The sequence below is a fragment of the Nocardia sp. NPDC046763 genome (assembly GCF_040645495.1).
In the GTDB taxonomy this organism is placed as follows: Bacteria; Actinomycetota; Actinomycetes; order Mycobacteriales; family Mycobacteriaceae; genus Nocardia.
In genome coordinates this window covers 1-57,125 of record NZ_JBEYYI010000028.1, presented here as the reverse complement: position 1 = coordinate 57,125, position 57,125 = coordinate 1, and the positions used below count along the sequence as shown (strand labels likewise).

Here is a 57,125-nt window from a genome sequence, read left to right as displayed (position 1 = left end):
CGGGCGGGGCCGGGGCGGGCGAACTGGTACTGCAGGGCGAGGTCGGCCATGCGGTACACACCGGTCGGCCGTCCCAGTCCGAGGGCGAGCCGGGCGATCTCCCCGGCCTCCTCGGCGCGCGCGGGAATCTCGGAAACCGTTGCCGCGGTGGCCGTCCCGGCTATCACCCGGACACCCGCGGCGGCGGCGATCCGAGCGACCGCGGCGTCGACCCGGGCGGCCGGTTCGCTCACCGGCACCAGCACCCAGCCCCCGGCCCGATCCAGCACGGTCAGCGCCAGGGGTGACAGCGTGTCGACCTCCCCGTGGATCACCCGGATGGCGGGCCGCGCCCCGTCTCCCCCGGCGAGCCGCGCCTCGCGCACCGCGGCGGGCCGCGCCTCGCGCACCGCGGCGGGCCGCGCCTCGCCAACCGCGGTCGCCGCGCCGGCGGTACGCAGCGCCAGCACGTGGTAGCCGCCGAGCGCGATCCCGAATCGGCCGGCCAGCAGTTCGGCCGGTTTGCCCTGCAACAATGCCTGCGCCAGAGCGCGTTTCGCCTCCCATTGCTCCCGGTGCAGGTCCTGCCGCTCACGCAGATAGGACCCGGCGACGCCGGGAATGACGACGCCCAGATACCGCAGCAGCTGCGGCACGGCCCGCAGCAGTTCCTCCTGCTCATGTTCGGTCCGCGCCTGCGCGGCGAAGAAGTTCCAGGCCGCCAGCGCGCCTTGGTGATACACCGCCAGCACCGCGTCCAGGGGGACGCCTTCGCGCGCCCGCCGCACCGCGACCGCGATCAAGTCGTCCAGATCGCCCGCCTGGGGTTCGCGCCCCTCCCCCAGCAGTCGCGCGAACAGCCGTAGATTTTCCTCGGCACGATGGATCACGTCCCGCTCCAGCAGATCCTGTGGCAACTGTTCGTAATCCGGGACGCTGCGCACCACCGCCGCCAGGATCTCCCGCGCGGCCTCGGGCAGGTGGGTCGCCAGGAACTCCGCGAACGCGGCCTGGTCCTCGGGTGGGTTACTCACCGGTACATTGTTGCCGCGACCGAATCCCTTCGCGGGGCAAATGAATCCAGCAGGTCGAATAGCCGCCACCGCCGGACCGGCCTGTTATTCCACCAAATCCGCGCTTCAGTGGCAGCGCGATCGTCTCGACGGCGTTCCGGCCCCCGAGGGCTGCACCATCACGATCCGGTGTTCGTGATGGCCGAACCCAGGATCTGGCAGACCCCCGGGGAGATCGTCCCAGCCGCCGTGCAGGCCCTGATCGGTCAGGTCATCGGGGCGGGGAGGTGACCGGTCAGAGCTTGACGATGGAGGTCAGGGGGTAGTCACCCTGGCGCTCACGGCCTTTGAGGAAGCCGAGCTCCAGCACCACCGCCGCCGCGATCACCTCGGCCCCGGCGACGGCGAACAGCTCGGCCGCCGCCGCGAGGGTGCCGCCGGTGGCGAGCACGTCGTCGAGCAGCAGGACCTTGCGGCCCTTCAGATCGATGCCGTCGGCCGGGATCTCCAGTGCGGCCGAACCGTATTCGAGGGTGTACTCACGCGAGATGACCGGCGGCGGCAGCTTGCCCGCCTTGCGGACCGCGATCACGCCGGTGCCCAGCGTGGCGGCCACGCCCGCGCCCAGCAGGAAGCCGCGCGCGTCCACGCCCGCCACCAGGTCGGCGTCGGGGGCGCAGGCCGCGAAGCAGTCCAGCACCGCGCGGAAGCCCTCGGAGTCGGCGAACACCGGGGTCAGATCCGCGAAACGTACTCCCGGCGTCGGGAAGTCGTCATGCCAGCGGGTCAACCGCTGCACCGCGGCCTCGGCGCGGGCGGCCCGCTCCCCCGCCACCTCGGCCGTCTCCAGCATCTCGTGCTTGCTCATCCGCACCCACTCCTCATTCACCACGCCACCACGGCTCTCACCGTTTCAGCACCCAGCGATCCATGTTCCAGCCCGCTCCCGCCTCGGTGGGACTGGCGATGCCGTTCTCCATACCGTCACCGAACCCGATGGTGCGGGGGGCGGCGAACAGCGGAATCGACGGCATCTCGCTCCAGAGCAGGTTCTCCTGCTCGGTCAGCAGGTTCAGCACGGTGCCCGAGTTGTCCTCGGCCGCAAGCTGATCCGCGATGGCATCGTAGCGGCCGTTGCCGAACCGGCCGAAATTCAGGCCCGCGCCGGTGCGCAGCGACGCGATGGCGTCGGTGCCGGTCAGCGAACCCGACGGGCCCGGCATGCCGGCGGTGCCACCCAGGATGGCGTCGACCTTGCCGTCGGTGAGCTGCGAAGCGGTGAAATCCGGTGCGCCCGCGTCGACCACGGTGATGCCCGCGGCCTTGCAGGCGTCGGCGATGGCGGTCACCGTGGCCGCGCGCCGCTCGTCCGGCTTGACGTAACCGATGCGCACGGTCTGGTTCTGGACACCCGAGGACGCCGCCGCCTGGGTGGCGGTGGCGTCACCGCCCTTGTACTTGTCACCCGTACCCGAGATCGCCGGGTAGTACACCGAATCCTGTTGCACCGTCCGGGAATTCAACAGGCCCGCACCCATCCCCAGTTTGACGTCGTAGCCCGGGTGCCCGAACTTGTCGAACAGCGCCTGCCGCGGCACGCACAGCGCGAACGCCCGGCGCGCATCCGCCGACCCGAACACCCCGCCGGTGCTCAGCACCAGCTGCTCGACCCCGCGGCCCGGCAGATTCTCCTTATGGAACCCGCCCAGATTCACGTCGCCCAGCGACCCCGCGCCCACATCGAGCACGCCGATCGACTTGTCCGACATCTTCGACTTCAGGTCGGAGTGCCGGTCCCACACCACGATCCGCGGCGTCCGGGGCTGATTGCCCCACCACTTCTCGTTCTTGACCAGCACCAGACCGTCCTTGTCACCGAACGAGTCGATCCGGTACGGCCCCGAGGACGGCAGCAACGTCAGGTCCACCTTGCCCGGGGTGAGCTTCCAGCCGTTGTTCCAGAAGTCGGCGATCCGCTCGAGGGTGGGCTGATCTCCGGTCTGCACCGGCGTCACCACACTCGGGATCTTCACCTGCGCGGCGATCACGTGCGCGGGCATCACCTCGGCGGCATTGAACAGGGTCTTCCACGCCGAATAGCGCTTACCCGGCCGGAACACCACGGTGGCGTCCTTGGATCCGGGCTGGCAGTCCACCCGCTCGATATCGCGGTAGCCGTCGGTGCTCGCGGCGTCGAACAGCGGCGCCGGCCCGCCCTTGGTGAATCGTCCGCTGCGCGCTGCCCAGGTCAGCACCAGATCATCGCAGGAGGTCGCCACGCCATCGGAGTAGACGCCCTCCGGGGCGAGGCGGTACTGGATGGTCTGTGCGTCGCCCGGCACCTCCTTGGCGGTGCCGGTGTCGGTGTCGGCCACCGGCTGCCCGTCCGGGCCGGTATAGAAGAACCCGGTCAGCACCCGCGAGAACACCGCGGCGGCGCCGCTGTTCGCGCCCAGAGTGCTGCCGCCGTTGTAGCTGGCGACGACCGCGTCCACGCCGTACCCGATCGAGGGCACCTGATTCTTGCTGGAGCACCCGGCCAGCGCGCCGGCGGCGAGGGCACCCGCCACCAGCACGACGGCGGTCCGGCGCACAACCCTGTGGTCTTGCTTCACCGTCGCACCCCCTGCGCTCAGTGCCGTCGCTGCTGTCGTTTCCCACTCGGCCGGGCCCCGGGCCGCGGCGCCCCGGCACTCTGACTGCGCGGTGCGTGGTCGCGTCCGAAACCATTGGCGTCGGCCTCGCGGCCCGCGGCGCCGGCCGCCGCGCCCACCCGCGCCTTCGCGCCACCGGAGCGGCGGTTGAGCACCTTCTTGGTGTGCGCGGCCACCGGACCCCAGGTCTCCTTGAGCGTCACCAGCACCGGCACCGCGAAGAAGATGGACGAGTAACCACCCACGACCATGCCGACCAGCTGCACCAGCGCCAGGTCCTTGAGGGTGCCGACACCGAGCAGCCACACCGCGACCACCAGCATGCCGACGATCGGCAGGATGCCGATGACGGTGGTGTTGATCGAGCGCATCAGCGTCTGGTTGGCCGCCAGGTTCGCCTTCTCCGCGTAGGTGTGCTTGGTCAGGTGCAGGACACCGCGGGTGTTCTCCTCGACCTTGTCGAAGACGACCACATTGTCGTAGAGCACATAGCCCAGGATGGTGAGCAGACCGATGACCGCCGCCGGCGTCACCTCGAAACCGACCAGCGAGTAGATGCCCGCTGTGACGATCAGGTTGAAGAACAGCGAGCCGACCGCCGCGAACGCCATATCGCGTTCGAAGCGAATCGCGATGTACAGCGTGGTCAATCCGACGAACACCACCAGCGCCAGCAGCGCCTTCTTGGTGACCTGGCCACCCCAGGTCCCACTGATCTCGGCGACGCTGATGGCATTGCGGCTGGCCTGGCCGTTGGAGTCCTTCGGATGGAAGGTGTCGAACAGCGCGGTCTGCAGCTTGTCGGCCTGCTCGACACTCAGTGTGTCGGAACGGATCTGGATGGTCGCCGAGGACCCCGAGCCCGCCTTCTGTACGGTGACCGGGTCGTGGCCGAGCGTGGACCGGTAGACGTCCTCCACCTTCGAGGTGGTGACGCTGTCGGAGGCGGGCAGCTGGATCCGGGAGCCGCCCGCGAAGTCGATGCCCAGGGTGAAGCCCTTGAACACCATGCTGGCCACCGCGATCGCGATCAGCGCCGCCGCGATGCCGTAGTACACCTTGCGCTTGCCGACGATCTCGAAACCACCGGTACCGGTGTAGAGCCGCTCGAACAGGCTGCGCCGCTTGCCTGCCGATACGGCCTCGTAGTCGAGCTCGGAGTCGGAATCCACGACGACGGGAGAGGACTTGGCCATGATCACGCCTCCTTCACCAGGACGCCGGCGGTGGCCTTGCGTTCCTGTGCAAGCTCTGCAATTGCGCCCAGGCCGTTCACCGACGGCTTCGCCCAGAACGGCGAGCGCGAGACCAGCATCATCAGCGGCGAGGTCACCAGGTACAGGACGATGACGTCGAGCACGGTGGTGACGCCGAGGGTGAAGGCGAAGCCCTTCACCTGGCCCGCGGCCAGCACGTACAGCACGGCGGAGGCGATGAGCGAGACCGTCTTGCCCGACAGGTTGGTGCGCTGCGCGCGCTGCCAGCCGCGCGGGACCGCGGATCGGAAGCTGCGGCCCTCCCGCATCTGGTCCTTGATGCGTTCGAAGAAGACGACGAACGAGTCGGCCGTCATACCGATACCGATGATCAGACCCGCGATACCGGCCAGATCGAGGGTGAAGCCGATCCAGCGGCCCAGCAACACGATCAGCGCGTACACCGCCACACCGGCCGCGAGCAGCGAGAAACCGGCCAGGAAGCCGAGCATGCGGTAGTAGAGCAGGCAGTACAGCAGCACCGCCACCAGGCCGATGGCACCGGCGATCAGACCGGCGTGCAGCGAGGACATGCCCAGGGTCGCCGAGACCGTCTCGGCCTCGGAGGTGCCGAACGAGAGCGGCAGCGAACCGTATTTCAGGGTGTTCGCGAGCTCCTTGGAGGTCTTGGCGTTGATGCCCGGACCGGAGATCGCGGTGCTACCGCTGAACTGGCCGCCCTCCTTGATCACCGGCGCGGAGACCACGCGGGAGTCCAGGGTGAAGGCGATCTGCTTGCCCACGTACTTGTTGGTGAGGTTGCCCCACTGGTCGGTGCCGCTGGACTTGAACTGCAGGCTGACCACCCACTGGGCCTGCTGCAGCACGCCGGAGGCGTCCTTGATCTCCGTACCGTCCATCACGGACTTGTCGAGCAGGTAGACGGTGGTGCCGTCGGTGCTACAGGTCACCAGGGGCAGGTTCGGATCGTCGTTACCCTGCAGAGGATCCGATTTGGAGCAGTCCAGCGTGGCCATGGCCTGGAGCTGGGCGTTCTGATCGGTGCTCTGGCGGGCCGCCTTGGCGGCCGCGATCTCCTGCGCGGTCTGCTGCTGTCCGCCCGGCTGCGCCGGCGTCGACGGCGGGGTGGTCGGGGCCTGCGCCGGGAACACCCGGTTCTGCGGGGCCTCCCCGGTCGTCGTGGGGGCCGGAGCCTCGGCCGTGGCCGGGGTGGTCTCGGCCGGCGTCGGCGTCGCGCTCGGCGGTTGCTGCGGCTGGGTCTGCTGCGGCTGCTGGGCCTGCTTGCCGCCCTGCGCGGGGGCGCTCTGCAGCACCGGACGGAAGTACATCTTGGCGGTGGTCGCCAGTGTTTTCGCCTGTGCGCCATCGGAACCCGGCACGGTGATCACCAGATTGTCGCCCTCGATGACGACCTCGGAGCCCGCCACGCCCAGACCGTTCACGCGCTGCTCGATAATGTTCTGCGCCTGCTTGAGGCTGTCCTGGCTCGGCTTGCCGCCATCCGGGGTGCGGGGCGTCAGGGTGACGCGGGTACCGCCCTGGAGATCAATGCCGAGCTTCGGGGTGTGGTGCTTGTCCCCGGTGAAGAAGATCAGGCCGAACATCAGAGCCACCAGCGCGGCGTAGATGCCGAGCAGGCGCAACGGGTGCGCCGTTCCCTGAGAAGGTGGCACAGTACTTATCTCCTAGGCGGATTCGAAGGTGGAACGAGCGGGGCACACACCGAAGCGCCACCGGCCGCCGGGAATCCGGTGCGGCCGATGGCGCGGAGTATGTCAGTCCTTGGTCAGCCGCGGCGCGTCGTCAGCGGCTTCGGGGGCGGCGACGTGATCGTCGGCGACGCCGTTCGAAGACGCGGCTTCGGTGGTCTCGGCGGTGGTGTCCTCGGTGGCGTCGTCGTCGTTGCGCACCTCGCGGATCGACTGCCGCAGCCAGGTGGTGACGATTTCCTCGGCGATCTCCAGATCGACGGTGGTGTCATCGAGCTCGACCACGGTGCCGAAGAGCCCCGACGTGGTGACGACCCGGTCGCCGACCTTCAGGCTGTCCTGCATCTCGGTGACCTTCGACATCTCCCGCTTCTGACGGCGGACACCGAGGAACATCGGGATGAGCAGGGCAACCAGCAGCAGCGGCAGCAGAAGGTCCATCGTCGAAGTCAGCCCCTAGTAAGTGGTCGGTTGGGTGCGTTTCCAACACAGTCTGCCAGTAATCCCTGAGAGAATGCGCGGCGACCTGTTCTAGAGTCCACGCCCGTTCGCGCAGGGCTGATTCATCCTGTTCCCCCAGCTGCGCGGTCGACCGCCGACTCTGCCGACCGCGCAGTCCCACTCAGGCCGGCTGCTGCCCGTAGGTGTAGTCGTCGAGCGGGAAGGCGGTTGCCTCCCGGTGGGCGTTCAGGGTGCTCGTCGGGCGCAGCAGCGCGGCCTCACCGTGCTGGTTGAAGTAGTAGCTGCGGGCCGTGGCGCACTGGCCGCCGTAGAAGACCGATGACCCCAGTTTCTCGGTGACGCGATCCAGGAATTCGGCATTGGCGCGCTCGGTGACCTCGAAGACCCGCTCGCCGCGGCGGAACATCTCACCGAACAGGCGCGCCATGTGCTTCATCTGCGCCTCGATGGTGGTGAAGTAGGACAGGCCGCTGTAGGAGTAGGGGCTGTTGAGGCTGACGAAGTTGGGGAACTTCGGCACCGTGATGCCCTCGTAGGCCTGGAAGCGGTTGTCGCGCCAGAACTTTCCGAGATTGCGGCCGTCGCGGCCGATGATCTCGATGGCCGGGAAGTTGACGTCCCACAGGTTGAAGCCGGTGGCCAGGATGAGGGTGTCGATCTCGGTCTTGTGGCCGTCGGCGGTGACGATGCCGTCGGGCTCGATGTGGTCGATGGAGTTGGTCTCGAGGCGCACGTGCGGCTCGTTGAAGGTCTTGAAGTAGAGGTTGGAGAAGGTGGGGCGCTTGCAGCCGAAGTCGTACTCCGGCGTCAGCTTCTTGCGAGTCTCCTTGTCGCGCACCTGGGTTCGCAGATGCGCCTTGGCCAGGACGGTCGCGGCCTTGTTGAGCGGCTTGGCTTCCTTGAAGTGCAGCACGCCGACCACCATGAGCGCCTCCAGCATGGAGGTGTTGATCAGGCGAGCGGCCTTCTGCGTCAACGGAACTCGCGCGAACAGCTGCTGCACCGCGGGCGGGATCGGGGCGTCGATCTTGGGGACGACCCAGATCGGGGTGCGCTGGAAGACGGTCAGCGACTGCGCCTTCTCCGCAACCTCCGGGATCAGCTGGACAGCGGTCGCGCCGGTGCCGATGATGGCGGACTTGGTTCCGGTGAGATCGACCTCGTCGTCCCACGCGGTGGTGTGGATGATCTTGCCGGCGAAGGTGTCGATGCCCGGGAACGGCGGAGTGTAGGGCTGCGACAGGAATCCGGTGGCGGCCATCAGGTAGCGCGCGGTGAGCGATTCACCGTTCTCGATGGAGACCACCCAGTGCTGCTGCTCCTCGTCCCAGCGTGCACCCCCGACCACCGTGTCGAACCGCATGCGCCGGCGCAGGTCGTACTTGTCGGCGACGTGCTCGGCGTACTTCTTCAGCTCCGAACCCGGGGCGAACAGCCGCGACCAGTACGGGTTGGGCTCGAAGGAGTACGAGTAGGTGACCGAGGCGATGTCCACGGCCAGGCCCGGGTAGTGGTTGACATGCCAGGTGCCGCCCAGGTCGTCCTCCCGCTCGAGGATGACGAAATTGCTCAGGCCGAGCCGATCCAGCTCGATGCCCGCACCCATACCGCCGAATCCCGCGCCGACCACGATGGCGTCGTACTGAGGTGCCACGCCGAACCTCCTACAAGAACTGTGTTCGAACAACTGAAATGATGCACATGTCACGGAATGACATCTCATTCCGTTTGTGAGAACCGTATCATCGGGCTCGTGACGAAGCCATCCTCGAGAATCGAACGGCGCAAGGCCGAACTCCGGCAGGAGATCATCGACACCGCGTTCGCGTGTTTCGCCGAGCGGGGCTACCACGCCACCGGCATCGCCGATATCGCCGCCCAGCTGGGTATCGGGCACGGGACGTTCTACCGGTACTTCGAGAACAAGCGCGACATCATCGACCACGTCATCGACGACCTGTCCGCGCGGATCATCGAGTCGCTGGGGACCGACAATGCCCCCGACGCCGCCGACAGTCTCGAGGAGTATCGCGCGCAGGTGGATCGAATCGGCGACGCGCTGAACCACATCTTCCTCGAGGACCGGCGGGTGGCGCAGCTGCTGCTGTTCCAGGCCACGGGCATCGACACCGAATTGACCGCGCGGCTCTACGGATTGCTCGACACCGCCGACACGCTGACCGCCGGCTACCTCGAGCACGGGGTCGAACGCGGTTATCTGCGTGCGGATCTCGACACCGTGAACACCGCGCGAGCGGTGACCGGCATGCTGCTGGCCGCCATCCTGCACGGCATCCGGACGCCCGATGCGCAGGCGGTCGACGATCTCAGCCACGCCATCCGGCATCTGCTCATCGACGGCGTCCGCAAGCACTGAGCCACCCTGTACAAACGGACCCGTTTGTCCGGTGCGGCCGGATTCGACTGGGGGCGGAGGTAATTCGGACAGGAAGCCATTGGCACAATGGCCTGCGTGACCCCAGACGACGTCCGCCGCACCCGGTTCGGCCACGCGCCGTCCGGGCCCCACGGCTACCACCCGGCCCAGGTGGACGCCTTCTGCGCACGCATCGCCGACACCATGCTCGGCCGCGACCATCTGAGCATCGCCGACATCCGGCACATCGAATTCGACGGTCCCCCGCCCGGACATCGCGGCTACGACATCGACGAGGTCGACGACTTCCTCGACCACGCCTGCATGGAACTGGAATACCTACGCCGCGGCCGCGGACGCCTCCCCGCCGGCCGCACCCACGACACCCTCACCCACGACGACGTCCTGCGCATCCAATTCTCCGCTCCCCCTTATGGTTTTCCGGGCTATCTGGCCGACGAAGTGGGCGCGTTCCTCGAGCGCCTGGCGGCGACCCTCGCCCACCACGGCCCCAACGGCCTCACTCCTAAGGATGTCCAGGACATCACCTTCCACCTCGCCCCCGACGGCGCACCCGCCTATCACCGCGAGGAGGTCGACGCCTTTCTCGACCTGGTGGTCCACCAGCTCGAGAAGTCCGAAGCATCCCGGCACTGACACTCGAAGGTGGAGAAGAATCTCCATCGGACGTCCCACGCGTAGGGACCTTGGGCCCTGCCTCCGGCAGGAGTCGGCGCAACAGACTGATCGTCATGCGTAGACGATTCGAGTTGGCCTTCAACATGTCCTATCTGGCGATCATCTGGGGGCTGGTGATCGCCATGCGGCGCAATCGCGACCGGGTTCCGCGGGAGCAGCGCGAAACCGCGGCGCGATTCGAGGAGGCGTTCACCCTGCTGGCGACCGGGGACACCGCACATCTGGCGCTGCGCGCGGTGTCCATGGCACGCGGCGAGGGCCGCGGGTATCTGAGCCTGCCGGGACGGCGGGCGAGTCTGATCGGGCTCGGAGAGATGGCCACCTCGATCACGATCACCCTGTTCTATGTACTGTCACTGGATGCCTGGCGGCTGCGGTTCCGGCGCTCCTGGGACGGTTTCACCAGATCGCTGCTGGGGCTGTCCTTCGTGCGATTGATCCTGCTGGCGACACCGTTCAACAACTGGGACAGAGACGAGACGCCCGCCGGGTACGGCGTAGACCGCAATCTCCCGCTGCTGGCCGTGGGCGCCGGCGAGATGTACCTCATGCGCCGCGAAGCCACCCGCACCGGCGACCGCACCTTCCGCTTCCTCTCCGACGCCATGGCCGCGTCGTTCGCCTGCTACCTGCCCGTCATCCTGTGGGCTCGCCGCATCCCTCAGCTGGGTCTGCTCATGATTCCCAAGACCGTCGCCTACCTGGCTATGGCATTCCGCGTCTACGCCGACTTCTTCCGGGGCAGACCGGAATCGGCCGCCCCGGAACCGGTGACCCCGGCAGCCGACGCCACCGTCATCCCGGCACCGTCGTCGCCGGCCGTGTCGCCGAGCTGACCGGCGTCAGGGGCGGCCTGCGGTGTGCCCGGGCGGCCGACGCGCTCGATGGCCGCGGCCAGCCGGATGACGGTGGCGTCGTCGAGGTGGCGGCCGATGATCTGGAGTCCGACCGGGAGGCCGGTGTCGGTCCAGCCCGCCGGAATGCCGGCGGCGGGCCGGCCGTGAGATTGGCGGGGATAGTTGAATCCGATCCAAGCGAGATCGGAAACCGCTGTGCCGTCGATGGATTCGGGACCTGTCAGCTCTACCGGGAAGGCCGTGGTCGGAGTGATGAAGACGTCGTAGTGGCGCATGGGCAGGCCATATCGATCACCAGCGCCTTGTGCGCGATGTTCGCGTGGGTGAATTGCCGTGCGGTCCACGGTTGCCGGATCCAGTCGATCACATACGACGACATCCGCTCGCCGTGTGCTTCGATCATGGCTTGCATGCCGGTCAGATCGGTCTCGGCGATGATCAGCGCGGAAAAGGCGGCGGCCGGGTCCGACCCCGGACGTCACGTCCTCGACCCGGCATCCGAGCCGGCCGGTGACGACCTCCCGCACCGCGGGATCCAACACCGCCCGAACCTCGGGATCCACCGCCAGATACCCGTCTTCAAGTCCGGACGCATGACCGCCCACACCACCCGCGTGCAGGAGGTGATCCGGAGTGACGGAAACCCGAGAGACAAAGGCTAAAGGATCAAAAGATTGAAAGACAAAGACGCCGGGAGAAGGGAGGGGGCCGGGCTCACGTCTGCGCCTGCACCTACCAGCCCCCTCACCTTCGAAGCCGCATGTGGGGCTATTGCGGGAGGTACTCCTTCAGATCACGGGGTTGGGGTCACCACGTGATGGCTTGCGCCCGTTGAGGGACAGTGCTGATCGGTAGTGAAGCCGGGGATCGACCTTCCGGCAGGCGGCAGCGCGGTGAGGACCCGGGGACGGCGCGCGGCGGTGATTGCGGTCGGCGGCGCGGTCGCGGCGGTGGCTGCAGTGGTGACTGAGGTGACCGTCGCACCTGCCGACCGCAGTGGCGGTCGCAGTGGCAGTGGCAGTGGCAGTCAAGTCGAAGTGATAGTGGCAGCGGCGCGAATGTGCGTGCGAGCGTCCGGGATCGGCGAGAACCGGTGAGCCAGCGGGGGCGGGGGCCACCGGCGGTCACGGAGGCGGTTGCGGCCGGAATCGCGGTCGCACTGGCGGTCGCGGTGGCGATGGCGGTGCCGGTCGCGGTGTCGGCGGGATTATTACTGTGGGCGTTGGGGGTTCGGGGATCAGCGGTGAGGGTGTCTGTAAAAGGTGATGCGTGCCGTCCGTGGGCCGGGATCGGCGGGTGACGGCTCCCAACCCGGCGTCAGCCCAAGCCCGGCAGGGCAGGCGACGTAACCACACATCCCCGTCCCTGCGCACACCAGCCCGACATGAACGGTCCGGGAATCACGCCGCCCGTGAACCCCACCTCCGGCAACTGGAATCGATCGCAGCCGCGACCCACTGCCCTACGTGATGTCTGTCGTTCACGCGCGGAATACCGGTGGGGTCGAGACGTTTCGGGGCAACCCACCCGGCACGCCCCCGATAGGGGGAATCCTTGCCCATGACAACGGTTTTCCAACCCTCGGCACTGTCATTCACCAGCGCATGGCAGCGATCGCACACCAAGGTCAGGTTGCTCAGATCGGTGGGGCCGCCTTTGGCCCAGTCGGTGATGTGGTGCACCGCGCACATACTCGCGGGTGCGTCGCAGCCCGGGCGGGTGCAGCCCTTGTCGCGGGCGATCAACGCCAACCGCTGAGCCGGGGTCGCCAGCCGCTGGCAGCGACCCAGGTACAGCGGCAGCCCGTCCGAGTCGAGGACCGCCAGGACCGGGCGGGTGCCCTCGGCCAGCTTCAGCGCCTCGTTGATCGAGACGTGGCCGCCGGAGGCGGTGGTCGCGACCCCGGCTCCACGCTCGAGGTCGGCGAGGTTCATGGTCAGGATGGCCTGGACCGGCAGGCCACGGTGGGAGCCGAGCTTGGTGGGGTCGGCACCGGGCTGCAGCAGCGCGAACAACGCGTCGTGGGTGCGCTGCCCGGTGTCGCGACGGTCACGGCGTGCGGCGGCTTCGAGGACTTTCGAGTCGACGACCTTGACTGTGGCGGCAACACTGTCGGTGTCGTCGATGTTGCACATGCCTGGTCGCGCGAGCTTGGCGAAGACGGCGTCGAGCAGGGTCCGCAGCTCGGGGGTGATCCAGCCTTCGATCCAGCTCATCCCATCCACCCCGGGACGACCCAGGATCAAGCCACGTCGGCGACGACGGTCGGCGTCGGAGACCCTCTTGCCGTCCGGGTCGACGCGGGCGAGGATGTCGCGGCCGATCTTGGGCAAGTCATCGGGCCAGCCGACACGGGAGTGGCCGACCAGGATGTCTTCGGCCTCCGCGCGGGTCTCGGCGGGGATGTCGGCGGGCAGGTGGTTCATCACGTCGATGATGTTGCGGACATGATCACGCGAGATAGCACCTGCTTCAAAGGCTTCGGCGGTCTCGGTCAAGGTGGGCGGGCGCAGGTGTCCGGTGGGTTCGAAGAATTCACCGCACTGGCGGGTGATCTTCACCCGCACCGACGCGTCATACCTCGACAACCCCAACGTCCGCCGCAGAAACGGCACCACGTCCTTGGCCGCACCACCTCCGGGCAGCGAACGGTTACACGCTTCGATGATCAGGCGTGAATCCAGCGCCGACAGTTGACGTTTGCAGGTTTCCAGGCTCTGCATCAACTCCACGACATCAGCATCGGAGAACGGGTTCAGGTTTCCGTGCAGGACCGAATTCGACAGGGTCTCGACGGCGGCTGCCAGGTCGGCGATGCCGCACGTGTCGAGTGTTTCCCCCTTCGAATCCATGTACTAATTCTACCGCCTCGCAATCATCCAGAGAACCCGAATTGTCCAGTATCTCTTGCCTTTTCGATTGCATATCAGATAATGACCCGGTCCATACCGGGCGCCCCAATCGAACACGGACCATTTGGAATTCCATCAATATCCGCGAGCGGAAAGGTGCTGGCAGGTACGCCTACGATAGCGGCCAAACATGTCGAATGCAGAGTGCGCGTCCGGCCGATTCCATCGCTTCGGCGGCGGCCATCCGATGCGCCGACCATAAGCCGGGCAGGCGTATCGAGGCTCGAAGCCGAACGTAACTGGCGCTTTACCTGACCGAAATGGCCTCGACGGGAACGGATTTAAACTCGGGCGATGACAGCATCGATTCCCCCGCTGCGTCGGCGTGCGCGCAGTGTCAGCGCGGAGGTCGCCGCGCATCTGGAGGCGTTGATCACCAACGGCGAGCTGCGGGCCGGGGATCGGCTGCCGTCGGAACGCGAGCTGGCCGCGAATATGAACGTGTCGCGATCATCCTTGCGCCAGGCCATGTTCGAGCTGGAATCCAAGCAGCTCATCGAGCGCCGTCAGGGCCGCGGCAGCACTGTCACCGAAACCCCGCGGCATGCGGACGCGCTGACGGAGGGCCTGCGGGCGCTGGATATCGAGCTCGGCCATGCCATCGAATTACGTGATCTGGTGGAACCGCGCATCGCGGAGCTGGCCGCCCTGCGTGCCCTGGACTCGAACCTGCTGTCCCTCGACGACGTCCTGACCCGTTCCAGCGATACCCTCTCCCCCGCCGAATCCCTCAGGCTCGACATCGAATTCCACACGCTGCTGGCGCATGCCGCGCAGAATCCGCTCCTGGTGACGCTGTGCGCCATGACCACCGAGTGGACCCGGAGCGCCCGTGCACTCTCTCACCGCTCACGTCACGCCCGCCGCCTATCGCTCGAGGGCCATCACCGGATCTACGAGGCCGTGGCGGCCCACGACTGCGCGGCCGCGGCCGCGGCCATGGAACGGCACCTGCGGGAGGTACGCGAACTCGGCACCGCGATGAGCGCTCAGGCGCCCACCGCCACCTCGGCACGGAAGGTGCGCCGATAGGCCAATGGCGAAACACCGATGGCCTCGTGCAGGTGCTGCCGCAAAGAGGCTCCGGTGGCGAAGCCGACCTCCCCGGCGATCCGATCCACGGAAAGCTCTGTGGTCTCCAGTAATTCGCGGGCGCGGAACACCCGCTGCTGAATCAGCCACCGTCCCGGGCTCATCCCGACCTCGTCGCGGAAACGACGGGCGAAGGTACGGCCGCTCATGCGCGCTCGATCCGCGAGGTCGGCCATGGTCAGCGGCCGGTCCAGATTCTCGAGCGCCCATTGACGAGCGGTGGCCGTGCCCGCGGCGCTCGGCGGGGGCACCGGCTGTTCGATGAACTGGGCCTGGCCGCCTTCGCGCCAGGGCGGGACGACGCAGCGGCGGGCGACCATATTGGCGACCTCGCTGCCGTGGTCGGCGCGAATCAGGTGCAGGCACAGGTCGACTCCGGCGGTGGCGCCGGCGGAGGTGAGGATGTCGCCGTCGTCGACGTAGAGGACGTTCGGGTCGACGTGAACCCTCGGGAAGGTCTGCCGGAACCGGTCGGCGAAGTTCCAGTGGGTGGTCGCGGGCCGATCATCGAGCAGGCCCGCGGCGGCGACCACGATCGCGCCGGTGCAGATGGAGACCAGCCGCACGCCTGGGCGGATGGCGGCCAGTGCGTCCGAAACTGCCTGCGGCAGGCCATTTTCCAGGATCGGTACGACATCACACGGCGGAATCACCACGGTGTCGGCGGTTTCCAGCAGGCTCGCATCGTGCGCGACCGCGACGTCGAAGTCGGAACTACTGCGCACCGGCCGCCCGTCCAGCGAGCAGGTGATCACCTCGTACAGTCCGTCGGCGGTGCCGAACACCCGGTTCGGGATGCCGAGTTCGAACGGGTAGACCCCGTCGAGCGCCAGGACGACGACGCGGTGCGGCGGTGCCTTCTCCGACTGCATGGCACGATTCTATCGAATATTGGCAATCGTGCCATTTTCTCCCCGCTCCCCCGGCGGCAAGCTGGAGGCATGAGCGAGAAGGACATCATCATCCCCACCACCATGAAGGCCATCGGCCAGGACGTGCTCGGCGGTCCCGAGGTCCTGCACGAGGTGGAACTGCCCGTGCCGCAACCCGGTCCAAGCGAGATCCTGGTACGGGTGCGCGCCACGGCCCTGAACCCGACCGACTGGGGCCACCGCCGCCGTGCGGGCCTGTTCCTGCCCGCGCCCCCGTTCGTGCTGGGCTGGGATGTCTCCGGCGAGGTGGTGGCGACCGGGATCGGCGTCACCCTGTTCAAGCCCGGCGACGAGGTGTTCGGCATGCTCCCCTACCCGCACGGGCACGGCGCGGCCGCCGAATACGTCACCGGACCGGCCCGGGCCTTCGCCCGCAAGCCCGCCAATCTCGACCACGCGCAGTCCGCCGCCATCCCGCTGGCCGCCCTGACCGCCTACCAGGCGCTGGTCGACACCGCGAATGTGCAGGCCGGGCAGCGGGTTCTGATCCACGCCGCCGCCGGCGGTGTGGGGCACTTCGCGGTGCAGATCGCCAAGGCGCGCGGCGCGTACGTGATCGGCACCGCCAGCACCGCCAACCACGATTTCCTGCGCGGCATCGGCGTCGACGAGGTGATCGACTACCGCACCACCGATTTCGCGGACACGGTCCGCGACATCGACATGGTCCTCGACCCCATCGATGCCGACCACGCCCAGCGGTCTCTGCGCACACTACGGCCCGGCGGCCTTCTGGTTTCCCTGCGCGCCAATGGCGGTGACCACTACAAGGCCGATGCCGAGAAGCTCGGCGTGCGGGCCGAGATCCTGCTCGTCGAGGCCGATCACACCGGGATGGAGGCGCTGCGCGAGCTCGCCGAATCCGGCGCGCTGCGCCCCACCATCGCGGGGTCTTTCCCGCTCGCCGACGCTGCCAAGGCCCATGCTCTCGGCGAGACCGGCCGTACCGTCGGAAAGCTCGTCCTCACCGTCGAGTGAAGTAGCAATGGAACCGCGCCGCCCGCCGGAGAACGGCAAGCGGCGCGGTTCTATTCGCGGAAGTTCGCACCCGTGAACGGTTTACGGCTCGAACAGATCCATCTGTGGCTCGTGACGCCGCACTTCGATCGATCCGAAAACCAGGTCCGGCGGCGGGACCAAGCCGAGGTGCTCCCACGCCGCCGCGGTCGCGATGCGGCCGCGGGGCGTGCGGGCCACCAATCCGGCCCGCACCAGGAAGGGTTCACACACCTCCTCGACCGTGGCCGCTTCCTCGCCGACCGCGACGGCGAGGGTCGAGACCCCGACCGGGCCGCCGTTGAAGCTGCGGATCAGCGCGCTCAGCACCGCTCGGTCGAGGCGGTCCAGCCCCAGTGCGTCCACGTCGTACACCGCCAGTGCGGCACAGGCGATTTCACGCGTGACAAGTCCGTCGGCCCTGACCTCGGCATAATCACGGACACGCCGGAGCAGCCGGTTCGCAATTCGGGGCGTGCCACGGGAGCGGCCCGCGATCTCGGCCGCCGCGTCGGACTCCAAGCGCACCCCCAGGATTCGCGCCGACCGCTCCAGAATCCTCTGCAGCTCTTCGGGTTCGTAGAAGTCCATGTGGCCGGTGAAGCCGAAGCGGTCGCGCAGTGGGCCGGTCAGCGCGCCGGAGCGGGTGGTCGCGCCCACCAGTGTGAACGGCGCGATATCAAGGGGAATCGAGGTCGCGCCGGGGCCTTTGCCGACCACCACGTCGACGCGGAAGTCCTCCATGGCCAGGTACAGCATTTCCTCGGCAGGCCGGGCCATGCGGTGGATCTCGTCGATGAACAGCACGTCGCCCTCGACCAGATTGCTGAGCATGGCGGCCAGGTCGCCCGCGCGTTCCAGCGCCGGGCCGGAGGTGAGCCGCAGCGCGGTGCCCAATTCGCCGGCGATGATCATGGCCATACTTGTCTTGCCCAGCCCCGGCGGCCCGGACAGCAGCACGTGATCGGGGGTGCCGCCGCGCAGTTTCGCCCCGCGCAGCACCAGCGCCAGCTGTTCGCGCACGCGCGGCTGCCCGATGAAGTCGTCGAGGGACTTCGGGCGCAGGCTGGCCTCGATCTCGCCGTCGGATTGCAGATAGCTTGCGCTGACGGCGGATTCGGTGTCGTCGATATCGTCGAACTCGTCGGTCATGACGGCCTACCGATTCTTGCCCAGCAGCCCGAGCGCCGTGCGCAGCGCCTGCGAGGTGCCGATGCCCGGCTGATCGGCCAGCACGGCGTCCACCGCCCCCTCCGCCTGCCGGGCCGGGAAGCCGAGCCCGATGAGAGCGTCCACCACCTGCTCACGCACCGGGGTGGCCACGGGCGCAGGCCCCGATCCGGGCGGGCCGGACTGCACCGGAACCAGATTCACCTTGTCCCGCAGCTCGACCACCATCCGTTCGGCGCCGCGCTTGCCGACACCCGGAACCCGGGTCAGCGCCGCCACATTCGATTCCGCGAGCGCCTTGCGCAGCGCCTCCGGTTCGAGCACCGCCAGCACGGCCATGGCCAGCTTCGGTCCCACCCCGGACACGGTCTGCAACAGCACGAACAGCTCCCGCGCCTCGGTGTCGGCGAAGCCGAACAGCGTCATGGAGTCCTCGCGCACGATCATGGTCGTGTAGAGCCGGGCGTCCTCGCCGCGGGTGAGCCCGGCCAGGGTGGCCGGGGTGGCATTGAGCCGGTAGCCGACCCCCGCCGCCTCGATGACCACATGGTCGAGCCCGATCTCGAGTACCTCGCCGCGTACCGACGCGATCACCGCGTTACCGCCTTCCGTTGCTGGGCAAGCCTTTCCTCGTACATGCGCCGTTGCCGCCCGGCCATCGCCTCCGCCTTGGCCATGCGTTCCAGCATGGGTGCGCGCCAGCAGTGGCAGATGGCCAGGGCGAGCGCGTCGGCGGCGTCGGCGGGCTTGGGCGCGACGGCCAGCCCGAGGATACGGGTCACCATGGCGGTCACTTGCGCCTTGTCCGCCGAACCGTTGCCGGTGACGGCCGCCTTCACCTGAGACGGCGTGTGGAAGTGCACCGGGATCTGCCGCCGGGCGGCCGCGAGCGCGATGACGCCGCCCGCCTGCGCGGTGGCCATGGCGGTGCGCACATTGTGCTGGGAGAAGACGCGTTCGATGGCCACGGCTTCGGGTTCATGGGTGTCCATCCAGGCCTCGGCGGCGTCGGCGACGAGCAGAAGCCGTTGCGCCAGCTCCATTTCCGCCGGAGTGCGCACCACGTCGACGGCGAGCATGGAGACCTGCCGGCCCATGCTGCCGACGACCATGCTGAGGCCGCACCGGGTGAGCCCGGGGTCGACGCCCATCACCCGCACCGAAACCCCTCTCACCATGAACGAACAACTGTTCGAGAGTCTAACGGACCCTCGCGGCGACATTGTCCATCGACACGGCCGGTCGCGCTGCGGGCTCGGGTGATCCGGCCGGAATCAGGAGCCGCTGGGCGCGGGGGCGCCGGGGCGACGGCGGCCGCTGTTGTCGACCACGGCACTCAGGTAGTCGATACCCGTCAGGTAACTGGGCTCGAACCTGTCGGGCTCCTGCTCCATCGGAGGCGAGTTCCAGGTGCCGTCGGAGTTCATCGTGGGCGTGCCGGGGCGGAATCCGCCGGACACCCAGTGGCCGGTGCACCCGACCTGCAGCTGTTCGGTGGTGTGGCTGTTCACCCAGACCGACGTCTCGTACCCGTCACCGAATCCCGAGCAGTGCACCCGCACCTGGATTCGATAGATGTCGTCGGTGTCGTTGCGGCAGCTGCGATCACTGCACGAAACTCCTTCGGCCAGATCCGTCGCGAATGCCGCCGGGGCCAGGGCACCAGCCGCGGCGGTGATCAGGGCCGCAGCGCCCAGACCGACCAGCAACCGTTGAGCCATGTGTGAATCAACTCCTATCGACTGTGACCCGACCCGGGATTCAGCTTGTCGCACAGGAGATTTGGCGCGCATCGGGGTAAACCCCGAATTCGCCCGCTCAGGCACCCTGATTCGCGGCGAGCGCCGCGGCGAAGATTCGGAACGCCTCGTCGCCGAAAAGCACGAACCGCACCTCCCGTACCCCGGTTTCGACGCCGCGCACGGTCTCGACGGCGATGCGGGCGCCGTCGTCCATGGGCCAGCCGTACACGCCGGTGGAGATGGCCGGGAACGCCACCGTCTCCGCCCCGAGTTCGTCTGCCACGCACAGGGATTCGCGGTAGCAGGAGGCCAGCAGCGCGGAGCGGTCCTCGGTCGCCGACCATACGGGGCCGACGGTGTGAATCACCCAGCGGGCGGGGAGGTTTCCGGCGGTGGTGGCGACCGCCCGCCCGGTCTTCAGGCCGCGGCCGTATTGGGAGGCCCGCAGTGCGCGGCAGGCGGCGAGGATCTCCGGTCCGCCCCTGCGGTGGATCGCCCCGTCCACTCCCCCACCGCCGAGCAGGGAGGAATTCGCGGCGTTCACAATGACATCGACCTGCTGCTCGGTGATATCGCCTCGGATGGCGCGCAATTCGGGCACGCCGCGATTCTCGCACCCGGCACCCGTGGAGCCCGGGACATACGACGCGGGCCGCCTCCCGGTTCGGGAAGCGGCCCGCGTCGTTCGGAGCTCGATCAGGCGTCGAGCTCGGCCAGCACCTCGTCGGAGACGTCGATGTTGGTGAAGACGTTCTGCACGTCGTCGCAGTCCTCGAGCGCGTCGATCAGCTTGAACACCTTGCGCGCGGCCTCGGCGTCGACGGCCACCGACATCGACGGCTGGAAGCTCGATTCGGCGGAGTCGTAGTCGATTCCGGCCTGCTGCAGGGCGGTGCGCACGGCGATCAGGTCACCCGGCTCGGAGATGATCTCGAAGGCTTCGCCCAGGTCGTTGACCTCTTCAGCGCCCGCGTCGAGCACCGCCATGAGCACGTCGTCCTCGGAGAGACCGTTCTTCTCCAGGGTGATGAGGCCCTTGCGGTGGAACAGGTACGACACCGAACCCGGGTCGGCCATATTGCCGCCATTGCGGGTCATGGCCACACGCACCTCACCGGCGGCGCGGTTGCGGTTGTCGGTGAGGCACTCGATCAGCACGGCGACACCGCTGGGGCCGTAGCCCTCGTACATGATGGTCTGCCAGTCCGCGCCACCGGCCTCTTCACCACCGCCGCGCTTGCGGGCGCGCTCGATGTTGTCGTTGGGGACCGACGACTTCTTCGCCTTCTGGATGGCGTCGTACAGAGTCGGGTTGCCGTCCGGGTCACTACCACCGGTGCGGGCCGCCACCTCGATGTTCTTGATCAACTTCGCGAAGAGCTTGCCGCGCTTCGCGTCGATCCCGGCCTTCTTGTGCTTGGTGGTGGCCCATTTTGAGTGGCCGCTCATTCCCTACTTCCTCGTTTCAGGGGGCGCTGTCGTTCAAGTGGCAACGTACCCGCCCAGTCGGACGGACAACTGCACCAGTCTACTCGAGTGCTCGCTCAGACTCCGGCGCGCGGACGCACCACGGTGTCGACGAACAGTTTGTGCACCCGCAGATCGCCCGTCACTTCGGGATGGAAGGAGGTTGCCATGACATTGCCCTGCCGGACCGCGACGATGCGCCCGGCCGCCGGGCCCGCGGGCACCCGGGCCAGCACCTCGACGCCGTCCCCGGCCCGCTCGACCCAGGGGGCGCGGATGAACACCGCGCGGACCGGGCCGTCGTCGAGGCCCGCGAAGTCCAGGTCGGCCTCGAAGGAGTCGACCTGGCGGCCGAAGGCATTGCGGCGCACCGTCATATCGATACCGTGCAGGGGCTGCATATCCGGACGGGTGTCGAGGACCTCGGAGGCGAGCAGGATCATGCCGGCACAGGAGCCGTAGGCGGGCAGGCCGTCACGGAGTCGCTGCCTGACCGGTTCCAGCAGGTCGAAGACCTCCAACAGCTTGCTGATGGTGGTGGATTCGCCACCGGGCAGCACCAGACCGTCGACGGCGGCCAGTTCGGATTCGCGGCGCACGGGCACCACATCCGCCCCGCACGCCTCGAGAGCATGCAGGTGTTCACGCACATCGCCCTGCAGCGCCAGCACACCAATCCTCGGTTTCACGCCGTCGAGCATACGTTTGCGGGGGTGTGTGGCCCTGCTCACCCAGGGTGTCAGGGAACCGTAAGGAGGGGTGTCCATCAGCGCTTCCGGGTGAACACTGCGGCATGTGACTGATTTGCTACCGCAAACCTCACCCGGGCCGCGCGGAGGGGTCGACGCTCCGCCTCCGCCGCGGCACGGGCTGACCGTCGCGACCGGGCTGGCCGGACTCTCGCTCGACGCCATGGCCTCGGTGGCCTACGGGCCGGAGGCGATCGTGCTGGTCCTGGCGGCCGCCGGGACGGCCGGGCTCGGCTTCACACTGCCGGTGACCCTGGCGATCGTGGTGCTGCTGGCCGTGCTCATCGCGTCCTATCGGCAGGTCATCGCCGCCTTCCCGAACGGCGGCGGCGCGTACGCGGTGGCCAAGGCCCGGCTGGGCCGGCGGACAAGTCTGGTGGCCGCGGCCTCGCTGATCGTGGACTACGTGCTGAATGTGGCGGTGTCGATCGCCGCCGGCGTGGCGGCACTGACCTCCGCGTTCCCCCAGCTGTTCCCCTACACGATGTGGATCTGTCTGGCCGTGCTGGCCGGGATCACCGTGCTGAATCTCTATGGCATCCGCGAGAGCGCGCGCGCCTTCATGGCCCCGACCGCGGTGTTCGTGCTCGGCATCTTCGCGGTGATCATCGTGGGGCTGCTGCGGTCGGAACCGGCCACGGTCTCCACCGGCGCGGCGGTCGCGGAGAACGCACGTACCATCGGAATCCTGTTGCTGCTCAAAGCGTTCTCCAGCGGTTGCGCCGCCCTGACCGGCGTCGAGGCGATCGCCAACGCGGTGCCCAGCTTCGCTCAGCCGAAGGTCAAGCGCGCGCAGCGGGCCGAGGTGGCGCTGGGTGCGCTGCTCGGCCTCATGCTGATCGGGCTGGCCACGCTGATCGGCAAGTTCTCCATTCATCCGATCGACGGCACCACGATTCTGTCGCAGCTGACCGAGGCCGCGCTGGGGCACGGCATCGCCTACTACATCGTGCAGTTCGCGACCGTGATCCTGCTGGCGCTGGCGGCCAACACCTCCTACGGCGGCCTGCCGACGCTGACCAAGATTCTCGCCGACGACAATTCGCTGCCGCACCGGTTCGCGGTGAGCTCGCAACGGCAGGTGTACCGCTTCGGCGTGCTGGCGCTGGGCGTGTTCTCGGCGGTACTGCTGGCCGCGTCCCGCGGCGATATGAACGCGCTGGTGCCGCTGTTCGCGATCGGCGTGTTCGTGGGCTTCACCATCGCCCAGGTCGGCATGGTCCGGCACTGGCTGGCGGTCCGTACCGAGGGCTGGCAGTGGCGGGCGGCGCTGAACGGCTTCGGCGCGGTGCTGACCTTCGTGGCGCTGATCGTCACCACCGCAATGAAATTCACCGAGGGCGCGTGGCTGATCGTGGTGGTGCTGCCGCTGCTGGTGGTGGCCATGGAGCGGATCCGCACGATCTACACCCGCATCGACGGCTGCCGCGGCGCGGGCTGTGTGCCCGCCGAGCCGAAGGCCACCGAGACCGCGATCGTGGTGCCGGTGTCGGAGGTGTCGGAGCTGAGCCGGGAGGCGCTCTCGGCGGCCATGTCGCTGGGCCGGGACGTGACGGCGGTGCATGTGTGCCTGCCGGGCGAGAACATCACCGTGTTCACCAAGGAGTGGGAGGCCTGGCATCCGGATGTGCGCCTGGTCCTGCTCGAGGACGGCGATTCGACGGTCGGCGGGCCGGTGGCGCGTTATGTCGCCGACCATTTCACCGGCCGCCGCAAGGTGGTGGTGATCGCCGAGATCGAGCCGCCCGCCGGGTGGAACCACGTGCTGCCCAGCCATCGCAGTGACGAGCTGGAGCGGGTGCTGCGCAAGATGAACGACACGGTGGTGTGTCACCTGCGGGTGCAGACCGCCTGATCACCGAAAACCCGAGCGCGCCGCCGGAATTCACCGGCGGCGCGCTCGATTCGTATGCGGCTCGGATGGTTTCGGGTGCGGCTCAGGCGGTGCCGGCCGGGTACGACTCGGCCTGCTCGTCACGGAGGGTGCGGGTCAGCCCCTCCTGTATGACCACCGCGACCAGTTCCCCGGCCTGGTTCCAGATCCGCCCGCCGGTCAGCGCGCGGCCCGCGCCCGCCGAGGGCGACTGCTGGTCGTAGAGCAGCCAGTCGTCCGCGCGGAACGGGCGCAGGAACCACATGGCATGGTCGAGCGAGGCGTTCTGGGTGGGCTTGTCGGGGTGGATGACCTTGGACGAGCCGAGCAGGGTCATATCGCTCATGTACGCCAGGGTGCAGACGTGGAACAGCGGGTCGTCGGGCAGCGCGTGCCGGTAGCGGAACCACACCTGCTGCTGGGCGGCGAGGCCGTCGCGGCGGTCCACTTCCTCCTGCGGGATGTTGCGAATGTCCCAGTGCTCCCATTCGCGCATGGCCCACAGCCGTTCCGGGCTCATGGACTCCTTGGCGTCGGGCAGCTCGGCCGGCGGCGGCACCGACGGCATCCGGTCCTGATGCTCGGGTCCTTCGTCGCCGACGTGGAAGGAGGCCGACATGGTGAAGATGGCCTCGCCGTTCTGCACGCCGGTGACTCGGCGCGTGCAGAAGGAGCGGCCTTCGCGGATGCGGTCCACCAGGTAGACGGTGGGTCGCTCCGGATTGCCCGGCCGCAGGAAATATCCGTGCAGTGAATGCACCTGATAGTGCGGATCCACCGTGCGTACCGCCGCCACCAGCGCCTGCCCCGCCACCTGCCCGCCGAATGTGCGTGGCAGCTGCGTCTTGGTGGACGCGCCACGGAAGATGTCGCGTTCGAGTTGCTCTATTTCGAGCGCCTCTTCGATCGTCGCCATGCACCCGTCCCTTCGCGATTGTCGTGCTCAGGCTAACAACCGCATGAATCTATCAATTCATTCACGATCGTTTTTGATACGATAGTTTTGTGAGCTGGAAGCGCGGGATCCTCATCGCCGTGAGTTGTGTTGCCGCACTGGCGCTGTCGGCGAGCGGATGGGTGATCGTCCAGCACGACTTCGGCATTCGCGCGGAACGGGTCGCCATCACCGGTGGCGCTCAGCCGCTGCAGGGCACGCTGGCGTTGCCGAAACACGGGGACGGACCGTTCGGACTGGTGGTTTTCGTGCACGGCGACGGCGCGGCCACCGCGGACCGCGACGAGTTCTACCGGCCGATCTGGGAGACCTTCGCGCAGGCCGGGTACGCGTCGCTGGCATGGGACAAGCCGGGAGTCGACGGCGCGAGAACGATCTGTCACTGCTGCGGGAGGGCGCGAGCTATGACCGTTACCTCGCGGCCACCGCCGATTCCCCGCCCATGGCGGCGGACCGCTGGCGGTTCGTGGGCAAGAACTTCCAATCCGATGTCACCGAAATACTTGCGCAACTTCGTGTTCCGACGCTGCTGCCACTCGGCGAGCACGATCTCCATGTCGATGTCGCCGAAACGACGCGCGTGTACCGGGAATCGATGCCAGCGAGCCTGCTCACCGTCCGTTCCTTCCCGGACGCCTCGCACAACATCGTGAAGTTCGACCTCGACAAGCCCGACGGTCTGCTTTCCTTCCTGGTCGCGCTGTTCGCGCCCCGATCCCTCTATGCCCCGGGCTATCTCGACGCGTTGCGCGAGTACGCCGCCCGTCCACCGAACCACTGATACTGCACAGGAGTACGCCATGAAGGTCCTCGCCCTGGGCGCGGCGGGCGCGATGGGCGCCGCCGCCGTCGACACCGCCGCCCGGCTGCTGGGCGTCGAGCGGATCGTGATCGCCGATCGTGACGGGCGGGCCGCCGCGGCGGTGGCCCGGCGCTTCGCCGACTCCCGGGTACCGGTGTCCGCGCGCCCGCTCGATGTCACCGACGCCCCCGCGCTACGCGACGCGCTCGTGCAGGTCGATCTGGTGCTCAATACCGTCGGCCCCTACTACCTATTCGGCCGCACCGTGCTGGGCGCCGCCATCGACACCGGCACGCACTATCTCGATATCTGCGACGACTGGGAGCCGACGGTCGACATGCTCGGGCTCGATGACCGGGCGCGGGCGGCCGGGGTGTGTGCGATCGTGGGAATGGGTGCCAGTCCCGGGATCAGCAATCTGCTCGCGGCGCTGGCGGCGGCCGAGCTCGACACTGTGCTCGACGCGTATACCGCGTGGCCGGTGGATGTTCCGGGCGCGGGCGGCGGCGAGGAGTCGCTGCTCGCCGACGGGCAGCCGACAGCGGCGGCCGTCCACTGGATGCAGCAGAGCAGCGGCAGCATCTCGGCGGTGACGGCGGGCCGGGTGGTCGCGCAGCGCCCCCTGCGCCCGGTCGAGCTCACCCTGCCGGGCGGGCGGCACGGCACCGCCTACACCATCGGCCACCCCGAGCCGATCACCTTGCAACGCAGCCTGAAACCCGTCGGCGACGCGGCCAATCTGATGGTGGTGACGCCGTCGACGCTGGCCTATCTGGAGATGCTGCGCCGCGATATCGACGCAGGCCGGCTCACCAACGAGGCGGCCGCGCGCGAGCTGGCGCGGCCGACGCTGGCGCGGATCGCCCGCTCGGTGCCTACGGCCCTGCGGACCCGCGGGCCGGGGAATCTGCCGCCGTTCTTCGCCGCCCTGTCGGGTCGGCGGGCGGGGCGCGAATATCGGGTGCTGGCGCACCTGGACCCGTCGGTGGCGGGTGGCATCGATAAGCTGTTCGGCGATATGGCGCGGGCGACCGGGATTTCCTTGGCGCTGGGCATGTCCCAGGTCATCGACGGCTGCGCCCGCCGGCCGGGGGTGCATCCGCCGGAGGCGGTCATCGACGCGCCGCGGTTCTTCGCGGATCTGGGCCGCGAATTCGGCGGCGGCTCACCGGTCGTCATCGAGCGGGAACCGGTCGGGTAGCACCGTGCATCGTGGAGTGAGGAGCACGCCGTGGACGATCTGATTCCGGCCACCGAGATTCCGACCCGGACGCTCGTGGAGAGCATGATCCGGGAGGACGCCACGATCGACGCCGGCGAGCTCTACGATGTCGCGGCCGTGCTCGGCATGAGCGATCAGCAGGTGCGGCTGTGCATCAAAAGGCTGGTGGCCGACGGGCGATTCACGCACGAGGGACGCGGGCGCAAGGCGGTGCTGCGCGCCACCGAGGACACCCTCGGGACCATCGAACCCGATCTGGAGGACTTGCGCTTCGCCTATGCCCAGGATCGCGGGGAGGTGCCGTGGGACGGCGTCTGGCATCTGGTGGCCTTCGCGGTGCCGGAGACCAATCGGCAGGCGCGTGACGCCATGCGTGAGGCCATCGTGTACCACGGGGGCGCGCCGATCCAGGGCGGGCTGTACGTGTCGCCGCACGCCTGGGAGGACCGAATCCGTTCCCTGGCACGGAAACTCGACATCGATGGGCAGCTCACCACGCTGTCGACCGGTGAGCTGTCGGTCGGGGGGATCACCGGGGGTCCGGAGCTCACGGCGCGATTGTGGCCGCTGGACAGGCTGGCCGCCGGGTACGAGCGGCTGCTCGCCGCCGCCGAGCGCACCCTGCCGGCGCTGCGCACCGCGGATCCGACCCGACAGCTTTCGCTCGCAATCACTTTGGCGAGCGAGTTCGATCGTGCGGTCGTGTCCGATCCGCTGCTGCCGCCGGAGCTGCTCCCCCGGCCGTGGATCGGGGTGACCGCGCGTGCCGCGGTCGCGGAGTGCTGGGCGGAGCTGAATGCCGCTCCCCTGCCGCCGATTCGGCTGTTCCGCTGGTATGCGGAGGCGATCGCCGAGATCACCGCCCCCACCGGCGCCCGGAAGTAGGCCGAAGGTCCATCCTCGCCCGGAGGTGCCGCGACCGCGCTCCGGAACCCGGAAAATCCTTACGGTTTGCTTACGCCCAGCGGTGGCAGCATGTGCTGACGGGCTTGCGCCCGTCGATAGACATTGCTTCTACAGGGGGGTGCCAGTGTTGGCAATCGCCGAGGTCGATCAGACCTTGGCCCGGCTCGACGCCGATCACCGCGAGATCTCCGCGAATCTCGCGGAGCTGGAGGATCATCCGGGTGTGCGGTTTCTCGACGGCGTACCGCTGGTGGGTGTGAGCGCCGCCCGGTGGACTGCGGCGCGGGCTCGGCTGGATTGGTTGTGGGCGCAGTTCCGCCTGTTCGAGGGCGTGGTGGCACAGGCGCACGAGGTGCGGGCGCGGCGGACACGCCCGGGGCACGCGGAGCTGACCGCGTTGACCGATCTGCTGTGCGGTCCGTCGGTTGTACTTGCGCCGCAGCCGATTCCGATGGGTGAACGGGATCTGCTGGGCCCCGCCGCTGTGCGCCGCTCGATGACGCTGGTGCAGCTGGTGGCCGAGATGACCGCAGCCTATCGCGAAGTGGCCCGGATCGCGGCCACCGCCGACGCGGTGTCCTCGGCATTCCTGCCGGGCGTGGATCGGGCCGGGGCACGGTTGCTGGAGCTGCGGCGGCTGGCCGCGGAGTTGGACCTGGCCGTCATCGGCCATCCACTGCCGGCGCGTCTCGACGGCGTCGAGGCGCGGCTGAACACCGAACGCGCACTGGCCATGTCGGACCCGCTGAGCCTGGCCGAGCGAAGCCCCAACGCTGACGGTGAGGCGGCGCTCGCGGACGAACTCGACGAGGTGCGGGCCCAGCTCGAGCAGCTGGGGGCCCGCCGCGACAGCGTCGACGAACGGCTGGAGCGGTTGGCCGCGGCCGTCGACGCGGCCGAGGTGGCCGAGCAAGCGGCGGCCGCGGCCGCGGCGACCACCGCGGTCAAGATCCTCGGTTTCACACCCGTCGCCATCGAACCCCTTGCCCCGCTGCGGGATCGGCTCGCGCGACTACGTGCCGGTGACGGCGACCGCCACTGGACCCGTGTCGATGACGAGGTGGCGGCGCTTTCACGGGACATCGACAGCGCCCACGCCGGCGCCGACACCGCGCGCGACAATGCCGTGGCATTGCTGGACCGCCGCGACGAACTGCGCGGCCGGGTCGACGCCTATCGCGCCAAGGTCGCGCGGCTGCGGCTGAGCGAGGATCCGGTCGTGGACGCCCGCTACCGCCACGCTTACGAGCTCTTGCATTCCGCCCCCTGCGATCTCGCCGCCGCCACCCGCGCGGTGGCCGAGTATCAGCAGGCGATCACCGAGAAGACGGTATGACGATGACCAACTGCCTGCGGCCGGGTTGCGGCGGCACCATTCTGGACGGTTTCTGCGACGAGTGCGGGCTCGCGCCCGTGGCCGAGGCGCAGGTGCTACCGGGCACCGCGGCGTTTACCGCCGCATCGGGACCCAACGGACAGTCCGTATCCGCGACGTACGCTCCTACCTGGACAGGCTCGACTCGCTCCGGCCGCCAGAGCCGGCGCGGCACCAGCCGCTCGTCCTCCCGGTCCACCCGGACCGCACGCTCCAGCCGCGGCCGCCTCGGCGCGGGCCTGGTGTCGATTCCCCAAGTGCCGTACCGGGATCCGTCCACGGCGGTCATGGCCGACCCGCAGGTGCCGGAGAACGAACGCTTCTGCAGCAGCTGCGAGCAGCGGGTGGGCCGCGGCCGCGACGGCGTACCCGGCCGCACCGAGGGCTTCTGCCGCAATTGCGGCACCGCCTACTCCTTCACCCCCAAGCTGATCGCCGATGATCTGGTGGCCGGGCAGTACGAGGTGCTGGGCTGCCTGGCCCACGGCGGCCTGGGCTGGATATACCTGGCCCGCGACCGCAATGTCAGCGACCGCTGGGTGGTGCTGAAGGGTCTGCTGGACACCGGCGATGCCGACGCCATGGCCGCTGCGGTGGCCGAGCGGCAGTTCCTGGCGTCGGTGGAACATCCCAATATCGTCAAGATCTTCAACTTCGTGAAGCACCCCGACCCGCGCACGCATGAGCCGGTCGGCTACATCGTCATGGAGTACGTGGGCGGCGCGTCACTGAAAGAGCTGCGCTCCCAGCGCGATTCGTCCGGCCGGATGCAGCCGCTGCCGCTGGCCCAGGGGCTGGCCTACATTCTGGAGATCCTGCCCGCCCTCGGCTATCTGCACGGCATGAGCCTGCTGTACTGCGATTTCAAGCCCGACAATATGATCCAGACCGAGGAGCAGCTCAAGCTCATCGACCTGGGAGCGGTCCGCCATATGGACGACGAGGAGAGCGCCGGGTTCAAGACCGACGGCTACTGCGCGCCGGAGCTGGAAACCGAAGGCGCCTCGGTGGAATCGGACCTGTTCACGGTGGCGCGCACACTGGCGGTACTGACCTTCAACTTCGACTACCGCGGTGCCTACAAGTACGCCCTGCCGCCTGCCGCGGAGGTGCCACTGCTGGCGCAGTTCCCGTCGTTCCGGCGGCTGCTGGAACGCGCGACCGCCGCCGATCCGAATGAGCGATTCGGGTCCGCTTCGGAGATGGCCGAGCAGGTGACCGGGGTGCTGCGTGAGGTGGTGGCCACCACCGACGGGCAGCCGCGCCCGGCGCTGTCGACCGTATTCAGTGGCGAGCGCACGACTTTCGGGGCCGACCCGGAGCAGTGGCCCGCGACCCCGGACCCGCAGGCCATCGCGGCGGCGCTGCCGGTTCCCGTGGTCGACCCGACCGATGCCGCGGCGGGGTTCCTCGCCACCACCTCCATCGGCGATCCCCGGCAGCTGGTGACCGCGCTGGAGACCGCGCCGGTGTCCTCGCCGGAGGTGACGCTGGCGCTGGCCCGCGCCCGAATCGAAAGCGGTGACACCGATACCGCGCTCACCGAGCTGGCCGCGCTGGAGGAGTCCGAGGACGCCGACTGGCGCATCACCTGGTACCGCGGGGTGGCCGCGCTGACCCGCCGCGATTTCGCCGACGCGCAAGAACATTTCGACACCGTCTACGGCATGCTGCCCGGTGAGGCCGCCGCCAAGCTCGCACTCGCGGTTGCCCGGGAATGCACCGGCGACCACGACGGGGCGTCGCGGCTCTATCTGCAGGTGTGGCGCACCGACAACGGATACCCCAGTGCCGCATTCGGTTTGGCGCGCACACGACTGCAGGAGCGGGATATCGACGGGGCCATCGCGGCCGCGGAATCGGTGCCCGTCAGCTCCAGCCATCACACCGCCGCCCAGCTCGCCGCCCTCGGCGCGCAGCTCGTGGGCGGGACGAGCCGGCACGGCTATCTGGTGGCCGCGGGCAACCGGCTCACCGGGCTGGCGCTGAATCCGGAACACAAGGCGTGGAAGAGCATTGCCGTCCTCGATGCCGCGCGGACGCTGGCGGCCGCACAGCCGATCGAACCGGGGGCGCTGGTGCTGGGCTGCCGGTTCGCCGATCGGGACCTGCGCACCGCGCTCGAATCCCAGTTTCGAGAGCTGGCGCGGCTGGCCCCGAACAGACTGGCGCGTCGCGATCTGGTGAACCGCGCCAATGCTGTTCGGCCGGTGAGCTGGGTGTGAGGGGCATGATGATGACGGCCACGACAGAGGGAACCGGCGTGTGCCCGATGTGCGGCGCGCAGTTCGCCGACGGCGACCGCTTCTGTGAGGACTGCGGCGCCGCGCTGGTGCCCGCCGAACCACCCGCGGTGCCCTGTTCTTCATGTCCGACCGGAACACTCGACGCGGACGGTTTCTGCCGGGTGTGCGGCATGCAACCGGCGGTGTCGGACCGGCACGAGCTCAACATGGATGCGGTCGCCGCGGTCACCGATCGCGGAAAACGCCACGCGCACAACGAGGACGCCATGGCGCTGCGAGTGCTCCCCGGGACGGGAACCCGAATCCTGGTGGTGTGCGACGGAGTGTCCAGCTCCGACCACGCCGACGACGCCGCCCAGCGCGCCGCCGCCACCGCGGCCGATCGGCTCGCGGACGAGCTGACCGCGGGCACCGGATCGGAGGCGGCGACCATCCTGGCCATCGGCGCGGCGGCGGATGCCGTGGCGGCGTTGGGCGACAGCGGCGATCGCACACCGTCGTGCACCATCGTCTCCGCGGTGATCACCGCGAGCGCGGTCACCGTCGGATCGATAGGCGACAGCCGCGCCTACTGGCTGACCACCGACCCGGCCGCGACCCCGCCGCGGCGGTTGAGCACCGACGATTCGGTCGCGGCCGGGCTCGTCGAACTCGGCGTGGACGAGTCGACCGCCATGTCCATGCCCGATGCCCACACCCTCACCGCCTGGCTGGGCGCCGACGCCGACGCCATCGAACCCCACCTGCGCACCTTCGTGCCGGACGGGCCGGGTGCGGTGCTGCTGTGCAGCGACGGGCTGTGGAACTACTACCCCGACGCCGACCGGCTCGCCGAGCTCGCTCTGCCCGCGGCCCGGACCGATCCGCGCGCTGCGGCGCATCACCTGGCCGATCTGGCGCTGGCCGCGGGCGGCGGGGACAACATCACCGTCGCCGTCGCTCCGTTTCCCGCTACCTCGAGGAATCTCCGACCATGAACCAGCCCTTGGGTTTCCAGATCGAAACCTTCCAGAACGAATACCTGCCCGCCGGAGCCACCCGCGTCAATGCGGTGGTCACCGTGACCGCCACGGGCGGCGGCGGGATGCCGGCCGGCAACAGGGCGGCCGAGGTGATCATCGTCGACTGCTCGGGCAGCATGGATCACAGCTACGGCAAGCTGGCCGCCGCCAAGAACGCCACCGCCGCAGCGATTTCCGCGGTGCGCGATGGCGTGGACTTCGCGGTGGTGGCGGGCACCGACGTGGCGCGGATGGTGTACCCGGTGACGCCGTCGCTGATCACGGCCACCCCCGCAAACAAGGCCAATGCCGTTGCGGCCGTGCAGCAATTGCGGGCGGGCGGCGGCACCGCAATCGGCACCTGGCTGCGGCTGGCGCGGCAGCTGTTCGGGAACCGGGACGGGCTACGGCACGCAATCCTGCTCACCGACGGCCGCGACGAGCACGAGACACCTCAGCAGCTGGACGCCGAAATCACGGCCAGTACCGGGGTTTACGTGTGCGACTGCCGGGGCGTGGGCACCGACTGGGAGATCGCCGAGCTGCGCAAGGTCTCGAGCGCGCTGCTCGGCACCTGCGATATCGTCGCCGACCCCAAGGATCTGGCGGCCGACTTCCAGGCCATGACCACGGCCGCGATGGGCAAGTCCGTCGCCGATGTCGCGCTGCGGCTGTGGACGCCGCGCGGGGCCGCCGTGAAATTCGTCAAGCAGGTCGCGCCGGAGCTGCTCGATCTGACCGGGCGGCGCACCGAGAACGGCGCGCAGACCGGCGAATACCCGACCGGATCGTGGGGCGGGGCGGAGAGCCGCGACTACCACATCTGCATCGAGGTCGCGCCCGGTGGCCTGGGCGACGTCATGCTCGCGGGGCGGGTCAGCCTGGTGCGCGGCAGCGGCGATCAGGCCGAGGTGCTCGGGCAGGGTCTGGTCAAGGCCGTCTGGACCGATGATGTCGTGCAGTCCAGCAAGATCAGCCCGGAGGTGGCCCACTACACCGGGCAGGCCGAGCTCGCCGACGTCATCCAGGCGGGCCTGGCCGCGCGCCGCGACGGCGACTTCGACACCGCCACCACGAAGCTCGGGCGCGCGGTGCAGATCGCGGCCGCCTCCGGCAACGAGGACACCGCCAAGCTGCTCGAAGGCGTTGTCGATGTGCTCGACGCACGCACCGGGACGGTGCGTTTGAAGTCCGCGGTGACGAAGGCCGACGAGATGACCCTGGATACACGGTCGACCAAGACTTCACGCGTGCACAAACGATGAGCGAGGCGACATGCTGACCTGTCCGGCCGGACACGATTCGGTCTCCACCGACTACTGCGATGTGTGCGGGCTGCTCATGGAGGCGGGCGAGAAACCCGCGCCCGCACCGGAACCCGCGGCGATGCCGTGCCCGGTATGCGGGGAGCCGCAGACGGGGCGGTTCTGCGAGGGATGCAGCTACGACTTCGTGGCGGCCGGGCCCGCACCGACCGTCGTCGCACCGGCACCGACGGTGATCGCGCCGCTGCTGACTCCTCAACCGTCCGGAACAGCGTGGACTGTAACAGTTTTCGCTGACCGCGAGTACTTCGACACCATGCGCAGCGAGGACGACGACGTCGAATTCCCCGCCTACTGCCCCGAACGCGTCTTCGCGCTGCGGGGCGCGCAGGTGCGGGTGGGCCGCTTCAGCGCGTCCAAGGGTATCGATCCCGAGATCGATCTCACCGGGCCCCCGCATGATCCGGGCGTCTCGCATCTACACGTACTGTTCGTCGCCCAGCCCGGGAACGGCTGGGCCATCATCGATCTCGGCTCCACCAACGGCACCCGCGTGAACGCGGCCGCCGATCCCATTCCGCGCGGGCAGGCGGTGCCGGTGCGTTCCGGTGACCGTATTCACCTGGGCGCGTGGACCACTCTCACCCTGAAGCAGGACAACCCGTCATGACGACGATGCTCACCCGTCCCCAGACTCCGCGCGCCGAGGCCGATCCGGCCACGGGCGCGCTCGCGCGGCTGCGTGGATTGCTGCCCGGGCGGTCGGACACCCCGGGCTGGATCCGGCTGCCGGCCATCGCCGCGGTCGTGCTCACCGCGGTGACCGCGCTGGTGATGGCCGCCGACGCACGAACGACCCGGCACGGGATCGACGTCATCGGCAACCACACGGCACCGACGGTGACCGCCACGGAGGATCTGTACTTCGCGCTCGCGGACATGGACGCGCAGCTGGCGAATGTGCTGCTCGCCGGAAACGATTCGACGCTGGGAAGCGTGCGCACGAACGCACTGAGCGTCTACGAGCAACGCCGGGTGCAGGCCGATGCCGACCTGCAGCAGGCCATGACCATCGCCACCAATGACGATGCGTCCCGGCAGATCCGGGAGCTGCTCGACAAGTTCGGGCAATACGAGGCGCTGGCCGCGGACACCTTCCAGCTCAGCGATCTCGATCGCGGGGCGGCCGGGCAGCCCTCGGCGCGCACCCTGGAGGCGTACCGAACGGCAACGGGGATGGTGCCGGATCTGCTGTCGCGCGCCCAGAAGCTGGCCGACACCAACAGCGGTGTACTGAGCCAGGCGTACCAGGACAGCGAGCACACCACGGTCGCGGCCCGCGTGCGCATCGCCGTGCTCGGCCTGCTGCTGCTCGGCGTGCTGGCGGGATTGCAGGTCGTGCTGCGGGTGATGCTGCACCGGCGGGTCAACCCGGCGCTGGCCGCGACCACCGTACTGATGCTGGGGGTGCTGACCGGCGGCTACCTCGCGAATACCGCTGCGGCACACCAGCTCACCGTCGCCAAGCGGGACGCCTTCGACTCGCTGCTGGCGCTGCGGCAGGCGCGGGCGCTGAGCTACGACGCCAATGCCGACGAGAGCCGGTACCTGCTCGACCCCGCACACGCGGCGGCGTATCAGCAGAGCTACTTCGGGAAAGCGCAGCGGCTGGCCGGGGTCCAGGCGCGCGGCGTCGACGACTATCCGGGCGCGCTCGACCAGGCGATCGGCGCACACAGCGGCGATCTCGCGCAGGCCGTCAGCGCCGACTCCTTCCTCGGCGAGGAACTGCGCAATATCACCTTCGCCGGCGAGCGCCAGGCCGCCGAGCAGAGCCTGCTCACCTACCAGGCCTACCAGCACGACGATCACGCGCTGCGCGGACTGGCGGGCTCGGACCTGCGGGCGGCCATAGCCCTCGACACCGGCGCTTCCAACGACCACTTCGCCGCCTACGACAAGGCCCTGGTGTCGACCATCGAGATCAACCAGCACGCCTTCGATACCGCGATCGCCCAGGGCGAGAACGAGCTGTCGGGCTGGAGCACCTGGCTGCCGTACGGCGCGGCCGTGGTCGTCGCGGTCCTGGTGCTGCTCGGTGTCCGGCCACGCCTGGCCGAGTACCGCTGATCCGAGGTGACCGGGCACGAGACCTCGGCCAAGATGGTCTCGTGCCCGATTTCACCGCAATCAGCCCCGACGCCCTGCGCTTACTCATCGCCGAGCGAGCCACGGCGCTGCCGGGGTATGCGGTGATCGCGGTGGACGGCGCCGATGCCGCGGACCCGCTCACCGTCGCGAACGGGGTCGCCGAACTCCTGCGCACCCGGGGCCGTCCCGCCGCGGTGGTGTCGCTGCACGATTTCGTCCGGCCCGCCTCCGTGCGCCTGGAATACGATCGCGACAGCGAATTCACCTACCGCACCGGGTGGTTCGACTACGCGGCGCTGAATCGCGAAGTCCTCGAACCGCTTCGGGACATCGGGCGCTACCTGCCCGCACTCTGGGACGAACGCGCCGATCGCTCCGCCCGGGCCCGCATCCGCACCGCCGACGACACCACGGTGCTGTTCGTCGCCGGACCCATGCTGCTCGGGCGCGGGCTGGACTTCGACCTGACTGTCGGCCTGCGTATGTCACAGGGAGCACTACGCCGCCGGACGGACGCCGCGACCCTGTTCACCGTGGACGGGCTGCTCGAGTTCCAGCGCGAGCACGCCGAAGAACCCGATATCCAGGTCGCCTGGGACCATCCTGACCGGCCGGCGATCCGGGTCGGCTGAGCCCGCCAGACGATCGCGATCGGCCGAGCCGCGGCACGGAACTCAGCGCGATTCCGCCTGCTCGGCCAGGGCCCCGAACGCCACCTTGGGCGCCCAGGTCAGCGAACCGCCCTCGGGCTGAAGAACTTTCACCAGTCCCGGGCTCGCCAAGTCCAGGTCGAGCGCGGGGTCGTCGCGGTGTGGCAGATCGTAGCGGGCGAAGCAGTAGTAGAAGGCGGCGTCCACGCCCGCGGTGTCGAGGATGCCGAGCAGGTCGGTGAGGTGGTCGGCCTGGGCGAGCTCGTCACGCTCGTAGGGGCCGTCGAGGCGTAGCGGCCTCGCGGTGTCCGGATCCCACTCGATTATGTCGAAGCCGTGCGGGCCCGCATCGGGCGCGCCGCGGAAGGACGGGCAGCCGAATTCGGTGATGGCCACCGGCTTTCCGAGCTGCTCCCCCTGAGCGACATAGGCGCGCATGGTGTCCCGGTAGCCGGGGGCCAGATCCGCGCCGCGGTATCCGGCATCGGTGGCGAGGATGTCGAAGAGAGCCCAGTCGACCTGCTCGAACGGCAGGCTGCAATAGGTCAGCCTGCCGCGGAAGCGGTCCCGGGCGATCGCGGCGGCGCGAGCCAGGAGATCGTTGACGCGAGCGGGGATTCCGGCGAGGGCGGCCTGACCCGCCGGGGTGTGGAGGGCGGCGGCCCGCTCGGCCAGGGTTTCGCCGGGCAGATATCCGAGCACGAACATGGCGAGCTCGGACCCGACCGCCAGCACGATCTCCGCGCCGCTCGCACGCAGGCGTTCAGCGTGTTCGGCGCAGTCGGCGACGACGGCGAGGACTTCGTCCTCGGTGACGTCGTTCAGGAACGGGCACACCCAGACTTCCAATCCGGCGGCCGCGGCCTCGGAGGCCGCCAGATTCAGGCGTTCGGGGTACCCGCCCGTGATGCGGACCGCGTCACAGTGCAGGTCCGCGCGGATGACTCGCATGTCCTCGCGGACCCGTGCGATATCGAACGGCTCGTGGGTGCTGCTGCCCAGGTTCACGAAGCCGGTGTCGTAGCAAACGCCGATCGCTCTCATCGGCTACCTCCTCCAATTACGGTACGACTCGTACCCTAGTTGCGACCATAGCCTGCCCGAGCCGGTCTCGCAAGGTACGCTCAGTACCGTTATGAGCGAATCGACAGAGCGCGCGACCCGCCGCCGCGGCCCGGCACTGGAACAGGCGATCCTGCGCGCGGCCGTGGACGAACTGCTCGAATCCGGGTACCCCGGGATGACCATGGATGCCGTCGCCGCCCGGGCGGGCACCAACAAGAACGCCATCTACCGGCGCTGGCCCAACCGCGCCGCACTCGGCGTCGCGGCGTATCGGCAACTGACCTCGGCCGCGCTCGAACTGCCGGACACGGGCGACCTGCGCGCGGACGTGCTGGAGCTGTTGCGCCGCGCCAACTCCCATCTGTCCTCGCCGCTCGGCGAGATCCTGCGCAGCCTGCTCTCCCAGCTCGCGAACGAGCCCGAACTGCTCGCTCAATTGCGGGAACAGTCCGGGGACGCGGCGACCCGGCCGTGGCTCACCATCCTCGAGCGGGCGGTCGAGCGCGGCGAAGCCCCGCCCGCGGCGTGCGTGGCCCGGGTCGCCACGACGCCGATCGACCTGCTGCGCAACGAGTTCGTGACGCGCGGCGTGCCGGCGGTGCCCGACGACGTGCTGGTGGACATCGTCGACACCGTGTACCTACCACTGATCCGTGGCTATTCGGCGGCGGGTCACCACCGGGGCGAAGTCAGGCCGTCCAGGGCGAACCGAGCATGACCTCGACGAAGTCGCCGCACCGGAATCCTGGCGAGAAGTGTTCCAGGACATCAGCTTTCACATTCCCGAAGGTGGTGTCCGGGCGATCGGCGATCCCGGCGGTGAAGGCGGCCAGGATGCCGCGCTCGAAATTCGGGCGCGGGTGGGTGGCGATCACCGCGGCGCAACGGGCCCAGTTCCGGACCGCGCGCCGGGCGTGACCGGACGGTCCCGACGCGGTCAGGCCGTGCCGGACTCGAGCAGAGCCTTCGCGCGATCCAGGCCGGAAACCTCTGCGGCCATGGTCTTCTGGACCGGGCCGTTCATGAGCAGCTTCTTGAGGCCCGACAGTTCCGCGGCGAGCGAGAAGGTCACCGCGGTGCCCTCCGCCACCGGCGCGAAGGCATAGGTGACCGTGGGACGCAGCGGTCCCGCGATGCCGTTGAGGACGACCTTCTCGTTCGGGATGTACTCGGTGATCTGGACGTCGGCGGGGATGCCCCGGCCGCCGGGACCGGAGACCGTCTGACGGTAGATAGTGCCCACGGCGGGCGCGCCTTCGGCGGTGATCGTCTTGACGCCGGTGCGCCAGCGGGCGCTGTTGGTCGAGTCGGCGAAGAAGGCGAACACTTCGTCGACGGGGCGGGCGATGGTCACCGTACGGGACGCGGCGGGCATGGCGGTCCTTTCGCCTCGAGGGTGTTCGGCAGCGATGCTGGCGTTCATGAGACCAGCAAGCGGGCTCTCGGGCCACCACCCGGGCGGCGTGTCCGCGCCCGTTTTCGCCGAGCCCGGTCAACTCACCACCGGCGATGGCGAGCGTCATCGCGTAGGCAAAGTGGTCGATTACCAGCATGCTGGCTCCTTGCCGGAGTGGCTTTTCATGACGGCTCACCGATGACTGAGCCGAAGACCAGTAAGGAAGCACCAGGTGGTGCCTTTGCCGCAGTACATTCCGAAAGAATTAGCTGGTGTTTGCTGAACGGTATGCACGCAGGTAGCTGCCGGTATGGGCGAGTCCGGAGCGCTGCGCCTGCCGCGCATCCGATCCTTGGCACCCAGCACCTACCCGGCAACCCGCAGGTAGCCGAAGGTCACTCGTGCACAATGCAACCGCGAAATCCTCCGAGATCCGCACTCTGCCGACTTCGGTGAGAATCTCCAATTCCGTCCGATACCAACGGATTCCCCCACCGATTCGACGACCTATCCATCCTCGCTTCGGGCGGTTCTCAGCGCGCAATTCCGCTGATACGGTTCCGCTCCGGTCCACAGGAATACAAATCAAGGGGATTCATGACGTACCAAGGTGTTCCGGCTCCGGGATATCCGATGCAGCCGCCACCGCCGAAAAAGCGGAAGATCTGGCCGTGGATCGTGGGGGCACTGCTGCTGTTCATCGTGCTGCCGTTCGCAGCCTGCACAGCGGTGTTCGGCAAGGCCGCGAATGATGTCGCCAAGGAATCCAAGCGCACCGTGGATGTCCGCTACGAGGTGACCGGGTCCGGCGAAGGCACGTACGTCAAACCGTCGATCACCTATAGCGTCGGGGACACGGGATCAGGGACCAGCACCTCGGCACAACTGCCGTGGAGCAAGGATGTCACCCTGACCGGCTTTCTGAAGATGGCCACCCTCAGCGCGACGGCCGCCGACGACGACAGTGCGACCATCACCTGCCGCATCATGCAGGGCGACAAGGTGCTGGTGGAGAACACGGCCACCGGCTCGCTGGCCCTCGCCACGTGCACCATGGACCTGAGCAAGATCACCGGCAATTGACACGACAACCGCCGGGGCTCCGAACGGAGCACCCGGCGGTGTCGAATTCGCTTCTCGCGGAGCCGATTACCAGCCGCGCTCGGCGAGGCGGTGGGGCTGGGGGATCTCCTCGACATTGATGCCGACCATGGCCTCGCCCAGGCCGCGCGAGACCTTCGCGAGGACGTCGGGGTCGTCGTGGAAGGTGGTGGCCTTGACGATGGCGGCGGCCCGCTCGGCCGGGTTGCCGGACTTGAAGATGCCCGAGCCGACGAACACACCCTCGGCGCCGAGCTGCATCATCATGGCGGCGTCGGCGGGGGTGGCGATGCCGCCGGCGGTGAACAGCACGACGGGGAGCTTGCCGGTCTCGGCGACCTCGGCGACCAGCTCGTAGGGGGCCTGCAGTTCCTTGGCGGCCACGTACAGCTCGTCCTTGGGCAGGGAGGTCAGGCGGCGGATCTCGTCGCGGATCTTGCGCATGTGGGTGGTGGCGTTGGAAACGTCACCGGTGCCGGCCTCACCCTTGGAGCGGATCATGGCCGCGCCCTCGGTGATTCGGCGCAGCGCCTCGCCCAGGTTGGTCGCGCCACACACGAACGGGACGGTGAAGGCGAACTTGTCGATGTGGTTGGAGTAGTCGGCCGGGGTCAGTACCTCGGACTCGTCGATGTAGTCGACACCCAGCGACTGCAGGATCTGCGCCTCGACGAAGTGGCCGATGCGGGCCTTCGCCATCACGGGGATGGAGACGGCGTTGATGATGCCGTCGATCATGTCCGGATCCGACATGCGGGACACGCCACCCTGGGCGCGAATGTCGGCGGGGACCCGCTCCAGCGCCATGACCGCGACGGCACCGGCGTCCTCGGCGATCTTGGCCTGCTCCGGCGTGACGACATCCATGATCACACCGCCCTTCAGCATCTCGGCCATGCCGCGCTTGACGCGGGCGGTACCGATGGTCGGGGTGGTGTCGGGCGTGGTCACGGCAAACTCCTGGGTCATCTGGGCCAATCGGATCGCTCGGAATCGAACAGGTCGATTCTAGGCGGCACTTTCAGGCCACTTCATAGCCAGTCCGACACGACTGGACTGCCCGCCCCCACAAGGGATGACGGGCATCACAGCGCCAGGGTTACCGTGCCGCTATTACAGCGGTCCGACGACGAAAATCGTCGCCCAATACTCGGCTGCGGCCGGGCCCATCAACGGTTCCAGGAAGTCGTAGAGCAGGTAAGACACGAAGAATTTTCCACCTTCCACACACGGTCCGCCGATTCCGTTGCGCGGCAAACCTTCCCAGGGACCCTAGCGGAGGTTGCGCCATAGATCACGGGAAGGTCCGGGAGGCCGCCGATCAGCCCAGGGTGAAGACGTACCGACTCGTGGGCACCAGATCCAGATTCAGGTGCGCGCCGAAGCGCACGACGCTCTCCATCATGGCCGTCACGCGCCGCTGCAGTTCCGCGTCGTCCCCGCCGCTGCCGTAGAAGGCATGTGCGCTGGTCATGGCCGCCATCGGGAACAGTTCCTCGACGAGGGCGTCGACCCGCTTGCCGACGGTGATCGCCTCGGTGACGGTGTTCTGGACGTAGCCGAACGTGTCCTGGGTCTCGATAGCCACTGGCGTGTGCAGGACGTGCCACCGATGCAGCCACTCCTCCCGCGTCAGGTCCTCGGGAATCCGCAGAATCGCGATATTCGCCAGCGCGTCGGTCCGGACCCCGTCCTCGACCACCGGCGGCTCGATGGGCCGACGCTCATCCACGACCCACCCGTTCACGTCCTCCGCCACCGCCCGCAGCAGGTCGGTGACCGCCGCGTGCTCACCCTCGGTCCACACGCTCACGATCGCGTCGATCGGCGCGTCATAGGTGGTGTGCTTCACCTGCGCGGCCTCGACATCGGCATCCCGCACATTCACCTGATAGGCCGTCACGCCCACCCCGGCCAGCTCTTTGCGCAGCTCCTCACCCCGCAGCCGCTCCCCCAGTCCCGTGCCCCACAACACATACATCAACTTCATGCCGTAAGTCCTTGCCGCAGATCACCATTGATCGCCCCACCGTAGCCCCGCCCGCCGCCCGGAATACGGGCTTTCAGCCGCCGATCCCACCCACCGGACCGGGCCGGCGGTTGTCAGCGGATGGAGCGGACTTCGGGGTCGATGTCGGAGTCGGCGGCCGCGATGGCCTCGGCGAGCAGTTGGTCGAGGTGGTAGGGGTAGACGGTTTCGCCGGAGTGGTCGATCTGGGCGATGTCGGTGGGGGTGCACCATTTACTGCCGGTGATGGAGCGGCGTTCGATGTAGTCGAGATTGGTGGGAACCGGGTCGAAGGCCCTGGCACGCAGGACGAAGAAGAGTTCCTCGGAGCGGATGAGTTCGCCGTTGAAAGGGAAGACCGCTACCCGGCGCCAGAGGGGGCCGCGCAGGGCCGACGAATCGGCGGCGTGGCCGGTTTCCTCGTAGAGTTCACGGATCGCGGCCTCGCGCAGGGTCTCCCCGGGGTTGACGCCGCCGCCGATGGTGAACCAGAACGGGACGTCTGGGACCTTGGGGTCGACACCCTGCAGCAGCAGGACCCGGTCGTTCTCGTCGACCAGGACCACGCGGGCCGAGGTGCGGACGGTGTCGACATCGAGGCCGGTGGAGGCGGCGGGGGTGACCCGCTCGGCGATCTCGAAGTAGATCGGCAGCGGTGCGGTACCGCCGAGGTGCAGCCAGCGGACCAGGCGGCGGGTGCGCAGGGCGAGGGTGTCGCGGACCGCGTCGTTGTGGAAGCGGCGGGCGATGAGGACCCGGGCCTCGGCGTCGGCGAGTTCGGCCACCAGCTGGGGTGGCAGCAGCGCGATGTCGACCGCGGACAGGGCAGCGGCGAGCTGGTTCTCGACGGTTTCGCGGTCGCGCCAGTTGGAGCGTTCGGCACGGTCGGCCAGGGCGGTCAGCCGGCGGGCCTGCTCGACCAGGGCCGGATCGTAGAGCCCGGCCAGGGTGGTGGCCACCGAGCGCCCCACCACCGCGCGCCGGGCCAGGGCCGCGTCCAGCGCGTGACGGGCCTGGTCGGTGCGCACGTGCAGCCTGTCGAGGCGGTTGGCGGTGGTGTACGCCCAGACTGCGGCGGTGACGATGAGGGCCGCGACGAGGGCGAGGACCAGGATGGTCGTCGCGGAGAAGGTGATCATCCGGCGGTCCTGACGCGCACGTCGCCGATGGTCACGGTCTCGTACACCCGAAGGATCTGCTCGGCCACGACCGGCCAATCATATTCGCCGACAACCTGATTGGCGGTGCGGATGAACTCCTCGCGCCGGGCGTCGTCGGTGAGCATGCCGCTGATCGCCTCACCCAGTCGCGCCGAGTCACCGACCGGCACCAGCTGTCCCGCGGTGCCGTCGCGCAGTACCCGGCGGAAGGCGTCCAGATCGCTGGCGACCACGGCGGTCCCGGCGGCCATCGCCTCGACCAGCACGATGCCGAAGCTCTCGCCGCCGAGATTGGGTGCGACATAGACATCGGCACTGCGCATGGCCGAGGCCTTCTCGGCATCCGACACCTGGCCCAGGAAGCGCAGGTGTCCCGCGTTCTCCCCCGCCTCGCGGCGCAGCCGGTCCTCGTCACCGCGGCCGACGATCAGCAGCTCGAGCTCCGGATGCCGGCGCACCAGTTCCGGCAGCGCGCCGAGCAGCACCTCCATGCCCTTGCGCGGCTCGTCGAACCGGCCCAGGAACAGCACCGACTTCCCCGCGCGCGGATAGCCGGACAGCAGCGGCGCGTGCGCGAACGCGGGCACGTCGACACCGTTGGGGATCTCGACCGCGTCCCCGCCCAGCGCCTCCACCTGCCAGCGCCGCGCCAGCTCGCTCACCGCGATCCGGCCGCTGATCTTCTCGTGGTACGGCCGCAGCACACCCTGAAAAGTGCTCAGCACCAGTGACTTCGTGGTCGAGGTGTGGAAGGTGGCCACGATCGGCCCCTCCGCGATCTTGAGCGCCAGCATGGACAGGCTGGGTGCGTTGGGTTCGTGGATGTGCAGGACGTCGAAGTCGTTCTCGGCGATCCAGCGGCGGATCCGGGTATAGGCGGTGGGCCCGAAGGACAGTCGTGCCACCGAGCCGTTGTAGGGGATGGCCACGGCCTTGCCCGCCGACACCACGAAATCGGGCAGCGGCGTGTCGTCGGCGGCGGGCGCGAGCACGCTCACCTTGTGGCCGCGCTCGATGAGCACCTGCGCCAGCTCCACGACATGGGCTTGCACGCCGCCCGGCACATCGAACGAATACGGGCAGACCATGCCGATTCTCATAGCGCCCCTGTTCCCTGCGACCCCTGCGCGTCATGGCCCAGCGCCTGTTGCGCAGCGGCGATACGTTCCAGTCTGGCCTGCGAGAGGTCGCTTTCCCACAGGGGCTGCAGCATGTGCCAGTCCGCCGGATGGGCGGCGATATTGGCGGCGAACACGTCGGTCAGCGCCTGGGTGGCGGGCGCGATGCCGCCGGAGAGATCCAGCGCCTCGAAGACCTGCATGCCCCAGCCCTCGCGGCCATCGGCCTCGGTGGTGAACCAGCAGTGCACGGGCAGCAGCGCCGCACCGGTGTCGGCGGCCAGTTTGGCGGCGCCGGCGGGCAGCCAGGTGCGTTCACCGAACATGGTGACCGGCACCCCCTTACCGGTGAGGTCGCGCTCCCCCAGCAGGCAGACCACCTTGTTGGCCCGCAGCCGATCGGCCAGCTGCGGGAACGGCGGCTGCTCGCCGCCGGTCAGCGGGAACACCTCGAAGCCCAGGCTCTCCCGGTACTCGACGAACCGCTCGAACAGCGACTCCGGCTTCAAACGCTCCATGACCGTGGCGAACTGGCCGTAGTTCTGCGCCAGCCAGACCCCGGCCATATCCCAATTGCCCGAGTGCGGCAGCACCAGCAGCACGCCCTTGCCCCGGGCCAGCGCCGCGTCCAGGTGCTCGACACCGTCCACGTGCAGCTGTCCGAGCGCCGTGTGGTCCATCGACGGCAGCCGGAACGCCTCGCGCCAATAGCGGGCATAGGACCGCATACTCGCCGCGATCAGGCTGTCCGGCACCGCCGCCGGAGTCGTGCCCAGCACGCGAGCGAGGTTGCGGCGCAGCTGGTTCGGGTGCCCACGGTGCGCCTTCCGATTCGATCGCCGGGCGGCGGCGTTCGCGCCCGCGTCGAAGCCCTTGCGCGCCACACCCTCCGGCAGGCCCCGGACAAGCCGCCACCCGGCCGCGTACGCCTTGTCGGTCATCGCGGACGTGAAATCGGTTGTCACCGCTGCGGATCCTCCGGAGCCTTCGCCGTGGGGGCGATGATGTCGCGGGCGCCAGGGGAATTGCGCACCGCCAGCACCCGCTGGAAGACGGTGATGATGCTGAGCACGGCCAGGGCGTACATGGCCGCGTACACCGCGTACGACAGCCAGGTGATGCCGAAATAGCCACCGATGCCGGTGAATCCGGCGCCGACCAGCACGATGACCAGGCGGTCGGGCCGCTCGATCAGGCCGCCGTCGGCCGACAGCCCGCTGGCCTCCGCCCGCGCCTTCGCGTACGAGATGACCTGCGAGGTCACCAGCACCACCAGGGTCGCCACGAACAGGTGCTCGGAGTGCGCGTGGTACACCGACCACCAGGCAAGCCCCGCGAAGATGGCGCCGTCGGCCACGCGGTCACACGTGGCGTCCAGCACCGCACCGTATTTCGTGCCGCCGCCCCGGGCGCGGGCCATGGCCCCGTCCAGCATGTCGAACATGACGAACAGCCAGATCACCATGGTTCCCCAGAACAGGTGACCGGTCGGGAACAGGGTCACCGCCGCGACGATCGAGGCGGTGGTGCCGATGAGCGTCATCGCATCGGGCGTGAGCCCCGTGCTCACCAGCGCTTTGCCCAGGGGCGCAGTCGCTTTGGCGAACGTCTCGCGACCGAAGAAGCTCAGCACGCTGTCCCGCGTCCTTCCATGCTGTAACCATTGGACATGAACGGGGGCCCTACATGGTTACGCTTCGCTGCCGCTTCCGGGCCTGACCCGCTCATGCCTATTCGGCTTCCTTCCACGCCTGTGCCAACAGCGCCCGGGTTTCCCGGAGCAGCTGCGGCATCACCTTCACTCCGCCGACGACGGTAATGAAGTTCGCGTCCCCACTCCAGCGCGGCACGATATGTTGATGCAGGTGATCAGCGAGTGAACCACCGGCAACGCCACCGAGATTCAAGCCGACATTGAAGCCCTCGGGCCGCGACACCTGCTTCATCACCCGGATCGCCTGCTGGGTGAACGCCATCAGCTCGGCGCTCTCCTCGGTGGTCAGGTCCTCGAGGTCGGCGACCCGGCGGTAGGGCACCACCATCATGTGGCCCGGGTTGTACGGGTACAGGTTCAGCACCGCGTACACCCACTCGCCACGCGCGACGATCAGGCCGTCCTCGTCCGACATCTCCGGGATGTCGGTGAACGGGTGCCCGGTCTTCTTGGGCACGTCGATCTTCCGGTCCTCAGCCTCACCGGTGATGTAGGACATCCGGTACGGGGTCCACAGCCGCTGCAGGCGATCCGGATCCCCCGCACCGGTATCAACGATCTGCTCGGGCACGGCTGCAATCCATTCACTCATCGATCCGCCTTGCGGATCTCGAAACCCTCCGCGGTAGGCGACTCGTTCTCGCGGCGCGCGATCCAGTCCACGATGGTGGCCACCGCGTCGGCGACGGGCACACCGTTGACCTGGGTGCCGTCGCGGAAGCGGAAGCTGACCGCGCCGCTCTCCACATCGCGCGCGCCGGCCAGCAGCATGAACGGCACCTTCTGCGCGGTCTGGTTGAAGATTTTCTTCTGCATGCGGTCGTCGCCGTGGTCGACCTCGGCGCGAATGCCGTTGTCCCGCAGGCGTTCGATCACGCCGTCCAAGTGCTCGACGAAGGTCTCGGCGACCGGGATGCCGACCACCTGCACCGGCGCCAGCCACGCCGGGAACGCGCCCGCGTAGTGCTCGGTGAGCACGCCGAAGAAGCGCTCGATGGAGCCGAAGAGCGCGCGGTGGATCATGACCGGGCGGTGCTTGGCACCGTCGGAGCCGGTGTACTCCAGCTCGAAACGCTCGGGCAGGTTGAAGTCCAGCTGGATGGTGGACATCTGCCAGGTGCGGCCGAGCGCGTCCTTGGCCTGGACCGAGATCTTCGGGCCGTAGAAGGCGGCCCCGCCCGGATCCGGCACCAGCTCCAGACCGGAGTCGGTGGCCACCTTGCGCAGGGTCTCGGTGGCCTCCTCCCACAGCTCGTCGGAGCCCACGGACTTCTGCGGGTCCTTGGTGGACAGCTCCAGGTAGAAGTCGTCGAGGCCGTAGTCGCGCAGCAGTGAGAGCACGAACTGCAGGGTGCTGGTCAGCTCCGCGTGCATCTGCTCCTTGGTGCAGTAGATATGCGCGTCGTCCTGGGTCATGCCGCGCACCCGGGTCAGGCCGTGCACGACGCCGGACTTCTCGTAGCGGTAGACCGAGCCGAATTCGAACATGCGCAAGGGCAGTTCGCGGTAGGAGCGCCCGCGCGACCGGAAGATCAGGTTGTGCATCGGGCAGTTCATCGGCTTGACGTAGTAGTCCTGGCCGGGCTTGCGCACCGAGCCGTCCTCGTTGAGTTCGGCGTCGAGGTGCATGGCCGGGAACATGCCGTCGCGATACCAGTCCAGGTGGCCGGAGACCTCGAACAGATGGCCCTTGGTGATGTGCGGGGTGTTGACGAACTCGTAGCCGGCGGCGATGTGGCGGCGGCGCGAATAGTCCTCGAGCTCCTTGCGGATGATGCCGCCCTTGGGGTGGAACACCGGCAGGCCCGAGCCCAGCTCGTCGGGGAAGGAGAACAGGTCCAGTTCCAGGCCGAGCTTGCGGTGGTCGCGCTTCTCGGCCTCCTCGAGCAAGCGCAGATGCTCGTCCTGCGCCTCGCTGGATTCCCAGGCGGTGCCGTAGATGCGCTGCAGGTCCTCACGGGACTGGTCACCACGCCAGTAGGCCGCCGAGGAGCGGGTCAGCTTGAAGGCCGGAATGTACTTGGTGGTCGGGATGTGCGGGCCGCGGCACAGGTCGCCCCACAGCTTCTCGCCGGTGCGCGGGTCCAGGTTGTCATAGATGGTCAGCTCATTGCCGCCGACCTCCATGACCTCCGGATCGTCGATGCCCGACTTGTCGGAGATCAGCTCGAGCTTGAACGGCTCCTTGGCCAGTTCGACGCGGGCCTCGTCGACCTCGACCACCCGGCGCGAAAACCGCTGCGCGCCTTTGATGATCTTCTTCATCCGGGACTCCAGCTTGGCCAGATCCTCGGGGGTGAAGGGGCGGTCGACCTGGAAGTCGTAGTAGAAGCCGTCCTTGATGAACGGGCCGATGCCCAACTTGGCCTCGGGGAACTCCTGCTGCACCGCCTGGGCCAGCACGTGCGCGGCCGAGTGCCGGATCACATTGCGGCCGTCCGGGGAATCGGCGGTGACGACCTCCACCTCGGTGTCGAGCTCGGGCACCCAGGACAGGTCCTTGAGCGCGCCCTCGGCGTCACGCACCACGATGACCGCGGCCGGGCCCTTGCTCGGTAGATCCGCCTCGCGCACCGCGGCCCCGGCGGTAGTCCCAGCCGCAACCCGGACGCGGGCGACTGGGGTCTGCTGGGGTGAGGTGGTCACGGCTGGACACTCCTTGGCGGTTCACGGCGGGCGGTCGATCCGCCGTACAAGTTGGACTGGATGACCGGGCACCCCCTTCGTGAAGGGCAGAGCCCCGGCGGGCACCACTCTATCGGCACGGTTGTCACCGCGCGCCGATGGACCGGCCCCGCCGCGTCGCCCGCCCCCGCGCACGTCCCGGCCCGGGTCGATCCTGCCGCTGTGACCAGGTGAAACACCCGATCAGCACCAAGAATCGAGTAACCGTCAGCACCTGCGGAACAAGATCGGCCCGAACCGCGGAGTCCAGCGCTCACGGGCAGGTCGACCGCCTGATTCTCCGAGCGACCGCCCCGGCACGGCAAGCGAATTCACCACGGGGCCGAGGCCGCCACTCGCGTGCGGCGGCCTCGACCGTGTGCGTTTGTCCTGCGCCGCAGGAGGTTTCGGGCAGCCGGGGTGGCGGCTGCGGGCGCGCACGACGATCCGACGCGCGCCGCCCGGCCGTCAGCCGCGCGCGGCGACCTCGGCGAGCAGGGCTTCGCGTTCGGGGGCGGGGCGTTTGGGGCAACTGGTGCACATCTGGCAGCCCGGCACCTCGAAGACCAGGCAGCAGGAGATGCGGCGCACGAAGGTGCGGCCGCCGACGTCCTGGAAGCGCGGCACCGGCAGCCGGCCCGCGACATCGCGGGCCAGGCGGGCACCGGCCTCCTCGGCCCCGATGTCCAGGGCACGGTTGCCGACGGCGTCGGCCACGATCGCCCACAGCGAGGCCGCGCCCGCGCCGGACACCTCGGCCACCACCGGAATCACGCGAGACAGCGTGTGCCGCAACGCATGTCCGACGGAAGCCGTCGCACAGCAGCCTCCGGATTCGGCGTCCGCACTCTCGGCGGGAACCACCGGAGCCGGGCCCGCCGACTCCGCGGATCGCGGCGATGGCGTGATCGGAGACCAGGATTCGATGGCGAGCGGACCCGCGCCGACGAGGTAGCCGTGCGGTTCCGGCAGCACCCGCTCCACGCCGCCGTCGGGCCGGATCTCCAGGGCGATGTGCTCGAGCGCGGGGTCGAAGGCGGGCCGCCCGCTCGCGATGGCCGCGACGATCGGATCCACCAGCGACGAGGCCGCCATGCACCACCACAGCGTCCCCGACACCCGCGAGTTGGCAGTCCCCCACGAGATCCCCATGTCGGCGATCCGCTCGGCCAGCCACTGTGGTCGCAGTAACTCGGTGCCCGGCACCAGGGCCTGTGAAACGGGGGGCTGCGCAACCATTTCCATTCGACTCCGATCCGGCCGATTCACAGTGATCACTACCCACGATGTCACGTTTTCGCGCCGATGTGGGCCGCTCCCCCACGACCCCCGGCGCACCCGTTCGACCCGCGATGCCGCGAGGCGCGCTCAGCGTATGCCGCGCAAGCTCCCCCGCCGCGCCGACGCGCCAGGCGGCGAGCATCGGCCGGATCGCCACTCTGGAAGACAGATAGTGCGGGCATTCCCGAACGGGAAGCCCGCACTATCGCAGGGTGGGCGCTATCAGTGCGTGTGGGCCAACGCCGATAGCTCGGGTGCGTCGATGTCCCGGATGCCCGTGGAGGTGACCTCCAGAACTCGGGCGGTCCCGATGTCGAAGAACAGGCCGGATACCTCGAGGCCGCGTTCCAGGATCGCCCGCCGGACCACCGGGTGGGCCCGCAGCGTGTCCAGCTGGACTGCCACATTCACGATGGACAGCTGGTCCACCACCCCGAATCCGGCGCGCGCCGCCGCGGCGGCGACCGGGTCGCCGGAGCGGAAGCGATCCAGGCCGGCCCGGCCGTGGACCAGCCAGTTGCCCAGGCCGGGCCCGGTGGGCCCGCCCGCGACCAGTGCCTTCATCGCCCCGCACGCGGAGTGACCGCAGACCACGACGTTGTCCACGACCAGATCGTCGATGGCGAAGGCGAGCGCCGCCTCGATGGAGCTGTCGCGGCCGCCGGGGACCACCAGGTTGCCGACATTGCGGATGGTGAATATGTCACCGGGCCCGCTGTTGGTGATCATGTTGGGCACGATCCGCGAATCCGCGCAGGTCAGGAAGAGCGAGTGCGGGTTCTGCTCGTCGCGTAGCTCGTCCAGGTGCGGGCGCACCACGTGGGCGTTGCGCTGATGGAAGGCCGCCACGCCCTGGGTGATCGGGTTGCCGTCGTCGTCGCGCCAGGGGCGCAGCACATCGTCGAGCAGGGCGCGGGCGCGCCCGCGCACCGGCGGGCCGGTCAGGGCGTGCGCCATGCGAGCGGTGCCGAGTTCCACGAATTCGACTGTGCCGCCGGTACTCTCGTGCTGGTTGGACCAGTCGTGGACGGCCTCGTAGGCGGCGTGGTCGAGGAAGTCGACGCTCATCTCGACCAGCACATCGACCCCGCCGGGCACCTTGGCCAGTTCCGAGGACAGTTTCGGCAGCGCCAGGAAGGTGCAGGTGCCGTCGATGCTGACCAGCCAGCGATCGGTGCCGGCTACCTCGCCGGCGCTCACCGAGACGCGCACCACCCGCCACAGCAGCAGGCCGAAGGCCAGCGCCAGGCCGATGACGACGCCCTCGAGGAGGTTCAGGAACACCACGCCGAGCACGGTCACGAGGTACACCAGCAGGTCGCCGGTGCGCCGGGCGAGTTTGATGTGGGCGAGCTTCACCAGCTGGATGCCGACCACGATCAGCAGACCGGCCAGGGCCGATTTCGGAATCTGCTGCACCAGACCGACCAGCGCCACCGAGAACACCAGGATCCAGAGGCCGTGCAGGAACGCCGAGGCGCGCGAGCGGGCGCCGGCCTGCACATTGGTGGCACTGCGCACGATGACGCCGGTGACCGGCAGGCCGCCGAGGCCGCCGGAGATCACATTGGCCGCGCCCTGCCCGACCAGTTCACGGTCGAAGTTGGTGCGCTCGCCGGTGTGCATCTTGTCCGCGGCCACCGCCGACAGCAGGCTCTCCACACTGGCGATCAGCGCGATGGTCAGTGCCGCGAGCACCACCTCGCTCCACTTGCCGGAGGGCAGCGCGGGCAGTCCGATGGCGTCGAACAGCGAGCCGCTCAACACGATTCGCTCCGGATCGCCGGGCAGCACCAACGACAGCACGGTGCCGACGACCACGGCGACCAGGGGGCCGGGCAGCACCTTCAGTTTGCCCGGCACGTACTTCCAGCTGAGCATGATGGCGATGACCACCAGGCCGACGACGAAGTCGTCGCCGTGCAGGTTGAGCAGCTGGTTCGGGAGTTCCTTCAGGTTCTCCCACGCGGAGCTCTGCGAGGTTCCGCCGAGCAGCACATGGAACTGCTGCAGCGCGATGGTGACACCGATACCGGCGAGCATGGCGTGCACCACGACCGGCGCGATGGCCAGCGCGGCACGGGCAATGCGGCTGAGCCCGAACAGGATTTGCAGCACACCGGCCAGCACGGTAATGAAACAGGCTGTCTTCCAGCCGAATTCGTTGATGGTGGCGGCGACCACCACGGTCAGGCCGGCCGCGGGCCCGCTGACCTGCAGCGGTGAACCGCCGAGCAGGCCGACGACGAGGCCGCCGACCACGCCGGCGATGAGTCCGGCGGCGATGGGCGCACCGGAGGCGACCGCAATGCCGAGCGAGAGCGGCAGTGCGACGAGAAAGACGACAAAGGATGCAGGAAGATCATGACGCAGCAGGCTGTCGAGCCGGCCGTCGGTTCTACCTGGCGGTGAATCGGTGTCGCTAGACATATCGCTCCTCAGCGAGCATGTACAGGGGGCATCGAATAAAGGCTGCGGACAGCGTTGGCCGCAGAGTCACCGGACGAGCAGAGCCAAGGTTAAAGGTAAAGACTTAGCAAAATCTGAGAAATGTAGGCCCCAATGCAAAGGGGGGTGAACCCCCTCGGGTCCACACCCCTTCTTCCCCGGTCGTCACGCGGGTCGGACCACCCGCCCGACGTGATCGATCTCGGCGATCCCGTCCACCGTGACCTCCACCACGCGCGCGGTGGCGATATCGAAGAACAGGCCCGAGAGCACCACGCCGCGTTCCTGCACGCCGCGGCGGACCACCGGATGCGCGGACAGCGTTTCCAGCTGCACCGCCACATTCACCATGCCGAGCTGATCGACCGGCCCGAACCCGGCCGCCACCGCGGCCACCGCGACCGGATGCCCGAGCCGGAACCGCTCGAGGCTGGGCCGGGCGTGCGCGAGCCAGTCGTCGAGCTGGGACCCGGTGACCAGTTCGCTGTGCAGCGCACCCATGGCACCGCACCCGGAGTGCCCGCACACCACCACCGAGCGGACGTCCAGCTTGTCGAGGGCGTAGATGAGCGCGGCCTCCATGGACGAGTCCTGGGCGCCACGCGGAATCAGGTTGCCCACATTGCGCACCGTGAACAGGTCACCCGGACCGCTGTTGGTGATCACGTTCGGCACGATCCGGGAGTCGGCGCACGTGACGAAAAGAGAGTCTGGTTGCTGACTGTCGCGCAGCACCCCGAGGTGCGGGCGCACGACGTGCGCGTGACTGCGGTGATAGGCGGCTACACCGGCGACGATCGGGTCCACATCGGTGGCGGTGCGCCGCCAGGGGCCGAGGACCTCGTCCAGCAGGTGCCGGGAGTGCCCGCGGGCGGGCGGCCCGTCGGCGACGTCGGCCATGCGCACCGCGCCGACCTCCACGAATTCGACTGTGCCGCCTGCACTCCCGTGCTGGTCCACCCAGTCCTGCACGGCGTCGTAGGCGGCGTGGTCCATGAAGTCGACGGTCATCTCGACCACCACATCGGCACTGTCGGGCACCTTGGCGAGCTCGGCGGTGAGCCTGGGCAGCGCCAGGAAGGTGAAGCTGCCGTCGACGGTGACCCGCCAGCGCCGCGCGTCCACCTCCTCGGCCACCACCGACACCCGCACCACCCGCCACAGCAGCAGGCCGAAGGCCAGCGTGAGCCCGACCAGCATGCCCGGCAACAGATTCCAGCACACCACCACGAAGGCGGTGGCGGCGTACACCACCAGGTCGCCGGCGCGCTGGGCGCGCCGGATATGGGCGAGTTTGATCAGCTGGATACCGACCACGATGAGCAGTCCGGCCAGCGCCGCCTTGGGAATCGAGCGCACCACGTCGACCAGCGCCACCGAGAAAAGCAGGATCCACAGCCCGTGCAGCATGGTCAGGGCCCTGGTGCGCGCTCCCGCTTCGAGATTGGCGATGCCGCGCACGATGACCGCCGCCACCGGCAGGCCGCCGATCAGTCCCGAGACCATATTGGCCGCGCCCTGGCCGAGCAGTTCGCGATCCAGATCCGTTCGGCGCCCGGAGTTCTGGCGCATCCGGTCCACCGCCACGGCCGATAGCAGGGTCTCCACGCTGGCGATGAGCGCGATGGTCACCGCCATCAGGGCCACCGTGGCCCAGCTGCCGTGCGGCGCCTGCGGCAGGTGCAGTTCCGCCGGCAGTGAGCCATTCAGCGTGATGTGCTCGACCCGCACCGGCAGCACGCGCGCCAGTAGGGTCGCCACCACCACCGCCACCAGCGGCGCGGGCACCCGGCGGGCCGGTTCGGGCAGCCGCCGCCAGCCGAGCAGGATGGCGATGACGACCAGTCCGATGCACAGGTCGCCGGGATGGACCGAGGCCAGCTGATGTGGCAGCGCGATGATGGCGTCCCAGGACGAGGTCAGCGAATCGCCGCCCATGAGCACGTGCACCTGCCCGAGCGCGATGACGATGCCGATTCCGGCGAGCATGGCGTGCACCACCACCGGCGCGATGGCCAGCACCCCGCGTGCGATCCGGCTGAGCCCGAACAGGATCTGCAGGCCACCGGCCAGGATGGTGATGAAACAGGTGGCGGCCCAGCCGAATTGGTTGATCGATTCGGCGACCACCACGGTCAGCGAGGCGGTGGGCCCGCTGACCTGGAGGGTCGATCCGCCGAAGAGTCCGGCGACCACGCCGCCCACCACCGCGGCGATGAGTCCGGCGGCGACCGGCGCGCCCACGGCGACGGCGATGCCGATGGACAGCGGCAGGGAGACCAGGAAGACGACGAACGAGGCGGGTAGATCGTGGCGCACCAGGGCGGCGAAGCCGGGAAGCGACGTCCGTGGAGGCTGATCGGTGTCGGTGGACATATCTCTCCTTCGCCGGCACGGCAGCGCCGCGCGGTTCATCGGTCAACATGTACTGGCATCGAATCGAGAGGCAGCGGCGGGCGAGGCTGGAGAACCACGACGCTTGGCAGATCGCGGGTAATCGTAAAGACAGCGCAAAGGAAACGAAAAGCGTTTGTGACTATCGAGGCTAACCGCTACCAAACTGTGACACAAATCACTGCACCACGCAAAGGGTTGTTGCGGGCCGAGATGTCACCGTCTGTTCACCCGCCGCACCCTGCGGAGTCAGAGACGCTGCCTAATCTCTCGCGACAGAGTGCTGTGGAACCCGAAGTGAGACGGGGTCCTTCGGAAAGGGTTCCGCGGAATGTCGCTCCCCCGCTGCGTTGTCATCGCGGCCGTCACCGCCAGCGCGCTCGCGACCACCGGTTGCGGCACGCACGCCGAACCGGCATCCGTTCCCGCCGTGACCAGTTCGTGGACCCCGCCATCCGGGCTGTCCGGGCAGCTCACCCTGTACTCGGCGAATCCGCAGGACCTCACCGACGACCTGCTGGCCGGATTCACCAGGGCATCCGGGGTGAAGGTGAACGTCGTCAGCGGCGAAACCGGCAAGATCACCGCCAAACTCGACAAGGAGGGCCCGCGGCCGCAGGCCGATGTGGTGTACCTGGCGTCCTGGACACCCGCGGCGGAGTACGACCTGCAGGGCCGCACCCTCCCCTACACCCCGCGCGGCGCGGACCAGGTGCACGACGGCTGGATCGGCAAGGATCACGGCTTCATCGGCCGGGACGGGTCGGCGCTCACCATGGTGGTCAACAGCAAGGTGAGCCCCCGCCTGCCCAACGACTGGGCCGATCTGGCCGCGCCGGAGTTCCGCGGCCGGGTGATCATGCCGGACCCGCGCGAATCCGGCACCGCCCGGGACCTGCTGGCCGCCATGGTCAGCGCGTGGGGCAGGGACCGCACCTGGGCCATGTTCGACGCCCTCTTCGAGAACGGCATGGTGGTGCGCGGCGGCAACGGCCCCGCCCTCGACGAGGTCGCCGCCGGCGCCTACGCCGTCGTCCTCGGCGGTGTCGACTACGCGGCCTACGACGCGGCCGCCAAAGGCGTTCCGCTGCGGGTCATCTCACCGTCCTCCGGCACCGTGATCACACCGCGGCCCGTCTTCATCCTCAACACCACCCACAACCCCGCGGCCGCGAAAGCCTTGGTGGACTACATGTTCACCCCCGAGGCTCAGCAGATCACCGCCGTCCACAAGATGATCCCCGCCCGCACCGACATCCCGGTCGCGCCCGGCACCCGCTCCTACGAAGAGGTCAAGCAGCTCCCGTTCTCATGGGATCAGGTCAAGGGCGATGGCAACGGCGTCCTCGCCGAGTTCACCGAGCGCTACCTGACCTGATCTGTTCGAGCAGATCTGATCCACCCGAGTTTCAGCCGCGCCCGTGTGCCCGTTCGTAGGCCTCCCGCGCCGCCGCCGCGCGATCGCGTTCGCGCTGATCGGCCAGGACCGGGTCGAGGCCGTGCTTGGCGAGCCGGGCCCGGCGGAAGACGTACATGAGGGCGGCCGTGAAGTAGATCAGCGGCAGGTACAGCAGCGCCATCATGGCCAAGCCCATCCAGAGCGGGCCGGGTATGAGCAGGAACAGGCACAGCGGCGGAATGATCGGGATGAGGATGCGCAACATATAGCGCCGCGCCGCACCCGGACCGGTCAGGTCGTCGATCACCCACTGCCGCATGCTCGGCGGCAGCGTCCCGCCACAGATATAGCGCAGGCGCTGTGCCAGATTCGGTTTGGTCGGATCGCTCATTTCTGACTGCTTTCGATGGTGACGGATACGGGCTGGCGGGTGATGGCGTGCCGACGGCTTCCTCGAGAGTATGCACGCCGGTGCTGCCCGGGCGGTCAAGTGCGACATGCGCACCTGGCCGCCCGGGCATCCGACAGCCCCGCCACGAGGGCACCGTCAGAGCGCCTCGGCGAGGCGCAGTTTCAGGGCGACGAGTTCGGCCCGCAAGGCATCGGGCAGACGGTTGCCGCCGATGGTGGCGTACCACTCGTCGATCGATTCCAGCTCGCGCACCCACTCGTCGGTGTCGACGGTCAGGGCGGCGTCGATCAGGCCGCGGTAGCCGTCGCCGAGTCCGTCGAGATCGAGCGCGGCGGCGGTGGGCACGAAGCCGATCGGCGTGCGCTCGGCCGGAGCAGTGCCGTCCAGCCGTTCGAGCGCCCACTTCAGCACGCGTACGTTGTCGCCGAAGCCGGGCCACAGGAACTTCCCGTCGGCGCTGCGGCGGAACCAGTTGACCTGGAAGATCTTCGG

Annotated in this window: 52 protein-coding genes and 2 pseudogenes (1 of these 54 running past the window's edge); 20 read left to right on the top strand and 34 right to left on the bottom strand. The window is 68.7% G+C overall.

What is annotated here, in order from left to right; translation table 11 throughout:
- The 7 genes from ABZ909_RS34050 to ABZ909_RS34020 form a co-directional block, all read right to left on the bottom strand.
- On the bottom strand, nt 1-1,013 hold the 5' portion of the coding sequence (locus ABZ909_RS34050) for a helix-turn-helix domain-containing protein (RefSeq protein ID WP_357008072.1). The gene continues 250 nt to the left of window position 1, outside the view; only the first 1,013 of its 1,263 coding nucleotides appear in the window; the start codon lies at nt 1,011-1,013; its stop codon lies beyond the left edge, outside the window.
- Nucleotides 1,014-1,287: 274 nt separating this feature from the next.
- Nucleotides 1,288-1,860, bottom strand: a complete 573-nt coding sequence (locus ABZ909_RS34045) for an adenine phosphoribosyltransferase (protein ID WP_357008070.1) — start codon at nt 1,858-1,860, stop codon at nt 1,288-1,290.
- A gap of 37 nt (nt 1,861-1,897) precedes the next feature.
- Nucleotides 1,898-3,607 (bottom strand): ABC transporter substrate-binding protein, encoded by a 1,710-nt coding sequence (locus ABZ909_RS34040; protein WP_357008068.1) that lies wholly within the window; start codon nt 3,605-3,607, stop codon nt 1,898-1,900.
- Between the two features lie 17 nt (nt 3,608-3,624).
- Nucleotides 3,625-4,842, bottom strand: coding sequence for a protein translocase subunit SecF (gene secF / locus ABZ909_RS34035; RefSeq protein ID WP_357008066.1), 1,218 nt, complete (start codon nt 4,840-4,842; stop codon nt 3,625-3,627).
- 2 nt (nt 4,843-4,844) lie between these two features.
- Nucleotides 4,845-6,536: a protein translocase subunit SecD gene (gene secD, locus ABZ909_RS34030; protein ID WP_357008063.1), complete on the bottom strand. Its 1,692-nt coding sequence runs from the start codon at nt 6,534-6,536 to the stop codon at nt 4,845-4,847.
- A 102-nt stretch (nt 6,537-6,638) separates the two neighbouring features.
- Complete coding sequence (gene yajC, locus ABZ909_RS34025) at nt 6,639-7,013, bottom strand: preprotein translocase subunit YajC (RefSeq protein ID WP_357008061.1); 375 nt, start codon at nt 7,011-7,013, stop codon at nt 6,639-6,641.
- A 181-nt stretch (nt 7,014-7,194) separates the two neighbouring features.
- Nucleotides 7,195-8,688, bottom strand: coding sequence for an NAD(P)/FAD-dependent oxidoreductase (locus ABZ909_RS34020; RefSeq protein ID WP_357008059.1), 1,494 nt, complete (start codon nt 8,686-8,688; stop codon nt 7,195-7,197).
- Between the two features lie 57 nt (nt 8,689-8,745).
- On the opposite strand from ABZ909_RS34020, the gene ABZ909_RS34015 reads away from it, so the two are divergent.
- The 3 genes from ABZ909_RS34015 (at nt 8,746) to ABZ909_RS34005 (ending at nt 10,946) form a co-directional block, all read left to right on the top strand.
- Nucleotides 8,746-9,411: a TetR/AcrR family transcriptional regulator gene (locus ABZ909_RS34015; RefSeq protein WP_357008056.1), complete on the top strand. Its 666-nt coding sequence runs from the start codon at nt 8,746-8,748 to the stop codon at nt 9,409-9,411.
- 96 nt (nt 9,412-9,507) lie between these two features.
- Nucleotides 9,508-10,068, top strand: coding sequence for a DivIVA domain-containing protein (locus tag ABZ909_RS34010; protein ID WP_357008053.1), 561 nt, complete (start codon nt 9,508-9,510; stop codon nt 10,066-10,068).
- A gap of 95 nt (nt 10,069-10,163) precedes the next feature.
- Nucleotides 10,164-10,946 carry a hypothetical protein gene (locus ABZ909_RS34005; RefSeq protein WP_357008050.1) on the top strand — a complete coding sequence of 261 codons (783 nt, stop codon included), beginning with the start codon at nt 10,164-10,166 and terminating at the stop codon, nt 10,944-10,946.
- Here the strand turns inward: ABZ909_RS34005 and ABZ909_RS34000 are convergent.
- On the bottom strand, nt 10,832-11,311 hold the full coding sequence (locus ABZ909_RS34000; protein ID WP_357008047.1) for an amidase family protein: 480 nt from the start codon (nt 11,309-11,311) through the stop codon (nt 10,832-10,834). The two genes, ABZ909_RS34005 and ABZ909_RS34000, sit on opposite strands and share 115 nt — an antisense overlap.
- 66 nt (nt 11,312-11,377) lie before the next feature.
- Here ABZ909_RS34000 and ABZ909_RS33995 point away from each other — a divergent pair, with 66 nt between their 5' ends.
- Nucleotides 11,378-11,629 (top strand): hypothetical protein, encoded by a 252-nt coding sequence (locus ABZ909_RS33995; protein WP_357008044.1) that lies wholly within the window; start codon nt 11,378-11,380, stop codon nt 11,627-11,629.
- A gap of 738 nt (nt 11,630-12,367) precedes the next feature.
- Here the strand turns inward: ABZ909_RS33995 and ABZ909_RS33990 are convergent.
- The gene (locus tag ABZ909_RS33990) at nt 12,368-13,819 is read right to left on the bottom strand and encodes a DUF222 domain-containing protein (protein ID WP_357008042.1); all 1,452 of its coding nucleotides are present in this window, start codon (nt 13,817-13,819) and stop codon (nt 12,368-12,370) included.
- Nucleotides 13,820-14,173: 354 nt separating this feature from the next.
- On the opposite strand from ABZ909_RS33990, the gene ABZ909_RS33985 reads away from it, so the two are divergent.
- Nucleotides 14,174-14,911, top strand: a complete 738-nt coding sequence (locus tag ABZ909_RS33985) for a GntR family transcriptional regulator (RefSeq protein ID WP_357008039.1) — start codon at nt 14,174-14,176, stop codon at nt 14,909-14,911.
- On the opposite strand, the gene ABZ909_RS33980 is transcribed toward ABZ909_RS33985, so the two are convergent.
- On the bottom strand, nt 14,869-15,843 hold the full coding sequence (locus ABZ909_RS33980) for a helix-turn-helix domain-containing protein (RefSeq protein ID WP_357008037.1): 975 nt from the start codon (nt 15,841-15,843) through the stop codon (nt 14,869-14,871). The two genes, ABZ909_RS33985 and ABZ909_RS33980, sit on opposite strands and share 43 nt — an antisense overlap.
- A gap of 69 nt (nt 15,844-15,912) precedes the next feature.
- On the opposite strand from ABZ909_RS33980, the gene ABZ909_RS33975 reads away from it, so the two are divergent.
- Complete coding sequence (locus ABZ909_RS33975; RefSeq protein WP_357008034.1) at nt 15,913-16,881, top strand: NADP-dependent oxidoreductase; 969 nt, start codon at nt 15,913-15,915, stop codon at nt 16,879-16,881.
- A gap of 81 nt (nt 16,882-16,962) precedes the next feature.
- On the opposite strand, the gene ruvB is transcribed toward ABZ909_RS33975, so the two are convergent.
- From ruvB to pdxT, 7 genes are all read right to left on the bottom strand, one after another.
- Complete coding sequence (gene ruvB / locus ABZ909_RS33970) at nt 16,963-18,051, bottom strand: Holliday junction branch migration DNA helicase RuvB (RefSeq protein ID WP_357008032.1); 1,089 nt, start codon at nt 18,049-18,051, stop codon at nt 16,963-16,965.
- Between the two features lie 6 nt (nt 18,052-18,057).
- Nucleotides 18,058-18,663, bottom strand: a complete 606-nt coding sequence (gene ruvA, locus ABZ909_RS33965; RefSeq protein ID WP_357008029.1) for a Holliday junction branch migration protein RuvA — start codon at nt 18,661-18,663, stop codon at nt 18,058-18,060.
- The gene (gene ruvC / locus ABZ909_RS33960; RefSeq protein WP_357008243.1) at nt 18,660-19,229 is read right to left on the bottom strand and encodes a crossover junction endodeoxyribonuclease RuvC; all 570 of its coding nucleotides are present in this window, start codon (nt 19,227-19,229) and stop codon (nt 18,660-18,662) included. Before ruvC ends, ruvA begins: the two co-directional genes overlap by 4 nt.
- 114 nt (nt 19,230-19,343) lie before the next feature.
- A complete protein-coding gene (locus tag ABZ909_RS33955) occupies nt 19,344-19,790 on the bottom strand; it encodes a hypothetical protein (RefSeq protein ID WP_357008026.1) in 447 nt (148 codons plus the stop codon).
- 97 nt (nt 19,791-19,887) lie between these two features.
- On the bottom strand, nt 19,888-20,412 hold the full coding sequence (locus ABZ909_RS33950; RefSeq protein ID WP_357008023.1) for an O-acetyl-ADP-ribose deacetylase: 525 nt from the start codon (nt 20,410-20,412) through the stop codon (nt 19,888-19,890).
- A 95-nt stretch (nt 20,413-20,507) separates the two neighbouring features.
- Complete coding sequence (locus ABZ909_RS33945) at nt 20,508-21,260, bottom strand: YebC/PmpR family DNA-binding transcriptional regulator (protein ID WP_357008021.1); 753 nt, start codon at nt 21,258-21,260, stop codon at nt 20,508-20,510.
- Nucleotides 21,261-21,355: 95 nt separating this feature from the next.
- On the bottom strand, nt 21,356-21,979 hold the full coding sequence (pdxT, locus tag ABZ909_RS33940; RefSeq protein ID WP_354837552.1) for a pyridoxal 5'-phosphate synthase glutaminase subunit PdxT: 624 nt from the start codon (nt 21,977-21,979) through the stop codon (nt 21,356-21,358).
- 211 nt (nt 21,980-22,190) lie between these two features.
- On the opposite strand from pdxT, the gene ABZ909_RS33935 reads away from it, so the two are divergent.
- On the top strand, nt 22,191-23,882 hold the full coding sequence (locus tag ABZ909_RS33935; protein ID WP_357008239.1) for an APC family permease: 1,692 nt from the start codon (nt 22,191-22,193) through the stop codon (nt 23,880-23,882).
- Nucleotides 23,883-23,964: 82 nt separating this feature from the next.
- Here ABZ909_RS33935 and ABZ909_RS33930 read toward each other — a convergent pair whose 3' ends face one another.
- Nucleotides 23,965-24,816: an acyl-CoA thioesterase II gene (locus ABZ909_RS33930; RefSeq protein ID WP_357008018.1), complete on the bottom strand. Its 852-nt coding sequence runs from the start codon at nt 24,814-24,816 to the stop codon at nt 23,965-23,967.
- A 107-nt stretch (nt 24,817-24,923) separates the two neighbouring features.
- On the opposite strand from ABZ909_RS33930, the pseudogene ABZ909_RS33925 reads away from it, so the two are divergent.
- From ABZ909_RS33925 to ABZ909_RS33880, 10 genes and pseudogenes are all read left to right on the top strand, one after another.
- Nucleotides 24,924-25,636: pseudogene (locus ABZ909_RS33925) on the top strand (alpha/beta hydrolase).
- A gap of 19 nt (nt 25,637-25,655) precedes the next feature.
- Nucleotides 25,656-26,858 carry a saccharopine dehydrogenase NADP-binding domain-containing protein gene (locus ABZ909_RS33920; protein WP_357008015.1) on the top strand — a complete coding sequence of 401 codons (1,203 nt, stop codon included), beginning with the start codon at nt 25,656-25,658 and terminating at the stop codon, nt 26,856-26,858.
- Between the two features lie 84 nt (nt 26,859-26,942).
- Nucleotides 26,943-27,764 (top strand): PaaX family transcriptional regulator C-terminal domain-containing protein, encoded by an 822-nt coding sequence (locus tag ABZ909_RS33915; RefSeq protein ID WP_357008236.1) that lies wholly within the window; start codon nt 26,943-26,945, stop codon nt 27,762-27,764.
- A 148-nt stretch (nt 27,765-27,912) separates the two neighbouring features.
- The gene (locus ABZ909_RS33910) at nt 27,913-29,121 is read left to right on the top strand and encodes a hypothetical protein (RefSeq protein ID WP_357008013.1); all 1,209 of its coding nucleotides are present in this window, start codon (nt 27,913-27,915) and stop codon (nt 29,119-29,121) included.
- Entirely contained in the window at nt 29,118-31,385 is a 2,268-nt protein-coding gene (locus ABZ909_RS33905) for a tetratricopeptide repeat protein (RefSeq protein ID WP_357008011.1), read from the top strand. The genes ABZ909_RS33910 and ABZ909_RS33905 overlap by 4 nt, the downstream gene beginning before the upstream one ends.
- An 11-nt stretch (nt 31,386-31,396) precedes the next feature.
- Entirely contained in the window at nt 31,397-32,383 is a 987-nt protein-coding gene (locus ABZ909_RS33900; protein WP_357008009.1) for a protein phosphatase 2C domain-containing protein, read from the top strand.
- Nucleotides 32,380-33,672, top strand: coding sequence for a VWA domain-containing protein (locus tag ABZ909_RS33895; protein WP_357008006.1), 1,293 nt, complete (start codon nt 32,380-32,382; stop codon nt 33,670-33,672). The genes ABZ909_RS33900 and ABZ909_RS33895 overlap by 4 nt, the downstream gene beginning before the upstream one ends.
- A 10-nt stretch (nt 33,673-33,682) precedes the next feature.
- Nucleotides 33,683-34,342 (top strand): FHA domain-containing protein, encoded by a 660-nt coding sequence (locus tag ABZ909_RS33890; protein ID WP_357008004.1) that lies wholly within the window; start codon nt 33,683-33,685, stop codon nt 34,340-34,342.
- Nucleotides 34,339-35,802 (top strand): hypothetical protein, encoded by a 1,464-nt coding sequence (locus ABZ909_RS33885; RefSeq protein WP_357008001.1) that lies wholly within the window; start codon nt 34,339-34,341, stop codon nt 35,800-35,802. Before ABZ909_RS33890 ends, ABZ909_RS33885 begins: the two co-directional genes overlap by 4 nt.
- Nucleotides 35,803-35,843: 41 nt before the next feature.
- Nucleotides 35,844-36,455 (top strand): hypothetical protein, encoded by a 612-nt coding sequence (locus tag ABZ909_RS33880; protein WP_357007998.1) that lies wholly within the window; start codon nt 35,844-35,846, stop codon nt 36,453-36,455.
- Between the two features lie 42 nt (nt 36,456-36,497).
- On the opposite strand, the gene ABZ909_RS33875 is transcribed toward ABZ909_RS33880, so the two are convergent.
- Entirely contained in the window at nt 36,498-37,517 is a 1,020-nt protein-coding gene (locus ABZ909_RS33875; RefSeq protein ID WP_357007995.1) for a hypothetical protein, read from the bottom strand.
- Nucleotides 37,518-37,608: 91 nt separating this feature from the next.
- Between ABZ909_RS33875 and ABZ909_RS33870 the strand changes: the two genes are divergently transcribed.
- Nucleotides 37,609-38,256 (top strand): TetR/AcrR family transcriptional regulator, encoded by a 648-nt coding sequence (locus ABZ909_RS33870; protein ID WP_357007993.1) that lies wholly within the window; start codon nt 37,609-37,611, stop codon nt 38,254-38,256.
- Here the strand turns inward: ABZ909_RS33870 and ABZ909_RS33865 are convergent.
- Nucleotides 38,228-38,419, bottom strand: a pseudogene (locus tag ABZ909_RS33865) (diguanylate cyclase); the annotation flags it as partial. The gene ABZ909_RS33870 and the pseudogene ABZ909_RS33865 overlap by 29 nt on opposite strands.
- 56 nt (nt 38,420-38,475) lie before the next feature.
- Nucleotides 38,476-38,913, bottom strand: a complete 438-nt coding sequence (locus ABZ909_RS33860) for an SRPBCC family protein (RefSeq protein WP_357007990.1) — start codon at nt 38,911-38,913, stop codon at nt 38,476-38,478.
- A gap of 618 nt (nt 38,914-39,531) precedes the next feature.
- Between ABZ909_RS33860 and ABZ909_RS33855 the strand changes: the two genes are divergently transcribed.
- Complete coding sequence (locus ABZ909_RS33855; protein WP_357007988.1) at nt 39,532-40,017, top strand: MmpS family transport accessory protein; 486 nt, start codon at nt 39,532-39,534, stop codon at nt 40,015-40,017.
- Nucleotides 40,018-40,083: 66 nt separating this feature from the next.
- On the opposite strand, the gene pdxS is transcribed toward ABZ909_RS33855, so the two are convergent.
- The 11 genes from pdxS to ABZ909_RS33800 form a co-directional block, all read right to left on the bottom strand.
- Complete coding sequence (gene pdxS / locus ABZ909_RS33850) at nt 40,084-41,004, bottom strand: pyridoxal 5'-phosphate synthase lyase subunit PdxS (RefSeq protein ID WP_357007986.1); 921 nt, start codon at nt 41,002-41,004, stop codon at nt 40,084-40,086.
- Nucleotides 41,005-41,356: 352 nt separating this feature from the next.
- Nucleotides 41,357-42,025 (bottom strand): hypothetical protein, encoded by a 669-nt coding sequence (locus ABZ909_RS33845; protein WP_357007984.1) that lies wholly within the window; start codon nt 42,023-42,025, stop codon nt 41,357-41,359.
- Nucleotides 42,026-42,138: 113 nt separating this feature from the next.
- A complete protein-coding gene (locus ABZ909_RS33840; RefSeq protein WP_357008233.1) occupies nt 42,139-43,179 on the bottom strand; it encodes an NUDIX hydrolase in 1,041 nt (346 codons plus the stop codon).
- On the bottom strand, nt 43,179-44,303 hold the full coding sequence (locus tag ABZ909_RS33835) for a glycosyltransferase family 4 protein (RefSeq protein WP_357007981.1): 1,125 nt from the start codon (nt 44,301-44,303) through the stop codon (nt 43,179-43,181). The genes ABZ909_RS33840 and ABZ909_RS33835 overlap by 1 nt, the downstream gene beginning before the upstream one ends.
- On the bottom strand, nt 44,300-45,262 hold the full coding sequence (locus tag ABZ909_RS33830; RefSeq protein WP_357008230.1) for a phosphatidylinositol mannoside acyltransferase: 963 nt from the start codon (nt 45,260-45,262) through the stop codon (nt 44,300-44,302). Before ABZ909_RS33830 ends, ABZ909_RS33835 begins: the two co-directional genes overlap by 4 nt.
- Nucleotides 45,263-45,282: 20 nt before the next feature.
- Nucleotides 45,283-45,954 carry a phosphatidylinositol phosphate synthase gene (pgsA, locus tag ABZ909_RS33825; RefSeq protein WP_357007978.1) on the bottom strand — a complete coding sequence of 224 codons (672 nt, stop codon included), beginning with the start codon at nt 45,952-45,954 and terminating at the stop codon, nt 45,283-45,285.
- A gap of 97 nt (nt 45,955-46,051) precedes the next feature.
- On the bottom strand, nt 46,052-46,627 hold the full coding sequence (locus ABZ909_RS33820; RefSeq protein ID WP_357007975.1) for an HIT domain-containing protein: 576 nt from the start codon (nt 46,625-46,627) through the stop codon (nt 46,052-46,054).
- Complete coding sequence (thrS, locus tag ABZ909_RS33815) at nt 46,624-48,681, bottom strand: threonine--tRNA ligase (protein ID WP_357007973.1); 2,058 nt, start codon at nt 48,679-48,681, stop codon at nt 46,624-46,626. The genes ABZ909_RS33820 and thrS overlap by 4 nt, the downstream gene beginning before the upstream one ends.
- Nucleotides 48,682-49,167: 486 nt before the next feature.
- Nucleotides 49,168-49,938, bottom strand: coding sequence for a (2Fe-2S)-binding protein (locus ABZ909_RS33810; protein ID WP_357007971.1), 771 nt, complete (start codon nt 49,936-49,938; stop codon nt 49,168-49,170).
- Between the two features lie 264 nt (nt 49,939-50,202).
- The gene (locus ABZ909_RS33805; protein ID WP_357007969.1) at nt 50,203-52,410 is read right to left on the bottom strand and encodes a bifunctional SulP family inorganic anion transporter/carbonic anhydrase; all 2,208 of its coding nucleotides are present in this window, start codon (nt 52,408-52,410) and stop codon (nt 50,203-50,205) included.
- Nucleotides 52,411-52,593: 183 nt separating this feature from the next.
- Complete coding sequence (locus ABZ909_RS33800; protein WP_357007966.1) at nt 52,594-54,804, bottom strand: bifunctional SulP family inorganic anion transporter/carbonic anhydrase; 2,211 nt, start codon at nt 54,802-54,804, stop codon at nt 52,594-52,596.
- A gap of 349 nt (nt 54,805-55,153) precedes the next feature.
- On the opposite strand from ABZ909_RS33800, the gene ABZ909_RS33795 reads away from it, so the two are divergent.
- Nucleotides 55,154-56,200 (top strand): extracellular solute-binding protein, encoded by a 1,047-nt coding sequence (locus tag ABZ909_RS33795; protein ID WP_357007964.1) that lies wholly within the window; start codon nt 55,154-55,156, stop codon nt 56,198-56,200.
- A gap of 31 nt (nt 56,201-56,231) precedes the next feature.
- Here the strand turns inward: ABZ909_RS33795 and ABZ909_RS33790 are convergent, their stop codons facing one another.
- Nucleotides 56,232-56,612: a DUF5313 family protein gene (locus ABZ909_RS33790; RefSeq protein ID WP_357007962.1), complete on the bottom strand. Its 381-nt coding sequence runs from the start codon at nt 56,610-56,612 to the stop codon at nt 56,232-56,234.
- Between the two features lie 156 nt (nt 56,613-56,768).
- A partial coding sequence (locus ABZ909_RS33785; protein WP_357007959.1) for a phosphoenolpyruvate carboxykinase domain-containing protein occupies nt 56,769-57,125 on the bottom strand: 357 nt, incomplete at its 5' end.

Coding starts and splice junctions, on each gene's coding strand:
- ABZ909_RS33795 (WP_357007964.1), top strand. CDS start 55,154: ATGTCGCTCCCCCGCTGCGTTGTCATCGCGGCCGTCACCGCCAGCGCG.
- secF (WP_357008066.1), bottom strand. CDS start 4,842: ATGGCCAAGTCCTCTCCCGTCGTCGTGGATTCCGACTCCGAGCTCGAC.
- ABZ909_RS33955 (WP_357008026.1), bottom strand. CDS start 19,790: ATGGCTCAACGGTTGCTGGTCGGTCTGGGCGCTGCGGCCCTGATCACC.
- yajC (WP_357008061.1), bottom strand. CDS start 7,013: ATGGACCTTCTGCTGCCGCTGCTGCTGGTTGCCCTGCTCATCCCGATG.
- ABZ909_RS33980 (WP_357008037.1), bottom strand. CDS start 15,843: ATGCAGTCGGAGAAGGCACCGCCGCACCGCGTCGTCGTCCTGGCGCTC.
- ABZ909_RS34015 (WP_357008056.1), top strand. CDS start 8,746: ATGACATCTCATTCCGTTTGTGAGAACCGTATCATCGGGCTCGTGACG.
- ABZ909_RS33935 (WP_357008239.1), top strand. CDS start 22,191: ATGGCCTCGGTGGCCTACGGGCCGGAGGCGATCGTGCTGGTCCTGGCG.
- ABZ909_RS33835 (WP_357007981.1), bottom strand. CDS start 44,303: ATGAGAATCGGCATGGTCTGCCCGTATTCGTTCGATGTGCCGGGCGGC.
- ABZ909_RS33830 (WP_357008230.1), bottom strand. CDS start 45,262: ATGACCGACAAGGCGTACGCGGCCGGGTGGCGGCTTGTCCGGGGCCTG.
- ABZ909_RS33800 (WP_357007966.1), bottom strand. CDS start 54,804: ATGTCCACCGACACCGATCAGCCTCCACGGACGTCGCTTCCCGGCTTC.
- ABZ909_RS33885 (WP_357008001.1), top strand. CDS start 34,339: ATGACGACGATGCTCACCCGTCCCCAGACTCCGCGCGCCGAGGCCGAT.
- ABZ909_RS33855 (WP_357007988.1), top strand. CDS start 39,532: ATGACGTACCAAGGTGTTCCGGCTCCGGGATATCCGATGCAGCCGCCA.
- ABZ909_RS33990 (WP_357008042.1), bottom strand. CDS start 13,819: ATGGATTCGAAGGGGGAAACACTCGACACGTGCGGCATCGCCGACCTG.
- ABZ909_RS33820 (WP_357007975.1), bottom strand. CDS start 46,627: ATGAGTGAATGGATTGCAGCCGTGCCCGAGCAGATCGTTGATACCGGT.
- ABZ909_RS33995 (WP_357008044.1), top strand. CDS start 11,378: ATGCCGGTCAGATCGGTCTCGGCGATGATCAGCGCGGAAAAGGCGGCG.
- ABZ909_RS33845 (WP_357007984.1), bottom strand. CDS start 42,025: ATGAAGTTGATGTATGTGTTGTGGGGCACGGGACTGGGGGAGCGGCTG.
- ABZ909_RS33975 (WP_357008034.1), top strand. CDS start 15,913: ATGAGCGAGAAGGACATCATCATCCCCACCACCATGAAGGCCATCGGC.
- ruvB (WP_357008032.1), bottom strand. CDS start 18,051: ATGACCGACGAGTTCGACGATATCGACGACACCGAATCCGCCGTCAGC.
- ABZ909_RS33920 (WP_357008015.1), top strand. CDS start 25,656: ATGAAGGTCCTCGCCCTGGGCGCGGCGGGCGCGATGGGCGCCGCCGCC.
- ABZ909_RS33930 (WP_357008018.1), bottom strand. CDS start 24,816: ATGGCGACGATCGAAGAGGCGCTCGAAATAGAGCAACTCGAACGCGAC.
- ABZ909_RS33895 (WP_357008006.1), top strand. CDS start 32,380: ATGAACCAGCCCTTGGGTTTCCAGATCGAAACCTTCCAGAACGAATAC.
- ABZ909_RS33915 (WP_357008236.1), top strand. CDS start 26,943: ATGATCCGGGAGGACGCCACGATCGACGCCGGCGAGCTCTACGATGTC.
- ABZ909_RS34045 (WP_357008070.1), bottom strand. CDS start 1,860: ATGAGCAAGCACGAGATGCTGGAGACGGCCGAGGTGGCGGGGGAGCGG.
- ABZ909_RS33945 (WP_357008021.1), bottom strand. CDS start 21,260: ATGAGCGGCCACTCAAAATGGGCCACCACCAAGCACAAGAAGGCCGGG.
- pdxT (WP_354837552.1), bottom strand. CDS start 21,979: ATGCTCGACGGCGTGAAACCGAGGATTGGTGTGCTGGCGCTGCAGGGC.
- ABZ909_RS33810 (WP_357007971.1), bottom strand. CDS start 49,938: ATGGTTGCGCAGCCCCCCGTTTCACAGGCCCTGGTGCCGGGCACCGAG.
- ABZ909_RS33805 (WP_357007969.1), bottom strand. CDS start 52,410: ATGTCTAGCGACACCGATTCACCGCCAGGTAGAACCGACGGCCGGCTC.
- ABZ909_RS33890 (WP_357008004.1), top strand. CDS start 33,683: ATGCTGACCTGTCCGGCCGGACACGATTCGGTCTCCACCGACTACTGC.
- ABZ909_RS33870 (WP_357007993.1), top strand. CDS start 37,609: ATGAGCGAATCGACAGAGCGCGCGACCCGCCGCCGCGGCCCGGCACTG.
- ABZ909_RS33905 (WP_357008011.1), top strand. CDS start 29,118: ATGACGATGACCAACTGCCTGCGGCCGGGTTGCGGCGGCACCATTCTG.
- ABZ909_RS33790 (WP_357007962.1), bottom strand. CDS start 56,612: ATGAGCGATCCGACCAAACCGAATCTGGCACAGCGCCTGCGCTATATC.
- ABZ909_RS33860 (WP_357007990.1), bottom strand. CDS start 38,913: ATGCCCGCCGCGTCCCGTACGGTGACCATCGCCCGCCCCGTCGACGAA.
- ABZ909_RS34005 (WP_357008050.1), top strand. CDS start 10,164: ATGCGTAGACGATTCGAGTTGGCCTTCAACATGTCCTATCTGGCGATC.
- ABZ909_RS33875 (WP_357007995.1), bottom strand. CDS start 37,517: ATGAGAGCGATCGGCGTTTGCTACGACACCGGCTTCGTGAACCTGGGC.
- ABZ909_RS33985 (WP_357008039.1), top strand. CDS start 14,174: ATGACAGCATCGATTCCCCCGCTGCGTCGGCGTGCGCGCAGTGTCAGC.
- ABZ909_RS33900 (WP_357008009.1), top strand. CDS start 31,397: ATGACGGCCACGACAGAGGGAACCGGCGTGTGCCCGATGTGCGGCGCG.
- pdxS (WP_357007986.1), bottom strand. CDS start 41,004: ATGACCCAGGAGTTTGCCGTGACCACGCCCGACACCACCCCGACCATC.